This window comes from Amycolatopsis melonis (assembly GCF_040064235.1).
Lineage (GTDB): Bacteria > Actinomycetota > Actinomycetes > Mycobacteriales > Pseudonocardiaceae > Amycolatopsis > Amycolatopsis melonis.
This window is the reverse complement of record NZ_JBDZYD010000005.1, coordinates 475,673-531,034: the sequence shown is the minus strand read 5'-3', so window position 1 is coordinate 531,034 and position 55,362 is coordinate 475,673. Positions and strand designations below refer to the sequence as shown.

General features: G+C 70.8%; 56 protein-coding genes (1 of these 56 running past the window's edge). 24 read left to right on the top strand and 32 right to left on the bottom strand.

From position 1 onward, the window contains the following. The first annotated feature begins 133 nt into the window (after positions 1-133). The gene (locus tag ABJI51_RS16500; RefSeq protein WP_348951901.1) at positions 134-1,831 is read left to right on the top strand and encodes an SDR family oxidoreductase; all 1,698 of its coding nucleotides are present in this window, start codon (positions 134-136) and stop codon (positions 1,829-1,831) included. Positions 1,832-1,845: 14 nt separating this feature from the next. Next, positions 1,846-2,433: a TetR/AcrR family transcriptional regulator gene (locus ABJI51_RS16495; RefSeq protein ID WP_348951899.1), complete on the top strand. Its 588-nt coding sequence runs from the start codon at positions 1,846-1,848 to the stop codon at positions 2,431-2,433. A 56-nt stretch (positions 2,434-2,489) separates the two neighbouring features. Here ABJI51_RS16495 and ABJI51_RS16490 read toward each other — a convergent pair whose 3' ends face one another. After that, the gene (locus ABJI51_RS16490) at positions 2,490-3,638 is read right to left on the bottom strand and encodes a citrate synthase 2 (protein WP_348951706.1); all 1,149 of its coding nucleotides are present in this window, start codon (positions 3,636-3,638) and stop codon (positions 2,490-2,492) included. Positions 3,639-3,927: 289 nt separating this feature from the next. Here ABJI51_RS16490 and ABJI51_RS16485 point away from each other — a divergent pair, with 289 nt between their 5' ends. From ABJI51_RS16485 to ABJI51_RS16460, 6 genes are read left to right on the top strand one after another with little or no spacing between them, the layout of a single operon-like run. Then, positions 3,928-4,230 carry an urease subunit gamma gene (locus ABJI51_RS16485; protein WP_020641633.1) on the top strand — a complete coding sequence of 101 codons (303 nt, stop codon included), beginning with the start codon at positions 3,928-3,930 and terminating at the stop codon, positions 4,228-4,230. A gap of 11 nt (positions 4,231-4,241) precedes the next feature. Continuing rightward, positions 4,242-4,547: an urease subunit beta gene (locus ABJI51_RS16480; protein WP_348951704.1), complete on the top strand. Its 306-nt coding sequence runs from the start codon at positions 4,242-4,244 to the stop codon at positions 4,545-4,547. Between the two features lies 1 nt (position 4,548). Continuing rightward, positions 4,549-6,264 carry an urease subunit alpha gene (locus ABJI51_RS16475; protein ID WP_348951703.1) on the top strand — a complete coding sequence of 572 codons (1,716 nt, stop codon included), beginning with the start codon at positions 4,549-4,551 and terminating at the stop codon, positions 6,262-6,264. Then, positions 6,264-6,935 carry an urease accessory protein UreF gene (locus ABJI51_RS16470; RefSeq protein WP_348951702.1) on the top strand — a complete coding sequence of 224 codons (672 nt, stop codon included), beginning with the start codon at positions 6,264-6,266 and terminating at the stop codon, positions 6,933-6,935. The genes ABJI51_RS16475 and ABJI51_RS16470 overlap by 1 nt, the downstream gene beginning before the upstream one ends. Beyond that, complete coding sequence (gene ureG, locus ABJI51_RS16465; RefSeq protein ID WP_348951700.1) at positions 6,925-7,620, top strand: urease accessory protein UreG; 696 nt, start codon at positions 6,925-6,927, stop codon at positions 7,618-7,620. Before ABJI51_RS16470 ends, ureG begins: the two co-directional genes overlap by 11 nt. After that, a complete protein-coding gene (locus tag ABJI51_RS16460) occupies positions 7,617-8,330 on the top strand; it encodes an urease accessory protein UreD (protein WP_348951698.1) in 714 nt (237 codons plus the stop codon). The genes ureG and ABJI51_RS16460 overlap by 4 nt, the downstream gene beginning before the upstream one ends. A 57-nt stretch (positions 8,331-8,387) precedes the next feature. Here the strand turns inward: ABJI51_RS16460 and ABJI51_RS16455 are convergent, their stop codons facing one another. Further along, a complete protein-coding gene (locus tag ABJI51_RS16455; RefSeq protein ID WP_348951696.1) occupies positions 8,388-9,488 on the bottom strand; it encodes a lipase family protein in 1,101 nt (366 codons plus the stop codon). Positions 9,489-9,577: 89 nt separating this feature from the next. Between ABJI51_RS16455 and ABJI51_RS16450 the strand changes: the two genes are divergently transcribed. Then, complete coding sequence (locus ABJI51_RS16450; protein WP_348951694.1) at positions 9,578-10,288, top strand: TetR/AcrR family transcriptional regulator; 711 nt, start codon at positions 9,578-9,580, stop codon at positions 10,286-10,288. 46 nt (positions 10,289-10,334) lie between these two features. Here the strand turns inward: ABJI51_RS16450 and ABJI51_RS16445 are convergent, their stop codons facing one another. Further along, the gene (locus tag ABJI51_RS16445) at positions 10,335-12,011 is read right to left on the bottom strand and encodes a purine-cytosine permease family protein (RefSeq protein ID WP_348951692.1); all 1,677 of its coding nucleotides are present in this window, start codon (positions 12,009-12,011) and stop codon (positions 10,335-10,337) included. 218 nt (positions 12,012-12,229) lie between these two features. Between ABJI51_RS16445 and pdxH the strand changes: the two genes are divergently transcribed. The 3 genes from pdxH to ABJI51_RS16430 all read left to right on the top strand — a co-directional run bounded on the left by pdxH (position 12,230) and on the right by ABJI51_RS16430 (position 14,902). Continuing rightward, positions 12,230-12,907, top strand: a complete 678-nt coding sequence (gene pdxH / locus ABJI51_RS16440; RefSeq protein ID WP_348951691.1) for a pyridoxamine 5'-phosphate oxidase — start codon at positions 12,230-12,232, stop codon at positions 12,905-12,907. Between the two features lie 154 nt (positions 12,908-13,061). Continuing rightward, a complete protein-coding gene (locus tag ABJI51_RS16435; protein WP_431605621.1) occupies positions 13,062-14,327 on the top strand; it encodes an MFS transporter in 1,266 nt (421 codons plus the stop codon). 23 nt (positions 14,328-14,350) lie between these two features. Continuing rightward, a complete protein-coding gene (locus ABJI51_RS16430; protein ID WP_348951687.1) occupies positions 14,351-14,902 on the top strand; it encodes a DUF3558 family protein in 552 nt (183 codons plus the stop codon). Here the strand turns inward: ABJI51_RS16430 and ABJI51_RS16425 are convergent, their stop codons facing one another. The 4 genes from ABJI51_RS16425 to ABJI51_RS16410 are packed head-to-tail and all read right to left on the bottom strand — an operon-like array spanning position 14,903 to position 18,140. Continuing rightward, on the bottom strand, positions 14,903-15,847 hold the full coding sequence (locus ABJI51_RS16425; RefSeq protein ID WP_348951685.1) for a hypothetical protein: 945 nt from the start codon (positions 15,845-15,847) through the stop codon (positions 14,903-14,905). It lies immediately after the preceding gene. Positions 15,848-15,904: 57 nt separating this feature from the next. Continuing rightward, the gene (locus tag ABJI51_RS16420) at positions 15,905-16,729 is read right to left on the bottom strand and encodes an MBL fold metallo-hydrolase (protein ID WP_348951684.1); all 825 of its coding nucleotides are present in this window, start codon (positions 16,727-16,729) and stop codon (positions 15,905-15,907) included. After that, the gene (locus ABJI51_RS16415; RefSeq protein ID WP_348951683.1) at positions 16,726-17,562 is read right to left on the bottom strand and encodes an MBL fold metallo-hydrolase; all 837 of its coding nucleotides are present in this window, start codon (positions 17,560-17,562) and stop codon (positions 16,726-16,728) included. The genes ABJI51_RS16420 and ABJI51_RS16415 overlap by 4 nt, the downstream gene beginning before the upstream one ends. Then, positions 17,562-18,140, bottom strand: a complete 579-nt coding sequence (locus tag ABJI51_RS16410) for a TetR/AcrR family transcriptional regulator (protein ID WP_348951681.1) — start codon at positions 18,138-18,140, stop codon at positions 17,562-17,564. Before ABJI51_RS16410 ends, ABJI51_RS16415 begins: the two co-directional genes overlap by 1 nt. 67 nt (positions 18,141-18,207) lie before the next feature. Between ABJI51_RS16410 and ABJI51_RS16405 the strand changes: the two genes are divergently transcribed. From ABJI51_RS16405 to ABJI51_RS16395, 3 genes are read left to right on the top strand one after another with little or no spacing between them, the layout of a single operon-like run. Next, entirely contained in the window at positions 18,208-19,113 is a 906-nt protein-coding gene (locus ABJI51_RS16405) for an aldose 1-epimerase family protein (protein WP_348951679.1), read from the top strand. Positions 19,114-19,144: 31 nt separating this feature from the next. After that, complete coding sequence (locus tag ABJI51_RS16400; RefSeq protein ID WP_348951677.1) at positions 19,145-19,897, top strand: Asp23/Gls24 family envelope stress response protein; 753 nt, start codon at positions 19,145-19,147, stop codon at positions 19,895-19,897. Between the two features lie 45 nt (positions 19,898-19,942). Next, positions 19,943-21,160 carry an amidohydrolase gene (locus ABJI51_RS16395; protein WP_348951676.1) on the top strand — a complete coding sequence of 406 codons (1,218 nt, stop codon included), beginning with the start codon at positions 19,943-19,945 and terminating at the stop codon, positions 21,158-21,160. 53 nt (positions 21,161-21,213) lie between these two features. Here ABJI51_RS16395 and ABJI51_RS16390 read toward each other — a convergent pair whose 3' ends face one another. From ABJI51_RS16390 to ABJI51_RS16380, 3 genes are all read right to left on the bottom strand, one after another. Beyond that, on the bottom strand, positions 21,214-21,819 hold the full coding sequence (locus ABJI51_RS16390) for a Uma2 family endonuclease (protein WP_348951674.1): 606 nt from the start codon (positions 21,817-21,819) through the stop codon (positions 21,214-21,216). Positions 21,820-21,926: 107 nt separating this feature from the next. Next, the gene (locus ABJI51_RS16385; RefSeq protein ID WP_348951672.1) at positions 21,927-22,478 is read right to left on the bottom strand and encodes a Uma2 family endonuclease; all 552 of its coding nucleotides are present in this window, start codon (positions 22,476-22,478) and stop codon (positions 21,927-21,929) included. 49 nt (positions 22,479-22,527) lie between these two features. Continuing rightward, positions 22,528-23,664, bottom strand: a complete 1,137-nt coding sequence (locus ABJI51_RS16380) for an acyl-CoA dehydrogenase family protein (RefSeq protein WP_348951670.1) — start codon at positions 23,662-23,664, stop codon at positions 22,528-22,530. A 102-nt stretch (positions 23,665-23,766) separates the two neighbouring features. On the opposite strand from ABJI51_RS16380, the gene ABJI51_RS16375 reads away from it, so the two are divergent. From ABJI51_RS16375 to ABJI51_RS16360, 4 genes are all read left to right on the top strand, one after another. Continuing rightward, a complete protein-coding gene (locus ABJI51_RS16375; RefSeq protein ID WP_348951668.1) occupies positions 23,767-24,348 on the top strand; it encodes a TetR/AcrR family transcriptional regulator in 582 nt (193 codons plus the stop codon). Between the two features lie 41 nt (positions 24,349-24,389). After that, positions 24,390-25,331: a carbohydrate kinase family protein gene (locus tag ABJI51_RS16370; RefSeq protein WP_348951666.1), complete on the top strand. Its 942-nt coding sequence runs from the start codon at positions 24,390-24,392 to the stop codon at positions 25,329-25,331. Positions 25,332-25,528: 197 nt separating this feature from the next. Further along, positions 25,529-26,845 (top strand): citrate synthase, encoded by a 1,317-nt coding sequence (locus ABJI51_RS16365; protein WP_348951664.1) that lies wholly within the window; start codon positions 25,529-25,531, stop codon positions 26,843-26,845. A 61-nt stretch (positions 26,846-26,906) separates the two neighbouring features. Then, the gene (locus tag ABJI51_RS16360; protein WP_348951662.1) at positions 26,907-28,241 is read left to right on the top strand and encodes a cryptochrome/photolyase family protein; all 1,335 of its coding nucleotides are present in this window, start codon (positions 26,907-26,909) and stop codon (positions 28,239-28,241) included. Here ABJI51_RS16360 and ABJI51_RS16355 read toward each other — a convergent pair. From ABJI51_RS16355 to ABJI51_RS16325, 7 genes are all read right to left on the bottom strand, one after another. Further along, complete coding sequence (locus ABJI51_RS16355) at positions 28,231-28,719, bottom strand: GNAT family N-acetyltransferase (protein ID WP_348951660.1); 489 nt, start codon at positions 28,717-28,719, stop codon at positions 28,231-28,233. The genes ABJI51_RS16360 and ABJI51_RS16355 overlap by 11 nt on opposite strands. Next, positions 28,712-29,902, bottom strand: coding sequence for an ABC transporter permease (locus ABJI51_RS16350; protein ID WP_348951658.1), 1,191 nt, complete (start codon positions 29,900-29,902; stop codon positions 28,712-28,714). The genes ABJI51_RS16355 and ABJI51_RS16350 overlap by 8 nt, the downstream gene beginning before the upstream one ends. Beyond that, a complete protein-coding gene (locus ABJI51_RS16345; protein ID WP_348951656.1) occupies positions 29,899-30,819 on the bottom strand; it encodes an ABC transporter ATP-binding protein in 921 nt (306 codons plus the stop codon). The genes ABJI51_RS16350 and ABJI51_RS16345 overlap by 4 nt, the downstream gene beginning before the upstream one ends. Beyond that, positions 30,812-31,360, bottom strand: coding sequence for a hypothetical protein (locus tag ABJI51_RS16340; protein WP_348951655.1), 549 nt, complete (start codon positions 31,358-31,360; stop codon positions 30,812-30,814). Before ABJI51_RS16340 ends, ABJI51_RS16345 begins: the two co-directional genes overlap by 8 nt. Continuing rightward, positions 31,357-31,626: a helix-turn-helix transcriptional regulator gene (locus ABJI51_RS16335; RefSeq protein WP_348951653.1), complete on the bottom strand. Its 270-nt coding sequence runs from the start codon at positions 31,624-31,626 to the stop codon at positions 31,357-31,359. Before ABJI51_RS16335 ends, ABJI51_RS16340 begins: the two co-directional genes overlap by 4 nt. A 75-nt stretch (positions 31,627-31,701) precedes the next feature. Then, on the bottom strand, positions 31,702-33,240 hold the full coding sequence (locus ABJI51_RS16330) for a glycerol-3-phosphate dehydrogenase/oxidase (RefSeq protein WP_348951652.1): 1,539 nt from the start codon (positions 33,238-33,240) through the stop codon (positions 31,702-31,704). Further along, positions 33,237-33,800: a TetR/AcrR family transcriptional regulator gene (locus ABJI51_RS16325; protein WP_348951897.1), complete on the bottom strand. Its 564-nt coding sequence runs from the start codon at positions 33,798-33,800 to the stop codon at positions 33,237-33,239. Before ABJI51_RS16325 ends, ABJI51_RS16330 begins: the two co-directional genes overlap by 4 nt. A 97-nt stretch (positions 33,801-33,897) precedes the next feature. On the opposite strand from ABJI51_RS16325, the gene ABJI51_RS16320 reads away from it, so the two are divergent. Beyond that, positions 33,898-35,517, top strand: coding sequence for an FAD-binding oxidoreductase (locus ABJI51_RS16320; RefSeq protein ID WP_431605616.1), 1,620 nt, complete (start codon positions 33,898-33,900; stop codon positions 35,515-35,517). On the opposite strand, the gene ABJI51_RS16315 is transcribed toward ABJI51_RS16320, so the two are convergent. The 10 genes from ABJI51_RS16315 to ABJI51_RS16270 all read right to left on the bottom strand — a co-directional run bounded on the left by ABJI51_RS16315 (position 35,495) and on the right by ABJI51_RS16270 (position 46,273). Continuing rightward, complete coding sequence (locus ABJI51_RS16315; protein WP_348951650.1) at positions 35,495-36,049, bottom strand: gamma-glutamylcyclotransferase family protein; 555 nt, start codon at positions 36,047-36,049, stop codon at positions 35,495-35,497. The genes ABJI51_RS16320 and ABJI51_RS16315 overlap by 23 nt on opposite strands. Positions 36,050-36,114: 65 nt before the next feature. Further along, entirely contained in the window at positions 36,115-37,212 is a 1,098-nt protein-coding gene (locus ABJI51_RS16310; RefSeq protein WP_348951649.1) for an S-(hydroxymethyl)mycothiol dehydrogenase, read from the bottom strand. 129 nt (positions 37,213-37,341) lie between these two features. After that, positions 37,342-38,604, bottom strand: a complete 1,263-nt coding sequence (locus ABJI51_RS16305) for a C39 family peptidase (RefSeq protein ID WP_348951647.1) — start codon at positions 38,602-38,604, stop codon at positions 37,342-37,344. A gap of 73 nt (positions 38,605-38,677) precedes the next feature. Then, complete coding sequence (locus tag ABJI51_RS16300; protein WP_348951646.1) at positions 38,678-39,079, bottom strand: PaaI family thioesterase; 402 nt, start codon at positions 39,077-39,079, stop codon at positions 38,678-38,680. Positions 39,080-39,281: 202 nt separating this feature from the next. Continuing rightward, on the bottom strand, positions 39,282-41,009 hold the full coding sequence (locus ABJI51_RS16295) for a TIGR03767 family metallophosphoesterase (RefSeq protein ID WP_348951644.1): 1,728 nt from the start codon (positions 41,007-41,009) through the stop codon (positions 39,282-39,284). 95 nt (positions 41,010-41,104) lie between these two features. Next, positions 41,105-41,497 carry a DUF4190 domain-containing protein gene (locus ABJI51_RS16290; RefSeq protein WP_348951643.1) on the bottom strand — a complete coding sequence of 131 codons (393 nt, stop codon included), beginning with the start codon at positions 41,495-41,497 and terminating at the stop codon, positions 41,105-41,107. A 54-nt stretch (positions 41,498-41,551) separates the two neighbouring features. Then, positions 41,552-42,367 (bottom strand): carbohydrate ABC transporter permease, encoded by an 816-nt coding sequence (locus ABJI51_RS16285; RefSeq protein WP_348951641.1) that lies wholly within the window; start codon positions 42,365-42,367, stop codon positions 41,552-41,554. Next, positions 42,364-43,260: a carbohydrate ABC transporter permease gene (locus ABJI51_RS16280; protein ID WP_348951639.1), complete on the bottom strand. Its 897-nt coding sequence runs from the start codon at positions 43,258-43,260 to the stop codon at positions 42,364-42,366. Before ABJI51_RS16280 ends, ABJI51_RS16285 begins: the two co-directional genes overlap by 4 nt. Then, the gene (locus tag ABJI51_RS16275; protein ID WP_348951637.1) at positions 43,257-44,543 is read right to left on the bottom strand and encodes an ABC transporter substrate-binding protein; all 1,287 of its coding nucleotides are present in this window, start codon (positions 44,541-44,543) and stop codon (positions 43,257-43,259) included. Before ABJI51_RS16275 ends, ABJI51_RS16280 begins: the two co-directional genes overlap by 4 nt. Before the next feature lie 101 nt (positions 44,544-44,644). Continuing rightward, complete coding sequence (locus ABJI51_RS16270; protein WP_348951635.1) at positions 44,645-46,273, bottom strand: long-chain fatty acid--CoA ligase; 1,629 nt, start codon at positions 46,271-46,273, stop codon at positions 44,645-44,647. Positions 46,274-46,717: 444 nt separating this feature from the next. On the opposite strand from ABJI51_RS16270, the gene mihF reads away from it, so the two are divergent. After that, on the top strand, positions 46,718-47,029 hold the full coding sequence (gene mihF, locus ABJI51_RS16265; RefSeq protein WP_051767699.1) for an integration host factor, actinobacterial type: 312 nt from the start codon (positions 46,718-46,720) through the stop codon (positions 47,027-47,029). A gap of 140 nt (positions 47,030-47,169) precedes the next feature. Further along, complete coding sequence (locus tag ABJI51_RS16260) at positions 47,170-48,336, top strand: isochorismate synthase (RefSeq protein ID WP_348951894.1); 1,167 nt, start codon at positions 47,170-47,172, stop codon at positions 48,334-48,336. Positions 48,337-48,343: 7 nt separating this feature from the next. Here ABJI51_RS16260 and ABJI51_RS16255 read toward each other — a convergent pair whose 3' ends face one another. Next, positions 48,344-49,030: a 4'-phosphopantetheinyl transferase family protein gene (locus ABJI51_RS16255; RefSeq protein ID WP_431605615.1), complete on the bottom strand. Its 687-nt coding sequence runs from the start codon at positions 49,028-49,030 to the stop codon at positions 48,344-48,346. Positions 49,031-49,158: 128 nt separating this feature from the next. Between ABJI51_RS16255 and ABJI51_RS16250 the strand changes: the two genes are divergently transcribed. After that, positions 49,159-50,328, top strand: a complete 1,170-nt coding sequence (locus tag ABJI51_RS16250) for an acyl-CoA dehydrogenase family protein (protein ID WP_348951631.1) — start codon at positions 49,159-49,161, stop codon at positions 50,326-50,328. 118 nt (positions 50,329-50,446) lie between these two features. On the opposite strand, the gene ABJI51_RS16245 is transcribed toward ABJI51_RS16250, so the two are convergent. The 4 genes from ABJI51_RS16245 to ABJI51_RS16230 are packed head-to-tail and all read right to left on the bottom strand — an operon-like array spanning position 50,447 to position 53,715. Then, positions 50,447-50,767, bottom strand: a complete 321-nt coding sequence (locus tag ABJI51_RS16245) for a hypothetical protein (protein WP_348951629.1) — start codon at positions 50,765-50,767, stop codon at positions 50,447-50,449. Positions 50,768-50,825: 58 nt separating this feature from the next. After that, complete coding sequence (locus tag ABJI51_RS16240) at positions 50,826-51,467, bottom strand: TetR/AcrR family transcriptional regulator (protein WP_348951627.1); 642 nt, start codon at positions 51,465-51,467, stop codon at positions 50,826-50,828. Then, on the bottom strand, positions 51,458-52,981 hold the full coding sequence (locus ABJI51_RS16235; RefSeq protein ID WP_348951625.1) for an ATP-dependent acyl-CoA ligase: 1,524 nt from the start codon (positions 52,979-52,981) through the stop codon (positions 51,458-51,460). Before ABJI51_RS16235 ends, ABJI51_RS16240 begins: the two co-directional genes overlap by 10 nt. Further along, positions 52,978-53,715 carry an enoyl-CoA hydratase/isomerase family protein gene (locus ABJI51_RS16230; protein WP_348951623.1) on the bottom strand — a complete coding sequence of 246 codons (738 nt, stop codon included), beginning with the start codon at positions 53,713-53,715 and terminating at the stop codon, positions 52,978-52,980. The genes ABJI51_RS16235 and ABJI51_RS16230 overlap by 4 nt, the downstream gene beginning before the upstream one ends. A 101-nt stretch (positions 53,716-53,816) precedes the next feature. Between ABJI51_RS16230 and ABJI51_RS16225 the strand changes: the two genes are divergently transcribed. Then, positions 53,817-55,362 carry the 5' portion of an amidohydrolase gene (locus ABJI51_RS16225; protein ID WP_348951621.1) on the top strand. Its footprint extends 41 nt past the window's final position, so the window shows 1,546 of its 1,587 coding nt (coding positions 1-1,546); it begins with the start codon at positions 53,817-53,819; its stop codon lies beyond the right edge, outside the window.

Below are 55,362 nucleotides of genomic sequence, written 5' to 3'. Positions count from 1 at the left end.
CCTTGGTTTCCCGTGGAACCACGAAAACGCTGTCACACAAGCAAAAATCCGAACTTCTCCCACCAGGGAACCGCCGCGCGGGTGACAGTGCTGTTGACAAGTTGTCTAACATGACAGAATGTCTCACAAGTGGGTGACCGCCAGTGACGGTGTCCGCCTCTCCGTGACCGTCGGCGGCCGGAGTGACGGGCCCACGGTCGTGCTCGTGCACGGCTATCCGGACAACAGCTCGATGTGGGACGGCGTGGCCGCCGAGCTGGCCGCGGCGCACCGCGTCGTCACCTACGACGTCCGTGGCGCGGGACAGTCGGACAAGCCGGCGGGACGCGCGTCCTACCGGCTGGACCAGCTGGCCGACGACCTGCGGGCCGCCGTCGAAGCGGTGCAGCCGGACGGCAAGGTCCACTTGGTCGCGCACGACTGGGGCTCGATCCAGACCTGGCACGCGGTCACCGGCGACGGCCTGCGCGGGCGGGTCGCCTCCTACACGTCGATCTCCGGGCCGAGCCTCGACCACGCCGGCGCGTGGTTCCGCGCGCAGCTGAGCCGTCCGACGCCGAAGCGGCTGAAGAACGCGCTGAGCCAGTTCCTGCACTCGTGGTACATCCTCGCGTTCCAGCTCCCGCTGATCCCGGACCTGCTGTGGCGCACCGGCCTGCTCGGCAGGCAGATCCAGCGCATGGAGCCGGACGCGGCGCCGCCGCCGGAGAAGTCCGACGGCCTGCACGGGCTGAAGCTCTACCGCGCCAACATGTTCACCCGGCTGTCGCGTCCCGCGCCCCGCCCGGCCGACGTCCCGGTCCAGGTGCTGGCCCCGACCGGCGACGCCTACGTCACCCCGCCGCTGCAGACCGAGGTCGCGCGGTGGGTGCCGGACCTGCGCGTCCGCCGGGTCGTCGGGACGCACTGGATCACGCGGGCCAAGCCCGCGGTGGTGGCGCGGGCGGCCGCCGAGCTGATCGAGTACGCCGAAACCGGAGCCGAAAGCCGGGCGCTGCGCCGGTCCCGGCCGGGGACCGGCCGGTTCGAGCACCGCCTGGTGGTGGTGACCGGCGCCGGGAGCGGGATCGGCCGGGCCACCGCGCTGGCCTTCGCCGCCGCGGGCGCCGACGTCGTCATCACCGACGTCGACCAGGCGAGCGCCGCCGAGACGCTGAAACTACTGGGTTCTCACGGTCTCGCCGAGTACACAGTGGACTCCGCGGACGGTGACGCCGTGCACCGCTTCGCCGAGCAGGTACGGCAGGCGCACGGCGTCCCGGACATCGTGGTCAACAACGCCGGCATCGGGATGTCCGGCCCGTTCCTCGACACGTCCACAGAGGACTGGGAACGCGTCATCGACGTCAACCTCTGGGGCGTCATCCACGGCTGCCGCGCGTTCGCGCCGATGCTTGCCGAGCGGGCCGAAGGCGGCCACATCGTCAACCTCGCGTCGGCGGCCGCCTACCTGCCGTCGAAGATCCTGAGCGCCTACGCCACGACGAAGTCCGCCGTGCTGACGCTGAGCGTCTGCCTGCGCGCCGAACTGGCCGCGCACCGCGTCGGCGTCACGGCGGTGTGCCCGGGCATCGTGAAGACGAACATCACCAGTACCACGCGGTTCGTCGGAGTGTCCGAAGAGGAGCAGCGACGGCGGCAGCGCGAAAGCTCGAAACTGTATGCCCGGCGCGGATTCGGCCCGGAAGGCGTAGCGAAGGACATTCTGCGGGCCGTGGAAAAGGACATCGCGATCGCTCCGTCCACTCCGGAGGCAAAGGCGGCGTTGGTCCTTTCGCGACTTACACCCGGATTGCTGCGCCAGGCCGCGAAACTGGACCTCACCCCGTGAGCAGGCCGCGGCGGATGTCACCGCAGGCCCGCCGGGACGACCTGATCCGTGCCGCGCTGGACCTGTTCGGCTCCCGGGCACCCGAGCTGGTCACCGTGGACGACATCGTCGCGCGGGCGGAGGTGTCGCGGCCGTTGTTCTACCGGTACTTCGCCAACCTGCGTGAGCTGCAGGTGGAGGCTCTGCGCACGGTCACCGACGGGCTGATCGACGGTCTGGCGGGGCTCGAGGAGGGCCCGCCCGAAACCCGGCTCCGCGCCGCCGTGCGCGGCCTGATCGACGTCGCCGACCACTACCGGGCGGGCTACATCGCGTTGCTGCGCAGCGGTTCGGTGATCGCGACGTCCGAAACGGACGCGGCGATCGACGAGGTCCGCAACCGGGCGGTGGCCCTGATCCTGGACGCCCTCGGCGTCACAGACCCCTCCCCGCTGCTCTCGCTCACCCTGCGCTGCTGGACGGCGGTGGTCGAAGGCGCCCTCCTGAGCTGGCTCCAGGAACGGACGATCCCGCGCGAAGCCCTCGACACCTGGCTCGTCGACCAGCTCACCGCGATGCTGGGCACCACCGCGGCCCACGACAAAACCGCCACTTTCACGTGAAAGTGACGTGGAGGAAGGCCCTCCGGGTCACTTTCACGTGAAAGCGGCAGTTGCGGTCAGTGCTGGGTGACCAGTTCCCAGCCCTCGACGTCCTCGGGGCGGCGGGGCGCCGGGCCGACGTACTTGGCCGACGGGCGCACCAGGCGGCCGGTCTTCTTCTGCTCCAGGATGTGCGCGGCCCAGCCCGCGGTGCGGGCCGAGCTGAACATCGCGGGCATCATGTGCGGCGGGACCTGGGCGAAGTCCAGGATCACCGCGGCCCAGAACTCGACGTTGGTCTCGATCGGGTGATCCGGGCGCCGCTCGCGCAGCTCCTTCAGCGCCGCCTGCTCCAGCGCCGCGGCCGCCTCGTAGCGGGTCGCGCCCAGCTCCTGGCAGGTCCGGCGCAGCACGCGCGCCCGCGGGTCCTCGGCGCGGTAGACGCGGTGGCCGAAGCCCATCAGGCGTTCCTTGCGGTCGAGGATGCCCTTGACCAGGCCCTCGGGGTCGCCGGTGCGCTCGACCTCTTCGATCATCGGCAGCACGCGGGCCGGGGCGCCGCCGTGCAGCGGACCCGACATCGCGCCGATGGCGCCGGACAGTGCCGCGGCCACGTCCGCGCCGGTGGAGGCGATGACGCGGGCGGTGAACGTCGACGCGTTGAGGCCGTGCTCGGCGGCCGACACCCAGTAGGCGTCCAGCGCCTTGACGTGCGCCGGGTCCGGCTCGCCGCGCCAGCGGACGAGGAACCGCTCGGTGATCGAGTGGGCCTCGTCGACGCGGGTCTGCGGCACGGCGGGCTGGCCGATGCCGCGCGCGGACTGCGCGACGTAGGACAGCGCCATCACCGAGGCGCGGGCCAGCTGCTCGCGGGCCTCTTCGTCGCTGATGTCGAGCAGCGGGCGGTAACCCCAGATCGGGGCGAGCATGGCCAGCGCGGCCTGGACGTCCACCCGGACGTCGCCGGTGTGCACCGGCAGCGGGAACGGCTCGGCGGGCGGGAGGCCGTGGCCGAAGCGGCCGTCCACGAGCAGGCCCCACACGTCACCGAAGGTCACCTTGCCGGCGAGGTCCTCGATGTCGACGCCGCGGTAGCGCAGGGCACCGCCGTCCCGGTCGGGTTCGGCGATTTCGGTGTGGAAGGCGACGACGCCCTCCAGGCCCGGTCGGAAGCCGTCGTCGGGTTCGCCGGACGGCTGTGGCTTGGTGATCGTGGAGGTAGTCACTGTGTCGCGAAACCTTTCGGTGCGCTTTTTCCCCGGCTGGTCTTGCTGGTCGCGCGGTTGGGACAGAGCGCACTCGACGCGCGCCACATCGCACGGATGGATAGACCTTGCTCTCTTGACCGGCCACTGGCAATCGAAAGATGCGGTGGTTTCGGTCACGATTACGAGAACGATTCAGTCACGCGTCGGCCCAGGCAGGAGGATTTTCGCCACGCAGTGTGACGAAGCCCAGGTAAATCCTGTGTTTCCGAACCCGGCGCCGCCGCGTTTCGGGTGATAGACCTAGCGCATGCACCTCAGCCCGCAGGAGCGCGACAAGCTGCTCATCCACGTGGCGGCCGACGTCGCGCGGAAGCGGCTGGACCGCGGCGTCCGGCTCAACTACCCGGAGGCGGTCGCACTGATCACCGACCACGTCCTCGAAGGCGCCCGCGACGGCCGCACGGTCAGCGAGCTGGTCGCCAGCGGCCGGACCGTGCTGTCCCGCGCGCAGGTGCTCGACGGCGTGCCGGAGATGGTCGACTCCGTGCAGGTCGAGGCCACTTTCCCGGACGGCACGAAGCTCGTCACCGTGCACGACCCGATCGTGTGAGGAGCAGCGGCATGCGTCCAGGCGAGATCATTCCCGGCGACGAGCCGGTCGAGCTGAACCCCGGCCGCCCGCGCGTCCGGCTGCTGGTCCGCAACCTCGGCGACCGGCCGGTGCAGGTCGGCTCGCACTACCACTTCGCGGCGGTGAACCCGGGTCTCGAATTCGACCGTGACGCCGCCCGCGGCCGGCGGCTCGACATCCCGGCGGGGACGTCGGTGCGGTTCGAGCCGGGTGTCGAGCGCGAGGTCGACCTGGTGCCATTGGCCGGAGCGCGGCGCGTCCCCGGTCTCCGGTCCGAGTTCGCGGGAGAGTTCTGAAATGCCGCAGATCGATCGCGAGCGCTACGCCGAGCTGTTCGGCCCGACCACCGGCGACCGCATCCGGCTCGCCGACACCGACCTGCTCATCGAGGTCACCGAGGACCGTTCGATGGGCCCCGGCGGCTCCGGCGACGAGGTGCTCTTCGGCGGCGGCAAGGTCATCCGCGAGTCGATGGGCCAGGCCACGGCGACCCGGGCCGAGGGCGCGCCCGACCTGGTCATCACCGGCGCGGTGATCCTCGACCACTGGGGTGTCGTCAAGGCCGACGTCGGCGTGCGCGACGGCCGGATCGTCGGCATCGGCAAGGCGGGCAACCCGGACACCATGGACGGCGTCGACCCGGCGCTGGTCATCGGGCCGTCGACGGAAGTGCTGTCCGGCAACGGCAAGATCCTCACCGCGGGCGGCATCGACTGCCACGTCCACTTCATCTGCCCGCAGCTGGTCGACACCGCGCTGGCCGCCGGACTGACCACTTTGGTCGGTGGCGGCACCGGCCCCAACGAGGGCACCAAGGCCACGACGGTCACGCCCGGCGCGTGGAACCTCGGCCGGATGCTGTCCGCCATGGACGGTTACCCGGTCAACGTCCTGTTGCTGGGCAAGGGAAACACCGTCCGGCACGACGCGCTGCGTGAGCAGCTCGCCGCCGGGGCGGGCGGCTTCAAGCTCCACGAGGACTGGGGCACCACGCCCGCGGCGATCGACGCGTGCCTCACGGTGGCCGACGAAGCCGGTGTCCAGGTGGCGATCCACACCGACACGCTGAACGAGGCAGGCTTCCTGGAATCCACTGTGGACGCCATCGGCGGCCGCTCGATCAACGCCTACCACACCGAAGGTGCCGGCGGCGGCCACGCGCCGGACATCATCCAGGTCGTCTCGCTGCCGAACGTGCTGCCGTCCTCGACCAACCCGACCCGCCCGCACACGGCCAACACCCTCGACGAGCACCTCGACATGCTGGTGGTCTGCCACCACCTCAACCCGTCGGTGCCCGAGGACCTCGCCTTCGCCGAAAGCCGGATCCGGCCGACGACGATCGCGGCCGAGGACGTCCTGCACGACATGGGCGCCATCTCGATGATGAGCTCCGACTCGCAGGCGATGGGCCGGATCGGCGAGGTGATCATCCGGACCTGGCAGACCGCGCACGTCATGAAACGCCGCCGCGGCGCGCTGCCCGGTGACGGCGCTGCGGACAACCTGCGTGCGCGTCGCTATGTCGCCAAGTACACGATCAACCCGGCCATCGCGCACGGCATGGAGACCGAGATCGGCTCGGTCGAGGTCGGCAAGCTCGCGGATCTCGTGCTGTGGGAGCCGAAGTTCTTCGGCGTCCGCCCGCACGTCGTGCTCAAGGGCGGGTTCCCGGCGTGGGCGGCGATGGGTGACGCGAACGCGTCCATCCCGACGCCGCAGCCGGTCATGGCCAGGCCGATGTTCGGCGCGAACATCGGTGCCGCGCTGAGCCTGCACTTCGTCGCGCCGTCCGCTTTGGACAGCGGGCTGCGTGAGACGTTCGGCATCACGCGCCCGCTGGTCGCGGTGTCGAACATGCGCGCGCGGACCAAGGCGGACATGGTGCTCAACGACGCCACGCCGGACGTCCGCGTCGAGCCGGACAGCTTCGCGGTGCACGTCGACGGCGAGCTGATCGAGCCGCAGCCGGTGACGGAACTGCCGATGGCGCAGAGGTACTTCCTCTTCTGATGGACCTTTCGGCACTGATCCTCGCGGACTCCCGCTTCCCCGGCGGCGGGCACGTCCACAGTGGCGGGCTGGAGGAGGTCGTCGCGCGGAAGCTGGTGACGTCCGTGCGCGACCTTCCGGGATTCCTTTCCGGACGGTTGCGGACGGCGGGTCACCTGGCCGCCGTTTTCGCGGCCGCTTCGGCACATGCGGCCGTCGCAGGCGGGAACTGGTCCCGTTTGGACAGTGAGCTGGACGCGCGCACACCGTCACTCGCGCAGCGCGAGGCGTCCCGGGCGCAAGGCCGGGGGACCGCGCGGGCCGGGCGGATCGCGTGGCCTTCTCCGGTGCTCGACGCGTTGCTGGCCGAGACCCCGCGGCCGCATCACCCGATCGTGCTGGGCGCGCTGGTCGGAATCGCGGGTGGCTCGCCGTACGACGCGGCGATGGCGGCCGCCTACCTGTCGGTGAGCGGCCCGGCGAGTGCCGCGGTGCGCTTGCTGGGACTGGACCCGTTCGCCGTCAACGCCGTCGTGGCACGGCTGGATCTTGCGGCCGTCTGCGCGGAGGCGGCCGCGGTGGCGGGGGACGATCCGGCGGCGCTGCCGTCGCCGGGGTCGCCCGCGTTGGACCTGTTCGCCGAGGCGCACGCCCGGCATCACGAGGAAGAGGTGCGTCTCTTTGCCAGCTGAAGGCCACGGACACGGGCACGGCCACGTCCACCCGGTCAGCTTCGACCCGACGGCCACCGAGCCGGACCACTACGACGCGGCACCCACCGCGGGCCGCGCGTACCGGATCGGCATCGGCGGCCCGGTCGGCTCGGGCAAGACCGCGCTGACCGCGGCGCTGTGCCGCGCACTGGGCGACGAGCTGAACCTCGCCGTCGTCACGAACGACATCTACACGACCGAGGACGCGGACTTCCTGCGCCGCGCGGGCGTGCTGGACCCCGCCCGGATCGAGGCGGTGCAGACGGGCGCGTGCCCGCACACCGCGATCCGCGACGACATCACGGCGAACCTCGACGCGGTCGAGCGGCTGGAGGAGAAGTTCCCCGGCCTGGACCTGGTGATCATCGAAAGCGGCGGCGACAACCTGACGGCGGTGTTCAGCCGCGGCCTCGCCGACAGCCAGATCTTCGTGGTGGACGTCGCGGGCGGCGACAAGGTGCCGCGCAAGGGCGGCCCCGGCGTCACGACGGCGGACCTGCTGGTGATCAACAAGATCGACATCGCCCGCCTGGTCGGGGCGGACATGGACGTGATGACCTCGGACGCGCACCGGATGCGGGGCGAGCTGCCGGTGATCACGCAGTCTCTTGTGGACACCCCGGACGCGCCGGCGGTGGCGGACTGGGTGCGTTCCCTGCTGTGAAGGCCCACGCCCGGCTGACTGCCTGCTTCGACGGCACGCGCACGGTGTTGCGTGAGCTGCGGTCGATGGCCCCGCTGACGCTGTTCCCGCGCCGCCGGTCCGGTTCGACGGCGGTGGTGCACCTGGTCAACTCGGCCACTTCGCCGCTGGGCGGCGACGACCTGACGTTGTCCATCCACGTCGGACCCGGAGCTTCGCTGCGGCTGTCCGGCGTCGCGGCGACGCTGGCCCTGCCGGGCCTGCACGGCGAAGGCTCCTTGTCCACTGTGGACGTGGTGGTCGAGCCGGGCGGATCGCTGGAGTACCTGCCGGAGCCGACGGTCATCACGGCGCGGGCCCGGCACACGGCGGTCTTCCGTGCTTCCCTGGCGCCGGACGCGTACCTGCACACGCGAGAGGTGCTGGTGCTCGGGCGCGCGGGGGAGAGCCCGGGTTCGTTGACGACCACGCTGTCCGTCACGCGCGGCACGGTGCCGGTGGTGCGTCAGACGCTGTCGATCGGCGACTCCACTTTGGACGGCAGCTTGGCGGTGCTGGCGGGCCGCCGGGTGCTGGCCACGGACCTGGAGGTCGGCGGCCCGGAGCACCCGGCGCCCGCGGCATCGGGCGAATGGTGGTCCCGCAGCCCACTCGCCGCGGGCGGCACCCTCACCACCTCACTGGCCCCCGACGCGGTCACCGCCCTGCGGCCGTTCGCCACTTCGTTCTGAGCAGCCCCCGTTTTCCACGCTACCGGGGAGGACCGACAGTTCCGGGCCGCCAGAACTTCAGAACTTCGTGCCGAGCCAGGTCATCGCCGCCGGGCCGCCGATCGAGACGCCCGCGATGTGCTCCAGCAGCGGGAACTCCTGCCACGTCACCGCCGCGCCGCGGGCCTGCCAGCGGTCGCGCAGTGCTTTGCCGACGCTGAACGGGATCAGCTCGTCCAGCGTTCCGTGGTACAGGTACACCGGTGCCTTCGGCGCGGTCGTGCCGAGGTAGTTCTCCTGCAGGCGGGCCTGCCAGTGCGGCTCGTGGATCGGGTCCGGCACCGTCACGAAGTCCTGCAGGTGCGCGAACGGCGCCGCCGCGCCCAGCTCGATCGTGCACGCCTTCGACACCCGGGCCACCGCTTCGCGGCCGCGATCGTTCAGAATCGACTCGAACGGCACGTCCGGGTACGCCGCCGCGAAGCCCGTGGCCGCGCCCAGTACCAGGCCGAAGGCCGCGCCTCCGTCGTTGGCGCGGAACACCTCGTCCAGGTCCGCCGGGACGCCGCCGGCCGCCACTCCGGCCACGTTCAGCGAAGGCGCGTACGTCGCCTGCAGCTCTGCCGCCCACGCCGCCGCCTGGCCGCCCTGGGAATACCCGAAGACACCCACCGGGGCGGACGGGGACAGCCCCGCGCCGGCCACCTCCAGGGCCGCGCGTGCCGCGTCGAGGACCGCGTGGCCTTCGGACCGGCCGACCGCGTACGTGTGCGTGCCCGGGGTGCCGAGGCCTTCGTAGTCCGTGACGACGACCGCCCAGCCCTGGGACAGCGCCTGGGCCAGCAGTGCGCTCTCGTTCTCGATCCCGTGGGCCAGCAGGTTCGACGGCGCGCACTGATCGCCGAGACCGTGGGTACCCACCGCGTAGGTGATCAGCGGGCGCGGGCCGCCGCGCAGCCACGGCGTCGGGGGTACCAGCAGCGTTCCGGACACCGCGTTGGGCGCGCCGGTCGCCGACGTCGACCGGTAGAGGAGGTGCCATGCCCTGACGGGGGCCGGGAACGGGCCGATGAACACCGTCGTGGGCCGCTGTTCCAGCAGGACGCCGGGGTCCGCGTGGGCCGTGGGCGCGGCTGTCACGAAGAGCAGCGCGACAGCGACCAGTAACCGACGAAGCATCGTTGCCTCCGGTTGTGTGGTAATCGAAGTTTTCACAAGTTAGCCAGCCCGGTAGGATCTGGCAATCCCTCAGAAGGAGGAGACACCCGTTGGCTCGCACGTACGGCGGCGTCGCCCCCGAGCAACGTCGCGCCGACCGCCGCGAGCGGCTGCTCACGGCGGGGCTCGAGCTGTTCACCTCCCACGGCTTCCGGCACACCAAGATCACCGAGGTCTGTGCCCGCGCCGGCGTGTCCACGCGCAACTTCTACGAGGAGTTCAGCGGCAAGGAGGACGTGCTGCGCACCCTCCACGACCGGATCAACAGCCTCGCGCTCGAGCACGTCACCGCCGCGCTCGGCGAAGTCGCCGAAGCCGACGCCATGACCCGGATCGCGACGCTGCTGGACGTCTTCATCGACACGGTCACCGTCGACCCGCGGCTGCCGCGCCTCAACTACGTCGAAGCGGTCGGCGTGAGCGCCGAACTGGAGGAGCAGCACCAGCTGTGGGTCGACCGCTGGGCGACCTTCATCGCGACCGAGGCCCGCCGCGCGGCCGAACACGGCGTGGCGCCCGACCGCGACTACCGGCTGACGGCGATCGCCCTGGTCGGCGCGGCCACCGGGCTGCTGCGCGAGTGGCAGGCGCACGAACCGCCGCTGCCGGTCGAGGACGTCGGCGCGGAGCTGCGCGCGCTGATGCTGGCCGCGATCATGCGGCCGGAAAAGATTTCGGACATCCGCGGCAACCGACCCGCCGCCTCCGGCGTCGAAGAGACAAGCCGGGAGGGGGACTGGGGGGACGCCCGGCGAACGTGAAGGCCCTTCACCCGCAGCGGACGCGGGTGAAGGGCCTTCACGGACTCTACGGGGTGGCGCGGACTGTCGGCAGCCCGAGCGAAACCGGGCCTGCCGTCCGGCACATGTCGTGGCAGGTGCTGTCGAGCGTGCAGCACAGCGAGCAGATCGCGCCCTCCTGCTTCGCGCAGTCCGCGACGTCCGGCAGCTCGTACGGGTCGCCGCAGACCGAGCAGGTGTGCGTCGCGCGCAGATCGGCGTCGACGTCCGGGCCGGCGACCGTGTTCGGCCGGGCCAGGTAGTACTTCCCCTTGGTCGCGACGGCCAGCGTCGGCACCAGCACGATCGCGACGACCAGGGCGAGCAGCGGGCTGAACGCGGCCAGGAACGGCCCGAACGCGCCGAAGTACGCCACGATCGAGAGCGCCGACGCGACCACCATCGAGCCGAACCCGACCGGGTTGATCTTGTGCAGGTACGCCCGCTTGAACTCGATGTAGCGCGGCGAGAGCCCCAGCGGCTTGGCGATCACCAGGTCGGCGCAGACGGCGCCGATCCACGCGATGGCGACGTTGGAGTAGAAGCCGAGGATCTTGTTGAGGAAGCCGAACGCGCCGAACTCCATCAGCGCGAGCGCGATCCCGCAGTTGACCAGCACGTACCAGACGCGGCCGGGGTGGCGGTGCAGCACGCGGGAGAAGAAGTTCGCGAACGACAGCGAGCCCGAGTACGCGTTCGTCGTGTTGATCTTGATCTGCGAGACGACGACGAACAGCGCCGCGAACGTCAGCGCCACCGGGCCGAGTGCGGGTTTCACCGCTTCGAGGTACGGCGCGATCGGCTCCAGCGCGTGCGTCTTCCCGACGACACCGAGCGCGAGGAACGCCAGCAGCGCGCCGCCGATCTGCTTGGCGGCGCCGAGAATCACCCAGCCGGGTCCGGCGGCGAGGACCGCGGCCCACCACGACCGCTTGTTCTCCGCCGTCTTCTCGGGCATGAACCGCAGGTAGTCGGCCTGCTCGCCGATCTGCCCGATCAGCGACAGCGCGACACCCATGCCGAAGCCGAACCCGATCGCGGAGAACCCGGCCCCGGCACCCTCGGTGCCCCCGAAGTGGGTGAATTCCGCGAACTTCCCTGGCTCGCGGACCAGCACGACGACGAAGGGCAGCACCAGGCCGGCGATCCACAGCGGCTGCGTCCAGGTCTGCATCTTCGCGACCGCGCCCATGCCGTAGAGCGCGAAGGGCAGCACGATGAGCGTCGCGAGCAGGTAGCCGACGGGCAGCGGGATGCCGAGAGCGAGTTCGAAGGCCTGGCCCATGATCGAGCCTTCGAGCGAGAAGAAGATGACGGTGAAGCTGGCGTAGACCAGCGACGTCAGCGTCGACCCGAAGTAGCCGAAGCCCGCGCCGCGGGTCAGCAGGTCCATGTCCACACCGGACTTCGCGCAGGCGGCCGCGATGGGCACGCCGGTCACGAAGATGACGACGGCCGCGGCGAGGATCGCGAGCACGCCGGAGGTGAAGCCGTAGGAGAGGACGATGCTGGCGCCGATCGCGAAGTCGGCGAGGTAGGCGATGCCGCCCAGCGCCGTCGTCGCGACCACGAACGGGGACCATTTCCGGAACGAATGCGCGGCGAAGCGCAGCGAGTAGTCCTCGCGGTTCTCGTTCGCGGCGAGCGGGGCGTACCGCCGTTTCGGCGGGGCGGCTTCTTCGGTGCCCGACAGGGTTTCGGTCATGCCTGCCTCCGAGGTGGTGGGGAACGCGCCGAAGGTAGGTCCGTCCTGTATCGATCCTGGTCCGGCGGGTAACGCACGGGTTACGGCTTGTTGTCCAGCGGTTACGGTGCGGGGGTGGCGGGTGTCACCGTTCAGTGGGTTCCGCCGCAGCTCGGAAGGCCCTAACGTGCCTAGAGCCGAAGTCGATCGATGCCCCGACCGGGCGTGGAGGTTTGGCGATGATGCCGGAAATCGAGGACCAGGTGGAAGACGCCGTGGTGCGCCTGCCCGGAATGCGCGTGGCCTACGACGGCGCGGCGTTCGACGAATCGTCGCTGGCCGCCACCTGGACCGACCAGCTGCAGGGCTGGCTGAACCAGGCCGTCGCGGCCGGCATCCCCGAACCCAACGCGATGGTGCTGGCGACGGCGGACGCCGAAGGCCGCCCGTCGTCCCGCACGGTGCTGTGCAAGGGCCTGGACGAGCGGGGCGTGGTGTTCTACACGAACTACACGTCGGCGAAGAGCCACGACCTGACGGCGACGCGCTACGCGTCGGTGACGTTCCCCTGGTACGCGCTGCACCGCCAGGTCCACGTCCGCGGCGAGGTGGAGAAGGTCGGCACCAAGGAGACGGCGGAGTACTGGGCCCAGCGCCCCCGCGGTTCGCAGCTGGGGGCGTGGGCGTCCCCGCAGTCCCGGGTGGTCGACGGCCGTCGCGCGCTGGACAACGCGCTCCACGGAATCGAGCGGCGCTTCGCGGAGGTGGAGCAGATCCCGGCCCCACCCCACTGGGGCGGCTGGCGGATCCGCCCGGACCTGGTGGAGTTCTGGCAGGGCCGCGAGGACCGGATGCACGACCGCCTGCGGTATGTGCGGACCGACGACGGGTGGCACGTGGAGCGGGTCGCCCCCTGAGTCCTGAGGCGCCCCAAGGTGGCCTTCGGTGTGTTGAGCGCACCGAAGGCCACATTGGTGCGTTCGGGCCGGACCGCCCAGGCGAGGAAAATCACCTGCGCCGAGATAGTTAGCCGAGCTAAGCTCGCTGTTCGTGAGTGGTGAACCGGGGACCTTGCCGCCCCGCTCGGGTGTCCGGAAGCTCCTCGGCCGCATCGTCGTCGACACACGGCCGCTGAAAATCGTCGCCTTCCGGCGGCTCTGGCTGTCCACTGTGGTCACTGCCGTCGGGACTCAGCTGACCGCCGTCGCCGTGCCCAAGCAGGTCTTCGACCTCACCGGTTCCTCCGCCTACGTCGGGCTCACCGGGCTCGTCGCCCTCGTTCCGCTGCTCGTCTTCGGGCTCTGGGGCGGGGCCGTTGCCGATGCCGTCGATCGGCGGAAGCTGCTCTTCGTCACCAACGTCGGCGTCGCCATCACCTCCGCGCTGCTCTGGCTTCAGGCCTTCGCGCACTTCGGGTCCGTCTGGCTCGTGCTCGGCCTGCTTGCCGTCAACCAGGCCTTCTTCGCGATCAACATGCCCACCCGCGGCGCCGTCGTCGCCCGGCTCGTGCCCGCCGAACTGCTGCCGTCGGCGAACGCCCTCAACACCACCATGTCGACCTTCGGCGCCGTCTTCGGCCCGCTGCTCGCCGGCTCGCTGATCCCCGTGCTCGGCCTCTCGACGCTCTACCTGATCGACGTCGTCGCCCTCACGATCACCCTCTTCGCCGTCTGGCGGCTGCCGGCCATCCCGCCGCTCAACGGCCCCTCGCGCCGGGCCGGGCTGCGGGACGTCGTCGACGGCTTCCGGTATCTCGCCGGGCAGAAGATCCTGCTCGCCTCCTTCGTCGCCGACATCATCGCGATGGTCTTCGGGATGCCGCGCGCGCTCATTCCCGAGATGGCCGAACGCACCTTCGGCGACCCGCCCGGCGGCGGTCCCGCGCTCGGCTGGCTCTACGCCGCCCTGCCCGCGGGCGCCATGATCATCGGGCTGTTCTCCGGCTGGCTCACCCGCATCCACCGGCACGGCGTCGCGGTCGTCGTCGCGATCTGCGCGTGGGGGGCCGCGGTCGCCGGCTTCGGGCTCGCCCACTCGCTGTGGCTCGCCGTCCTCTTCATGGCACTCGCCGGGGCCGCGGACATGGTCAGCGCCGTCTACCGGATGGCCATCCTGCAGACCGCCACCACCGACGAGATGCGCGGACGGCTCCAGGGCGTGTTCACCGTCGTGGTCGCCGGCGGCCCGCGGATCGCCGACCTCACCCACGGCTGGGGCGCCGCCGCCTTCGGGACGTCGGCCGCCGCGACCACCGGCGGGCTGCTGGTGATCGTGCTGGTCCTCGCCTCGATGCTGGTGCTCCCGGCGTTCTGGCGGTACCGGGCGCCCACGGCGTAGGCCGTTCGGAGTACGGTGCGGGCATGCGTACCTTCGTTGCCGTTTTGGTCGCTTTTGCCGCTTTGACCGCCTGCTCGTCCGGGGACAAGCCGTCCGAGAAGCCCACTTCGTCGTCGGCTCCGAAGCCGGCGCCGGGCACGAACGCCGCCGCCGCGTCGCTCGACCCGTGCAAGCTGCTGCCCGCCGAAGCCGTGTCGAAGGCGCTGTCCCTGGACAACCTCAAGGCGGTCCCGGGCCCGGTGCAGGACAACGCGGCCAACGGCGGCAAGGCCCGCAGCTGCGAGTACCAGCTCGACGGCAAGGCCGCGGGCGCCCTCGCGGTGACCCGCTACGAAGGCCGCCAGGGCAAGCCCGCCGAGATGGTCGCGTCGATCAAGAAGGCGAAGGCGGGCGCGAAGGACGTCCCCGGCTTCCCCGACGGCGCGGTCTACTACGTCGACGAGCAGAAGACGGCCACCCTCGCCTCGGCCGAGCTGGTCGCGGGCACGCCGGTGCTGATCAACTACACCGGCCCGGCCAAGATGTCGCCCGAGCAGATGGCGCCGCTGGTCAAGCAGGCCCTCACCGCAAGCTGATCACGCCCAGCCGACGAGCTGCCGTCCCGCCGCGGGCGGCAGCTGCGGCAGCGCTGGCCGCGCGACCGCGCCCGGCGTCACCGGCGAGGCGAAGAACTCGCCTTCGGCGGTCTGGTACAGCACGGTCGTCCGGTCCGGTGCGGCGGCAGCCTTGAGGATCCGCGGCTCCGACCGCTCGACGAGCTTCGTCAGCTGGGGCTTTCCGTTGTCGAGGTGCAACCGCACGAGAACGCCGTGCTCAGCGGTGCCGGTGGCGGCCGACAGCAGCACAGTCGTCGCGTCGAGCGCGGCGACGAAGTCGTAGGTGGCGCCGGGTTCGTCGTAGACGGCGTAGGCGATCGCGCCCGATGCGCCTGCCAGGTAGGAAAAGCCGTCGCCAGCGTGCTTCGCGTCCTGCCAGGTCAGCACCTCGTCCTCGGCGCTGAGCCACCAGTCCCGGGCGTAGCCGTCCGGCGCGAGGGTGGCTTCCTTGGCCGGTGCCCCGAGCTGCCGGTAGTCGACGGAGTACACGGCCTTGCCGTCGTCGAAGAACAGCTTCGAGCCGGTCCGGCCGAACTTCGGATTCCGGAACCGGGCCCCCTGCCCGGGATTGGGGACGACCGCGGTCCGCTCGTACCGCCGCTCGGCGGTGTCGAGCCGGAACACCTCGACGCCTTCGCCGGTGTCGAGCGTGGCGTACTGCCCGTCCGGCGAAACGAGGTCGAGTTTCGACGTCGGTTCGCCCAGCCGGTGCAGCGAAGTGTCCCGCCCGGGCAGCGGCAGGACCGTCTTGACCGCGCCCGTGGCCGGGTCGGCGAAGACGATCTCGTCGAGGTGGGGATCGTCCTGGTCCTGCAGCAGCACGACACCGGAGAGGTCGAGCGGTGCCGCGTCCGGCGCCGGACCGCTTCCGCAGGCCGTCGCCAGCACGGCGAGCAGCGCCACGCCCCATCGGATCTTCGCCACCGTCGAACCTCCCGTCGTCGGGAACTTTCGATGGCGCCGGAGATCATCCGGTTCCCGCTACCGGCGCAACGCCGCCAGTTCGACCGCGCTGTGTGCCGAGAACACCGTGACCTCGTCCTGGTGGTCCCGCGCCAGCTCGTGCAGCCGCGCCAGGTTCTCCAGCCGCGGTTTCCGCAGGGTCTGGACGAGGTTCTGGAACGCCGTCAGGCCGGGCGGGCAGTGCGGCGCGACCGGATCCAGCTGGCCGTGGAAGAAGTACGCGTCGCCGGCGTGCAGGAGCCAGCCGTCGCCGGTGTCGACCGCCACGCCCGTGTGGCCGCGCGTGTGACCCGTCAGCGGGACCAGCAGGATCTCCTCCGGCAGGCCCTTCAGCGCGCGGACCGCGTCGAAGCCGAACCACGGCTCGCCCGTCTCGTCGTAGGTGCTCCACAGCGGGCGGTGCGCGAACTGGATGGCGCGGTACCGGTTCTTCTCGGCCGCGTTGGACGGCGCCGTCGCCGACCGGTGCTCCTCGGCGCGGACGTGCACGACGGCGTTGGGGAAGTCGGCCAGCCCGCCCGCGTGGTCGACGTCCAGGTGCGTCGCGACGATGTGACGGACGTCGGCCGGGTCGAGGCCGAGTGCCTTGATCTGCGCGACGGCCGTCTCCGCCGCCTCGGTCCGCGCACCGGTCATCGCCAGGAACGGCCGCCCTAGCCACTCGACGGGGCGCGCCACGCCCTGGGTGCCGAAGCCGGTGTCGACCAGCACCAGGCTGTCGCCGGTTTCGATCAGCAGGCAGTGCGCGACCGCCTCCGCCCGGCGCAGCAGGCCGGGCTCGCCGTCGAGCAGCCTGCCGCCCGCCGGGCGCATCGATCCGCAGTTCAGGTGGTGCACCTTCATACCCTGCTCCTGGTGCTCAGCCGGAGGAACCCGGTCTCGTCGTGCGCGGCGAAGACGGTGACCTCGTCGCCGTGCTCCTGAACAAGCTGGCGCAGGCGGCGGTGATTGTCCAGCCGGGCGCCCCGCACCGTCTCCACGCGGCCCTCGAACCACTTCAGGCCCGGCGGGCAGTGCGGCGCCGCGGGATCGACCTGGCCGTGGAAGAAGTACGAGTCGCCTGCGTTGAGCAGCCAGCCGCTGCCGGTGTCGACGGCGACCCCGGCGTGCCCGCGCGTGTGACCGGACAGTGGGACGAGCAGGATCTCGGGCGGCAGGCCGTCCAGCTGCCGGACGGCGTCGAAACCGAACCAGGGCTCGCCGGTGTCCGCATAGGACGTCCACTGAGGACCGTGAGCGAACTGGATCCGGCGGTAGCGGCTGCGCTCGGCAGCGTCGCGCGGATCGGTGAAGGCACGCAGCTCCTCGGCGTAGACGTGCACGCGGGCCCACGGGAAGTCGATCAGCCCGCCGGCGTGGTCGAGGTCGAGGTGGGTCAGCACGATGTCGCGGACGTCAGCGGGATCGAAGCCGAGCGCGCGGATCTGCGCGATGGCCGTCTGCGCGGGATCGGGGACCGGATTGGACTGCCGGACGAAACCGGCGCCGAGCCAGGCGACGCGGTCCACCGCGGCCGGTGTCCCCATGCCGGTCTCGACGAGCACGAGGCCCGTGTCCGTCTCGAGCAGCAGGCAGTGGCAGACCATGGTGGCCCGCCGGAACACCCCCGGCCTGCCGTCGATCAGCTTTCCGCCCAGCGGGCGCATGGTGCCGCAGTTGAGGTGGTGGACGCGCATCAGGAGAACTCCCGGTCGAGGGTGGCGTGCAGATGGGTGGCGACGGCGCGCAGCGGCGCGACGTCCCGGCGGGTGCGGGCCAGCAGCAGCCCGCCTTCGATCGCGGCGAGCACGACGGTGGCCAGCTCCTCGGCACGCTCGGCGGAAAGCCCTTGCGTGGCAAGGTAAGTGGCGAGGATTCCGTGCCACGAGGAGTAGCCGTCGGCGCAGGCTTCCCGGATGGTGTCGCTCGCTGCCGCGGCGTCGAGCGCGACTGTCGCAAGTGGACATCCGCGCTGGAAGTCCGACTGGACAAGGAAATTCGCCAACGCCTCGACGGCCCGGTCGATCGCCGCCGGTGCGCCGGGAGCGTCCCGCAGGATCGCTTCGAGCATGGCGCCGGTGCGCTCGCCGGACAGGCGCACGGCTTCGGCGGCGAGCTGTTCCTTGCCGCCGGGGAAGTGGAAGTAGAGCGACCCCTTCGGCGCGCCCCCGGCCGTCGTCAGCTGGGTGAGGCCGGTGGCGTGGTAGCCCTGGGTCTGGAACAGGTCGGCGGCGGTGTCGAGCATCCGCTGCCGGGTGTCGGTGCGGCGAACCATGACGGCGACTGTAGCCCAAACTATGACGACCGGTCTAGTGACTTCGCGGATCGGTAAGGTCGTGGGCATGGGCAACCCGACCGGTCAGCAGTTCGAGATCACCCGCGGCAACGCGCGCGCCGTCGTCACCGAAATCGGTGCCGGCCTGCGGGCGTTCGAAGTCGGCGGCGTGCCGTACGTCGAGGAGTTCCCCGAAGACGCGCACCCGCCGAAGGCCGCCGGGCAGATCCTGCTGCCGTGGCCGAACCGGACCAAGGGCGGCCGGTGGACGTTCCAGGGCGAGCCGCAGCAGCTGGAAGTCACCGAGGAGGCGCGCGGCAACGCCATCCACGGCCTCACCCGGCACCTCGAATGGGAGCTGCTGGAGCACGCCGAGTCGTCGATCACCCTGGCCGTCGACGTCGAGGTGCAGCCGGGCTGGCCGGTGCCCCTGCGCGCGACCGTCACCTACGAGCTCGCGCCGCGCGAGCTGACCGTGACCCACGAGATCCGCAACGAGGGCGACCAGCCGATCGGCGTCGGCGTCGGCACGCACCCGTACTTCCGGATCGGCGACGTCCCGACCGACGAGCTGACCCTGACGCTGCCCGCGACGCGGGTCCGGCCGTCGCTGCCCGACGAGCAGATGCCCTACGCGCCGGAGCAGGACGTCGAGGGGACCGAGTACGACTTCCGCGCGGGCCGGGTGCTGGCGGGCGTCGACCTGGACACGGCGTTCGGCGGCCTGACCGCGGCCGGGGACGGCACGCACCACATCGTCCTGCGCCACGCCGAGCAGGAACTGCTGGTCTGGACCGGCCCGGACTTCCGCTGGGCCCAGGTGTTCACCCCGGACGACCTCGTCGGCCGCGGCCGCGCGGTCGCGATCGAGCCGATGACCTGCCCGGCCGACGCCCTCAACACCGGCGACGACCTGATCGAGCTGGAGCCGTCGGCGTCGTGGTCGGGCAGCTGGGGCATCCGGGTCCGCTGACCCGCCGGAGCCTCGCGGTTAGGCTGCGCCGGTGCAGTCGGTGTCGTTCTGGCAGGCCTGGGGACTGTGGTTCGACGGCCAGTCCGTGTCGGGCTACACGCTCTGGGGCCTGCCCGTGCTGTGGTGGGGACGGCTCGGGAAGCTCGGCCAGTTCACCGGCGGGCTGGTGGCGATCATCGACATCGTCGGGGTCGCGCGGATCAGCGCGTGGGGCGAGCGGCTGCGGGTCCGGCCGGTCGAAGGGCACCGCCGGACGCTGGCCCAGACCTGGCGGCGCACGGCCGAGATCTACCGGGACGTGTACCGCGACATCGTCGAAGACGTGGCCCGCCGCAGCGCCGCCAAGCGCCCTCACCTGCACCCGGGTGGCGGGCCGAAGCAGCGGGAGCTGGAGCCCGAAGCCCGCCGGGTGAAGCGGATCCTGGGGACCGGCCTGGGAATTCTCCTCGTGGCGGGGTGGACGCTGATCATCTGGCACGAGTTCGCCGGTGCGCCCCCGGCGCAGCCGGCCACCGAAGACAGCACCGCCTGGTACTGGTGGGTGCTGTTGTTCGTCGGCGCGCTGGTCTTCGCGTTCAGCTGGTACTGGATCCTGATGGCGGTCCTCGCCGTGCTGTCCCTGGCCGTGAACCTCGTCGCGCGGGCCTGGCCGCTGGTCGTCTACGGCCTGTTCGTGTGGCCGCCGCTGGTGTTGCTGCGCGGGCCGCAGCCGGACCGGTCGCTGCGGGTCATCGGCGTCCTGCTCGTCGTCGCCGGGTTCGGGTTCGACCTGCTCGCGAGCTGAGCCCCGCGTGCACCCGTCCGGGCGAGTTCGTTAGCGTGGCGAACTATGGCGAAGGCAATTGTCGGGGGCTATGTCGTCCCCATCGACGGTGATCCCATCGAAGGCGGCACGGTCCTGATCGACGGCGGCCGGATCGTCGCGGTCGGCGCCGAGGCCGACGTCGACATCCCGGAGGACGCCGAACTCGTCGACGCGGCAGGCACCTGGGTGCTGCCCGGCTTCATCGACGCCCACGCCCACCTCGGCGTCCACGAGGACGGCGAAGGCTGGGCAGGCAACGACACCAACGAGATGACCGACCCGAACGGCGCCCGCTTCCGCGCCGTCGACGGCATCGACCCGTACGAGCCCGGCTTCGACGACGCGCTGGCCGGTGGCGTCACGAGCGTCGTCATCAAGCCTGGTTCGGGCAACCCGATCGGCGGCCAGACCATCGGCGTCAAGACGTGGGGCCGCAGCATCCTCGACATGACGTTCGCGGAGCAGGTCAGCGTCAAGAGCGCGCTCGGCGAGAACCCGAAGCGCGTGTACGGCGACAAGAAGCAGACGCCGTCGACGCGGCTGGGGGTCGCGGCGATCCTGCGCGAAGCGTTCACGAAGGCCCGCAACTACCAGGCAAAGCGCGCGCACGCGGAGTCCGAGGGCAAGCCGCACGAAGTCGACCTGACGCTGGAGACCCTGTCCAAGGTCCTCGACGGCGAGCTGTACTGGGACCAGCACGTCCACCGAGCGGACGACATCGTGACGGCGCTGCGCCTGGCGGACGAGTTCGGCTACAAGCTGGTGATCAACCACGGCACCGAGGGACACCTGATCGCGGACCTGCTGGCCGCACGCGACGTCCCGGTGATCCTGGGCCCGCTGTTCACGACGAAGTCCAAGGTCGAGCTGCGCAACCGCACGCTGCGTTCGGCGGGCATCCTGGCCCGCGCGGGGGTGAAGATCGCGATCACGACGGACCACCCGGTGATCCCGATCAACTTCCTGGTGTACCAGGCGGCCCTGGCAGTGAAGGACGGCCTCGACCCGGTGACGGCCCTGCGCGCGCTGACGATCAACCCGGCGTCGATGCTGGGCCTGGACGACCGGATCGGCGCGTTGAAGCCGGGCCTGGACGCGGATGTCGTGCTGTGGTCGGGCGACCCGCTGGACGTCATGAACCGCGCGCTGCGCGTGTTCGTCCGCGGGGACGAGGTGTACCACTTCGACGAGGCGTCGGGCGAGGGCGTGTCGAAGGACCGGCGGTACCGCGAGGTGCGCTGAGTTTCGGGCGGTGCGCCGGTGACCGGGCGGTTCCGGCGCGCCGCCCGTCTGGTTCAGGTCAACAGGGCGGCGAGGTCGATCTTGACGGGGAAGGGGACGTCGGTGGTGAAGGTGCCGGTGACGGCCGCGGCGTCCAGGTAGCCGAACTCCCCGGCTTGGTGACAGGCGACGAGCGAGACCGGCTCGATGATATCGACGATCCAGTAGTGCGGGATTCCGGCGTCGGCGTATTCGTCGTGCTTGACGTGGTAGTCGGTTCGCTTGGAGCCGGGGGACACGATTTCGATGACGACGGCCACCTCTTCGGCCCTGAGCATGGGGCCTTCCCGGCGAACGCGGGCAATTCCCGCCTTCTCGACGATGAGCAGATCCGGGCGGCGGGAAAAGCCAGGTCTTCCCGCGGGTGCCAGACCGAGATCCACGTCGGTTCCCGGCAAGACGCGGAGGTGATTCGGCACCTGACCGGCGAGTTGCTGTGCCAGCTCAAGCATCACGATGCCGTGATCGGGGACGGGGCTCGGGGACATCACGACGCGACCTTCCACAAGTTCGGTGAAACCGGAGTCGGTCTCACCGAGTGCCGCGTATTCCTCGATCGTCAGCAGGTGATCGGGGATCTCCCACCGGCGAGCGGGGCCCGGCTGGGAAAGTGCAATCACAGCGTCTCCTCACGTCGCCCGGCATTCTCTCACGGCTCAGGTTCAACCAGGAGTAACCGTATCTGTACCGAACGTGCGACAGACGTCGCTCGATGCGGGCCGCCTCGTCACGGCAGCAGCCCGTCGAGGTCGAGCTTGACCGGGAACGGTGCGCTGGCCGTGAAGACGCCCGTGACCGGCCAGGAGTCCCGATACCCCGCCTGGCCGTCCCGGTGACAAGAGACCAGCGAAACCGGCTCGGCGAGGTCGACGATCCAGTAATGCGGAATCCCCGCATCGGCATACTCGTCGTGCTTCACCTGGTAATCGGTCCGCTTCGAACCCGGCGTCACGACCTCGGCCACCAGCACCACGTCCGATGCGCGGAGCATGCCGCCGCCTTCGAAGGCCGTGCGGTTGACGACCAGCAGGTCCGGGCGGCGGGCGAACCCCGGCTCTCCGTCCGGGGTCAGGCACAGGTCCAGGTCATTCGCGATCACGAACGCCAGACCCAGCGGCAGCTGCCGCTCGAGCTGGGCGGCCAGGAGGCATACCGCCAGGTCGTGACGGCGTCCGGACGCCGGGCACGTCACCACGCGGCCCTCCATCAGCTCGGTGAAACCGAAGTCGGTGGCACCGAGGGCCGCGTACTCCTCGATGGTCAGCAGATGACCGGGCATGCCGCAACGGTATCCGTGCCGGGCGTGCGACAGCCTTCGCTCGATTCGGCTACGCGTTCTTCAGCTCGCGCGCGATCACCAGCCGCTGGATCTGGTTCGTGCCCTCGAAGATCTGGGGCACCTTCGCCTCGCGCATGTACCGCTCGACCGGGAAGTCCCGCGTGTACCCCGCCCCGCCGAGGACCTGGACCGCGTCCGTCGTCACCTTCATCGCGCCGTCCGTCGCCACCAGCTTCGCGATCGACGCCTGGCGCTTGAACGGCAGCCCGCGGTCGCGGCGGCGGGCCGCGTCCAGGTACAGCGCCCGGGACGCCTCGACCGTCGCCGCCATGTCGGCCAGGAGGAACTCGATGCCCTGGAAGTCGATGATCGGGCGGCCGAACTGCGAGCGGCCCTTCGCGTACGCCACCGCTTCGTCCAGCGCCGCCTGCGCCAGGCCCACCGCGCACGCCGCGATGCCGAGCCGTCCCGAACTCAGCGACGACAGCGCGATGCGGAGGCCCGCCCCCGGCTCACCCAGGAGCCGCTCGGACGGCACGCGGGCGTCGTCGAAGATCAGCTGGGCCGTCGGGGACCCGGTCAGCCCCATCTTCCGCTCGCGCGGTGCCGCCGACAGGCCCGGCGTCGCGCCGTCGACCAGCAGGCACGAGATCTCCTCGTCGCCCGTGCGGACCATCGTCGTGTAGAAGTCCGCGACACCCGCGTGGGTGATCCACGCCTTCGTGCCCTTGACGACGTAGTCCGAACCGTCGAGACGCGCGCGCGTCGACAGCGCCGCCGCGTCCGAGCCCGCGTGCGTCTCCGACAGCGCGTACGCGCCCAGGAGCGAGCCTTCGAGCATGTCCGGGAGCCACTTCTCGCGCTGCTCGTCGGTGCCGTACTCCGCCAGCGCGTAGCAGGACATCGTGTGCACCGACAGCCCGACGCCGACCGTCATCCACGCCGTCGCGATCTCCTCCAGGACCTGGAGGTAGACCTCGTACGAGACGTCGCTGCCGCCCCAGCGCTCCGGGTACGGCAGGCCCAGCAGGCCGGACTTGCCGAGCAGGCGGAACTGCTCGCGGGGGAACTGTTCGGCCTCTTCCGCCGCCGCGGCCCGCGGGGCCAGCTCGTCACGGGCGATCTCCCTGGTCAGCGCGACCAGGTCCTCCGCCTCCGGAGTGGGCAGCAGGCGTTCGGCGGGCATCCTTGTCCTCCAAAAGCTGTACTGAAAACAGTACTGTGGGCTGATTCAGAGTACAGTACGGCAGACCTGGGGTGTCCGGAAGACGTAGGAGATAGTGAGCCGATGCGCCCCGAACCCCGCCGACGGCCGACCGCCCGCCAGCGTGCCCTGCTCGCCGACCTGGAGGCGCTCTTCCTCGCCGAGGGCTTCGCCGATTTCACCCTCGACGACCTCGCCGGCCGGCTGCGCTGCTCGAAGTCGACGCTCTACGCGCTCGCGCCCAGCAAGGAGCAGCTCGCCGTCAAGGTCGTCACCCAGTTCTTCCGCGGCGCCGCCGAGCGCATCGAAGAACGCATCGACGGCATCGACGACGCCCGCAAGCTCATCGGGGAGTACCTGGCGGGCGTCTCCGAGCACCTGAACCGCGCGTCCGCGGCCTTCATGCGCGACCTCGCCGAGTTCGGCCCGACGCGGGAGGCCTACCGGCTCAACAGCCGGTTCGCCGCCAAGCGGCTGCGGCAGTTCATCGACAAGGGTGTCGCCGAGGGCGTCTTCCGTGACGTCCACGCCCGGCTCGTCGCGGAAATGACCGGGCTGATCATCGAGGGCATCCAGACCGGGGTGCTCGGCAGCCGGACCGAGGTGTCCGACGCCGAGGCGTTCACCGCTTTGGGGGAACTGCTGCTCGGCGGGCTGAACAAATAGCGGACAGGAATTGTCAGCGGCCGCTCGATTAAACTCCCCGCGTGATCGTCGTAGGCGGAGAAGCTCTGGTCGACCTGGTTCCCGGCGACCCCTTGGATTCCACTGTGGACGGTGGGCTGCGCGCGTTGCTGCCGCGGCTCGGCGGCGGCCCGTACAACGTCGCGCTGGCCGCCGGGCGGCTCGGCGTGCCGGCGGCGTTCCTCTCGCGGGTGTCCACCGATCGCTTCGGCGAAGCGATGATCGAGCGCCTGCACGCCTCGGCCGTCGACACCTCCCTGCTGCAGCGCGGCGACGAGCCGACGACGCTGGCCGTGGTGGCGCTCGACGCCAAGGGCGCCGCGCGCTACACGTTCTACGTCGAGGGGACGGCCGACCGGCTCGTTGTGGACCCGGGGCCGCTGCCGGAGAACGTGACAGCGCTCTCACTCGGCACCCTCGGCATGGTCCTGGAGCCGGGTGCTTCGGCGTACGAAGCGATGCTGCGGCGCGAGTCCGCCCGCGGTGTGCTGACGGTGCTGGACCCGAACATCCGCGAAGCGCTGATCACCGACCCGGCCGCCTACCGGGCCCGGTTCGCCTCCTGGCTGCCGGACGTGCGGCTGCTGAAGATCTCCGACGACGACGCCGCGTGGCTCACCGGGGGCGCCGACCCGGTGGCCGCGGCGAAGACGTGGATCGAGTCCGGTGTGGACGCCGTGGTGCTCACCCGGGGCGCCGACGGGCTCTCGGTGATCACCGCCGCAGGTGAGCTGGCCCACGTGCCCTCGCGCAAGGTGACTGTGGTCGACACCATCGGCGCGGGCGACACCGTCCAGGGCGCGCTGCTGGCCTGGCTGCACACCCACGAGGCCGCCGACCTGGGGACGCTCGACGCGGACGCGTGGCGCGAGGCACTGGCCTTCGCGGCGAAAGCGGCGTCGATCACGGTGTCCCGCAGCGGTGCCGAGCCGCCGACTTCGGCCGATATGGCGGCCGGTGTGTGAACCTGGTCCCAAAGCGGGCCCTGGGAGCAACGTCACCGCTGCGCAAAGGCACGTTTCTCGACTAGCGTAGAGGGGCATTCTTCATACCCCAGCGGGGCGGTGTGCAGCGAGGCGCCAGTGTTTCCTCGCGTGAACACGTGGCTACCTGTGAAACGTACAGGCGCCGCCGGCCCGTGCCGAACGTGAGAGGGACTTGCATGTCCGACGCGACGACTGCGGGGCAGTCCGGCGGCGAAACCGCGAAGCTGACCCTGCCGAGTGGCGAGCACGAGTTCAAGATCGTCCACCCGGTCGAGGGCGCGCCCGGGATCGAACTGGGGAAGCTGCTGGCGCAGACGGGGTACATCACCTACGACCCCGGTTTCGTCAACACCGGCGCCGCGTCGTCGGCCATCGCCTACATCGACGGTGACGCCGGCATCCTCCGCTACCGCGGGTACCCGATCGAGCAGCTGGCCGAGAAGTCGACCTTCATCGAGGTCTCCTACCTGCTGATCTACGGCGAGCTGCCGACGCAGGCCCAGCTGGCCGAATTCACCGAGAAGATCCAGCGGCACACGCTGCTCCACGAGGACCTGAAGGCGTTCTTCAGCGGCTTCCCGCGCGACGCCCACCCGATGCCGGTCCTGTCGAGCGCGGTGTCCGCGCTGTCGACCTTCTACCAGGACTCGCTCAACCCGTTCGACGAGCCCAACGTGGAGCTGTCGACGGTCCGCCTGCTGGCCAAGCTCCCGACGCTGGCCGCGTACGCGTACAAGAAGTCCGTCGGCCAGCCGCTGCTGTACCCGGACAACTCGCTGGGCCTGGTCGAGAACTTCCTGCGGATGACGTTCGGCTTCCCGGCCGAGCCGTACGAGGTCGACCCCGAGGCCGCCAAGGCGCTCGACTTGCTGTTCATCCTGCACGCCGACCACGAGCAGAACTGCTCGACCTCGACCGTGCGCCTGGTCGGCTCGTCCGAGGCGAACCTGTTCGCGTCGATCTCGGCAGGCATCAACGCCCTGTTCGGCCCGCTGCACGGCGGCGCGAACTCCGCGGTGCTCGACATGCTGGAGGGCATCCAGGCGGACGGCGGCGACGTCGCGAAGTTCGTCGAGCGGGTGAAGAACAAGGAAAAGGGTGTCAAGCTCATGGGCTTCGGGCACCGGGTCTACAAGAACTACGACCCGCGCGCGAAGATCATCAAGAGCACCGCGGACGAGATCCTCGGCAAGCTGAAGGGCGGCGACCAGCTGCTCGACATCGCGAAGAAGCTCGAGGAGACCGCGCTTTCCGACGACTACTTCATCGAGCGCAAGCTGTACCCGAACGTGGACTTCTACACCGGCCTGATCTACCGGGCGCTGGGCTTCCCGACGAAGTTCTTCACGGTGCTGTTCGCGCTGGGCCGGCTCCCGGGCTGGATCGCGCACTGGCGCGAGATGATCAACGACCCGGCCACCAAGATCGGCCGCCCGCGCCAGATCTACACCGGCCACGCCGAGCGGGACTACACCCCCATCGCCGAGCGCTGATTTTTTTTGGCTGAGCGCCCCGTCGTGCACCCGCACGGCGGGGCGCTTATCGTTGGCGGGCGTGACCAGAGAAGCGCCGGTTGTCCTGTGGTTCCGCCGCGACCTGCGGCTCGGCGACCACGCCGCGCTGCTGGAGGCGTCCCGCCACAGCAAGCACGTCCTCGCGCTGTACGTCCTCGACGACGTGCTCCTGACGCCTTCGGGCGCGCCGCGGACGGCGTTTCTCCTCGGCTGCCTGGAGAAGCTGAACGACCAGCTCGGCGGACGGCTGATGCTGGTGCACGGCGACCCGGCCACCGAAGTCGTCCGCGCGGCACGCGAGATCGGCGCGGCGGCGGTGCACGTCAGCGCCGACGCGGGTCCGTACGGCCGCCGCCGCGACGCCGCGGTCGCGAAGGCGTTGGCGGAGCACAACATCGGCTGGGTGGAGACCGGCTCGCCGTACGCGGTGACCCCGGGCCGCGTCACCAAGCCGGACGGCGAACCGTACCGCGTCTTCACGCCGTTCTTCCGCGCCTGGACCGCCCACGGCTGGCCTTCCCCGGCTCGACCGTCCCATGTGGACTGGGTGGAACCACTTCGGTCGGTGAAGATCCCGCGTCCGCCCCGCGTTTCGGCCACGCTGCCCGAACCGGGTGAGCAGGCCGCCCTGGACGTCTGGCACGAGTTCCTTTCCGGCGGCATCGAGACGTACGCCACCGACCGCGACCGCCCCGATCTGCCGGGCACGACCCGGCTTTCACCGTACCTGCGCTGGGGATGCGTCCATCCGCGGACGCTGCTGGCGGACCTGGACGACAGCCCGGGCGCGCAGGCGCTGCGGAGTGAGCTGTGCTGGCGGGAGTTCCACGCGGACGTCCTGTGGCACCGGCCGGAAACGGCGCGCCGCAATTACGACAGGCGGTTCGACGGAATGGCGTACGACGACGATCCCGAGGCGTTCGAGCGGTGGTGTGCGGGAAAGACCGGCTTCCCGTTCGTGGACGCCGGGATGCGGCAGCTGCTGGCCGAGGGCTGGATGCACAACCGGGTGCGGATGGTCGTCGCGAGCTTCCTGGTGAAGGACCTGCACCTGCCGTGGTGGCTGGGTGCCCGGCACTTCATGAAGCACCTCGTGGACGGCGACCTGGCGTCGAACCAGCTGAACTGGCAGTGGATCGCGGGCTCCGGCACGGACGCGGCGCCCTACTTCCGGATCTTCAACCCGGCCACGCAGGGGGAGAAGTTCGACCCGCAGGGCGACTACGTGCGGAAGTACGTGCCGGAACTGCGGTCGGTGCCGGGAAAGGCGGTCCACCGGCTGAAGGAGCGGCCCGCGGACTACCCGGCGCCCATGGTCGACCACGCCCACGAGCGCCGGATCGCGTTGGAGCGCTACGGCCGGATCACCTCGTGAGCAGCGGCCGGACGCGCCACACCACGGCGAGCGCGGGATCGCCGGTGGGGCTCGGCTCGATCCGGTCCACGGTGAAGCCTTCGCGCTCGTAGAACGCGCCGGCTCGCTCGTTGGCGGCGAAGTGCTCGATGTACAGCCGCCCGGCGTCCGCGGGCAGCTGCCGGATGAGGGCGTCGAGCAGGCGGGGGCCGAGCCCGCGGCCGCGCTGCCGCGGGTGGACGTAGAGCTTGTAGACCACGTGCTCGGCCCCGGCGCGGCCACGCTGCCCGACGCCGGCCAGCTCGCCGCCGTCCTCCGCGACGACCACCAGCCCGCCGTCGACGGCCGCCGCGAGATGCGGCTCGTTCCACCAGTTACGGACCTGCTCGTCCGCCGCGGCCGCGCCGATCAGCGGGGCGTAGTGCGGCCGGATGTGCGCTTCGCCGAACCGGTGGATCGCCGCCACGTCGTCCGGCCCGGCGGGCCGCACCTCAGCCACGCAGGGCCTCCGACAGCTTGATCCGGCTGCCGATGCGCAGCACGCTGTTGCCGTAGATCTTGCCGCCCAGCCAGGTCAGTGCGGCGATGAGTGCGACGGTCAGCGTGAGCGACAGCGCGATCTCCCAGCCCGCCGCCGCGCCTGTCGAAATGCGGGCGGGCATGAGGATCGGGGAGAGCAGGGGGATCAGCGAGACGATCTTCGTCGCCGAGCCCGCCGGGTTCTGGACCAGCAGGTTGAAGCCCGCGATGAAGCCCACCACGAGGATGATGTTCAGCGGCCCGACCACCGACTGGGTGTCCTCCTGCCGCGACACCAGCGAGCCCAGCGCGCCGTAGATCGTGGCGTACAACAGGAAACCGAGCAAATACCACAGCAGGCCCCACAGCAGCGTGCCGGTGGCGAAGCCGGACACGCTGACCACCCCGGTGACCGACGCCGCCACCAGGCCGGCCGCCGCCAGGATCACCAGCTGGGTCAGGCCGACCAGGCCGAGGCCGATCACCTTGCCCAGCAGCAGCTGCCACGGCCGGACGCTGGCGAGCAGGATCTCCACGACCCGGCTCGACTTCTCCTCCACGACGCCCTGGGCGACCATCATCCCGTAGGTGATGATGCTCATGTACAGCAGGAACGCCACGACCAGCCCGACGACCAGCCGCTGCGTGTGGTCCGGTGGCTCCGGCGCGAGCGCGTCGTCGCGGACGTGGGTGCCGTTGACCCTGGCCATCACCTCGGCAGGCTCCAGCTGCGCCGACGACAGCACTCCGTCGAGCACCTGCTGCTGTGCGACCTGGTCGAGCACCGCGCGCAGCTGGCTGTCCAAAGAGGACTTGTAGGTGGCGGTCAGCTGTGCCGCGCTGCCCGAGACGAGCGCGTCGAAGTCGCCGTCCTCGACCTTCTTGCGGCCCTCCGCCGCGTCGGTGACGGCGACCGTTTCGATCTGCTGTCCCGCGCGGGCGGCCGTGGCCTGCAGCTGCTGGGCGATGCCGATCGCCTGCCCGGTCAGCCCGACCTTGCTCCTGTCCGACGAGCCCGCCAGCGCGGTCTGGAACCCGATGTAGCCGATCAGCAGCACCAGCAGCACCGCGGTGCCGACCACAAAGGACCGTGTCCGCAGCCGCGTGTTCAGCTCGCGCTTCATCACCAGCCAGACGGCCCGGCGGCCACTGAGCTTCTTCATCGGGCTTCCCCCTCTTTGGCGTCGTTCACGGCGTCGCGGAAGAGCTCGGTCAGCGACCGGCGACGGCGGCTGAACTCGGTCACCGGCCCGGTGGCCAGCGCCGCGGCGAGCACGGCCTGGTCGTCCGCGCCCGGTGCGAGGTCGAGCACGGTCGTGGTGCCGTGCTCCTCCAGCACGCGCACGCCGGGCAGGCCCGCGGCCCACCCCGGCCGCGCGGCAGGCGCGGTGACGACCAGCTTGCTGTTCGCGCCCGCGGTCAGCTCGTCGACCGTGCCGACCGCGACCATCCGGCCCCCGCGGATGATCCCGACCCGGTCGCAGAGCCGCTCGACGAGGTCGAGCTGGTGGCTGGAGAACACCACGGGCACGCCCGCCGCGGCCTTCTCCCGCAGGACACCGCTCATGACGTCGACGGCGAGCGGGTCGAGGCCGGAGAACGGCTCGTCGAGCACCAGCACCGCGGGGTCGTGCACCAGGGCCGCGGCGAGCTGGACGCGCTGCTGGTTGCCGAGGCTCAGTTTCTGCACCTCGTCCTTGCGGCGCTCGGCCAGCCCGAGCCGGGTGATCCAGTTCTCGGCGTTGCGGTGGGCTTCGTTCGCGCTCAGGCCGTGCAGCTCGGCCAGGTAGACGAGCTGGTCGAGCACCTTCATCTTCGGGTAGAGCCCGCGTTCCTCCGGCATGTAGCCGATGTGGGTGCGGGTCTCGTGCGTGACCGGCTCGCCGCCGAAGCGCACTTCGCCCCCGTCGGCGGCGAGCACCCCCAGCGCGATCCGCATGGTGGTCGTCTTGCCTGCCCCGTTGCTGCCGACGAAGCCGAACAGCTCCCCGGCGCGGACGTCGAACGAAACGCCGTCCAGCGCGACCTTCGCGCCGTAGCGCTTGGAGATCCCGTCGATCTCCAGCGTCCCCTCAGTCATTCCCCATCCCCTCTTCGAAGTCTTCGGGATCGTCGTCCGGCAGCGACCAGCCCAGCACGACGGCCGGGATGGTCGTCCCGGTGACGAGCAGCGCGGACAGCATCATCGCGCCCCGGACGCCGCCTTCTTCGGTGTTGGCGATGAACAGGCTGTACAGCAGCGCGATCACCATCAGGTAGCTGAGCGCCTGGTAGCCGATGTAGGTGACGCGGTGCCGCCACTCGCGCTCGCGTTCGTCCAGCAGGCGGGAGAAGCTGCCGCTCATCCGCCCGGTGAGGATGCGCAGCAACAGGAAGGCCACGCCGCCGATGACGAGCCCGCTCAGCCAGATGGCGGGAAACACCCAGCGCGGCTCCAGCTCGTACCGCGTCGCCCCGGCGATCAGGGCCAGATCCCCGGCGACGAGCACGGCAACGAGGGCCCGCCGGTGCTTGCGGGTCCGCCACCGCGGCAGGTGCAGGGCCCGTCGTCGTTCGCGTTCGTCGAGCTTGTCCAGCTGACGTTCCCAGTAGGCCGCGAGCCGGCCCGGCTGCTCGGTCATGCTCCCCCCTCGCGGTAGACCTGGGTGGACAGCGGCGTGAACGGCTCGCGGCTGAAGACCGCCTCGACGGGCAGGTCGAACACCGCGCAGATCCGGAACGCCAGATCCAGGCTCGGATAGTGGTCGCCCCGCTCGAGCGCGCCGATGGTCTGCGGATTGACATCGACGGCACTGGCGAGCGCGGCCCTGGTCATCCCGCGCTCGGCCCGGAGCACGGGAAGCCGGTTGTAGATCGGCAGCTCCTTGCCGCGTCTTACCGGACTCATGGACGTACTGTTGCAAAAACCCAACGGCGCGTCAAGTTAAGGGAACCTCAAGTCCGGTTGTGCTGGGTGCTCTGGTCAGGCGAGGCCCGCGAGCGACTTGTCGACAAGCTCGGCGACCCGGGGGGCCGCGGCTTCCGCGTCGGCCGGGATGAGGGACAGCCGGGTCCGTCTCTCCAGGACGTCCGCCACGTCGAGTGCTCCCTCGTTCCGGACCGCCCACACGATCTCGGCCGCCGTGATCTCCGTTCCGGGGCTCACCGGGGCCGCGAACTCCGCGTCCAGCTCGCCCAAGGCGGCCACCCGGGGCGCCTCCGTCCCGTACCGGGCCACCAGTCGCGCCGGAGCGTCCACAAGGGACAAAGCCGACCGCGAAGCCGCTCCCAGCAACGGAAGCCGGGCAGTCCGGCAAGGGGAAGCCGTGAGACCGGCGAGCCGGACCGCCGCGTCGACCGCGTCCTCGGCCATCCGGCGGTACGTCGTGAGCTTGCCGCCCACCACCGTCAGCAAGCCATCCGAACCGGCCAGTACGGCGTGCTTGCGGGACAGGTCCGCCGACCGTCCGCCACCCTCCACCAATGGACGCAGGCCCGCATACGAGCCCGCCACGTCCGCCCGGGTCAGCGGGCGGGACAGTACCGACGAAGCCAGCGAAAGCAGGAAGTCCACATCGGACTCGGGAACCGAAGGAACAGACGGAATCGGACCCGGGACGGGCTCGTCCGTCAGTCCCAAGTAGACACGGCCGTCCGGCTGGGGGAGCAGGAAGACGAACCGGTTGTTCTCGCCGGGCACGCCGATGTTCACCGACGTCGTTCCCATCGGGACCGTCCCGGGGGCGAGGACCAGGTGCGAACCCAGCGACGGCCGCAGCCGCACCGAGCCCGTCAGCGTGCCCGCCCACACACCCGTCGCGTTGATCACCTGGCGGGCGTGGATGTCCACAGTGGAACCCGAGAGGCCGTCGCGTGCCTGGACGCGGTCCGCCGACAGCGACGTCGCCGAAAGGCGCGTCAGGATGCGGGCGCCGAACGAAGCTGCCGTGCGGGCCAGGGAAATCACGAGCCGGGCGTCGTCCACCAGGGCGCCGTCGTAGGCCAGCAGCGCGCCGCGGAGGCCGCGGGGTGCCAGGCCGGGTGCCAGTGCCAGTGCCTCGGCCGCCGGGACCGAACGGGGCCGGGGCAGCACCGACGACGGCGTCCGGGCCGCGCGGCGGAGGGCGTCGCCTGCTCGCAGGCCCGCTGCCACGAAGGCCTGCTGGGCGCGGGAAGTGCTGGGGTACAACGGAAACAGCTGGGGCATCGCGCGCGTAAGGTGCGGGGCCGTGCGGGTCATCAGGATGCCGCGCTCGACCGCGCTCTCGTGGGCCAGGCCCAGCTCGCCGTGTGCCAGGTAGCGCAGGCCGCCGTGGACCAGCTTCGACGACCAGCGGGACGTGCCGAACGCCAGGTCGTGGGCCTCGACCAGCGCCACCGACAGCCCGCGCGAGGCCGCGTCCAGTGCGATCCCGGTGCCGGTGACCCCGCCGCCGACCACCACGAGGTCGACGCGCTCGCCCGCCGCCAGCGCCGCCAGTTCGCGTTCGCGGCGCCGCGCGTTGAGCGAGCCCGGCGTCACGGCTTCAGTGCCGCGTCGAGCACGTGCCGGAACTCCGCCATCAGCGCCGCCTCGCCGACGTCCGCCGTCGCCGGCCGCAGCGAGAACGCGAACGACTGCACCACCAGCAGGATCGACCGGGACTGCGCCGCGACCGGCGCCCGCCGGATCGAACCGTCCTGGTGGCCCGCCTCCAGCAGATGGTGCAGGGCCTGCTCGGCGAACTTCTGGGTCGCGCCGAGCCGCTCCACGATGTACGGCAGGACCAGCTCGGGATCGACGTCGAGCAGCGTCCGGAACAGTGGGTCGGCCGACAGCGCGCGGACCCCGGCCGCCGCGATCGTCACCAGGCGCTCCCTGCTGTGCGCGGCGTCGGCGCCGAGCTCGGTCGCCGTGCGCAGCAGCCCGCTGAACTCGCGGGTCATCAGGGCGGCGAGCACGCTGCGGACGTCGGGGAACCGGCGGTAGACCGTCATCCGGCTGACCCGGGCGGTGCGGGCGATTTCGGCGAGTGTGGTGCGGCGCACACCGACCGCCAGCACGCACGTGCGCGCGGCGTCGAGCAGCACGTCATCGGCCACCCGGGTGGCCGTCTGCCTGCTCCGGGTGTCCGCGAGCGCGGAGGAACCCGCCGTCTGCGTGGTGTGACGTTTAACGTCCATATGTCACACTGTAGTCGTGAACGCGCTCATTGACCACCGCCTCCGCCGGTCCTGGACCGCGGACGCCGCCGACGCCGCCCAGCTGCCCGTGCGCGCGGCCAGGTGGCTCGACCAGCGTATCGGTCCGGTCACCCCCGGCGCCGCCTCCGCGGCGGACGTGTCGGCGGAAATACCGTCACCGAAACTTTCGAACTCTGCCACCGAAGCGCTCGCCAAAGTGGTCGGCACGGAGAACGTGCTGGTCGACGCCCCGGCACGGCTGGCGCGCGCGACCGGACTGTCCTACCTCGACCTCGTGCGGCGCCGTTCGCCCCGCGCGGAATTCCCGGTGCCCGACGCGGTCGTGCTGCCGGCCGGCCCGGACGAGGTCCAGGCGGTCCTCGACGTCTGCGTCGAGCACGACGTCGGGGTCGTCCCCTTCGGCGGCGGCACGTCGGTGGTCGGCGGGGTCGCGGCGCTGCGCGGCGGGAAGACGGCGGTGATCGCGCTCGACCTCGTCCGGCTCGACGCGCTCGTGTCGGTCGACGCCGAGTCGCGCATCGCCGTCCTGCAGGCGGGCGTCCGCGGTCCCGAGGCCGAACGCCTGCTCGGCGAGCACGGCCTGACGCTCGGGCACATCCCGCAGTCGTACGAACGCGCCACGATCGGCGGTTTCGCGGCGACGCGCTCGGCGGGACAGGCGTCGTCGGGCTACGGGCGGTTCGAGGACATGGTGACCGGCGTGCGGCTGGCGACTCCGCGCGGGGAGTGGAAACTCGGCGTCGCCCCGGCGTCCGCGGCCGGTCCGGACCTGCGCCAGCTCGCGATCGGCAGCGAGGGGACGCTCGGCGTGATCACCGAAGTCGCCCTGCGGGTGCGGCCGGTGCCGCCGGTCCGGCACTACGAGGGGTACGCGCTGCCCGGCTGGGCGGCCGGTGTCGCGGCGGTGCGTGACCTTGCGCAGCACCATGCGCTCGCCGACGTCACGCGGCTGTCCGATGTGGACGAGACGGAGGTTTCGCTGGCGCTGAACGCCGGGCTCAAGACGGCGGCGCTGCGCCGATACCTCGCCGCACGCGGGGTGCGGCGGCCGTGTTTTCTCATTGTCGGCTGGGAAGGTACCGCCCACGACGTGGCGCTGCGGCGCCGCGAGACGGCGCGGCGGCTGAAGGCGGCCGGTGCGGTGCGCGTCGGCAAGGCGCTCGGCGAGTCGTGGCGGCACGGCCGGTTCGCCGGACCGCGGCAGCGCGATGCGTTGCTGGACCGGGGAGTGTGCGTCGAGACGCTGGAGACGGCGGCGTACTGGTCCAATGTGGACGAGCTGCGCGACGACGTCCGGGCCGCGCTCACGGCGTCGCTGGGCCGGTCGATCGTGATGTGCCACATTTCGCACGCGTACGAAACCGGGGCGTCGCTGTACTTCACGGTGTTGACGGCCCGCGACGAAACCGACCCGATCGGACAGTGGCAGCGCGCCAAGGCCGCGGCGTGCGAAGCAATAGCGGGAACGGGCACGATCTCGCACCACCACGCCGTCGGTGTCGACCACGCGCCGTACCTGAGCGCCGAAATCGGCGCGCTGGGTGTCGAAGTGCTGCGCGCGGTGAAGTCCACAGTGGATCCGACGGGGATTCTCAATCCGGGCAAGCTGGTGTGACGACTTCGCAGGGCACGCCGTGGCCGTCGGCGGGGACGCCGTCGAGGGCCGCGGCCTCGGCCTGGGGAACGTCGGCGGTGCGCACCGGCTTGCCGTCGACCAGCAGCGGATAGCGGATCGGCGCGGCCCCGACGTAGGTGTGGACCTCGGTCAGCCGGGTGCCGTCGTCGAGGGTGATGTCGGGTTCGGTCAGCCGGGCCAGGTGGTAGCGCGTGCCGCGGCCCTCGCAGCGGTCGAGCACGGCCAGCTGCGCGGGCGTCACGAACCAGACGGCGTGCTCCTCGACGCCGGGCAGCGCGGTGAGGGTGGCCGGACGCTGGTCGTCGACCACGCGGAACCCGGCCGCCCACACCGCGGCGAGCCCGGCGCAGCGCGCGTGCGCCACCACGACCGGGCCTTCGAGCCCGAGCCGCGCCCGCAGCCAGGTGATCTTCGACGGGTTCGCGTTGGAGCCGTAGGCCAGCACGGCCGTCCGCTCGCGCCAGCCGTCCGGCGCGGTGCCGAGCGGATGGCCGGCGCCGTCGACGTGCACGAACGAATAGCCCGGCCGGGTGCCCGGGTAGGGCTCGGCCGGGTACTCGTCGTCGGTGAAGAGGGTCAGAACGTCACCACGCTGCGCAGGACGTCGCCGTGGTGCATGCGCTGGAAGGCCTGCTCGACGCCGTCGGCACCGATGCGCTCGGTGACGAACTTGTCCAGCGGCAGCCTGCCCTGCAGGTAGAGGTCGACGAGCATCGGGAAGTCCCGGCTGGGCAGGCAGTCGCCGTACCACGACGACTTGAGCGAGCCGCCGCGCGAGAAGAAGTCGATCAGCGGCAGGTCGTCGAGGCGCATGTCCGGCGTCGGCACGCCGACGAGCACGACGGTGCCGGCGAGGTCCCGGCCGTAGAAGGCCTGCCGCCAGGTCTCCGGGCGGCCGACGGCGTCGATCACGACGTCGGGGCCGAACCCGCCGGTGGCTTCCTGCATGGCTTCGACGACCTGTGCCTCGCTGAGGCCCTTGCTGTTGACGGTGTGCGTCGCGCCGAAGTCCCCGGCCCAGCCGAGCTTCCGGTCGTCCATGTCGATCGCGACGATCGTGGTGGCCCCGGCCAGCTTCGCGCCCGCGATGGCGGCGTCCCCGACCCCGCCGCAGCCGATGACGGCGACGGAATCCCCGCGGGTGACGGCGCCGGTGTTGATCGCGGCACCCAGCCCGGCCATGACACCGCAGCCGAGCAGCCCGGCCACCGCGGGCTCGGCTTCGGGATTGACCTTTGTGCACTGTCCGCTGTGGACCAGTGTCTTCTCGAGGAAGGCGCCGATGCCGAGGGCGGGCGAGAGCTTGGTGCCGTCGGCGAGGGTCATCGGCTGGGCGGCGTTGAAGGTCGAGAAGCAGTACCACGGCTTGCCGCGCTTGCAGGCCCGGCAGGTCCCGCAGACGGCACGCCAGTTGAGGATGACGTAGTCGCCGGGCGCGAGGTCGCCGACGCCGTCGCCGACGGCCTCGACGACCCCGGCGGCCTCGTGGCCGAGCAGGAACGGGAAGTCGTCGTTGATCCCGCCCTCGCGGTAGTGCAGGTCGGTGTGGCAGACCCCGCAGGCCTGGACGTTCACGACGGCCTCGCCGGGCCCGGGATCGGGGACGACGACGGTCTCCAGCGAGACAGGCTCCCCCTTGGCCCGCGAAACAACCCCCTGGACCTCGTACGGCATGCGAATCCACCTTCCGGCCGCGCTGCTGGTTCCGTTCGCAGCTAAGCACGGATCATGCGGAGATGGCGAGATCCGCATGGGTGGTTAATGCGCAACGAGTTGCGTTGTGCGCAACTGCCCAGGTGGCTTTCAAGCGGGAGTGATGATGTACGCGACACCGCCGGGGCCGCTCGCCACGCTGCCGTCCGCGCGGTAGCGCTTGGTCCGCTGCCAGATCTTCTCGAACTGGTCGCGCTTGTAGACGTTGCGGACGCGGTCGTTGCTGCTGGCCGCCGGGTCGTTGGCGATCACGTCGCCGTCCTTGGTGAACCCGACCACGACCATGATGTGCCCCGACGTCCCGTACCCGGCGCCGTCCAGCTCGGAGGACAGGAACGACTGCGACGTGATCACCGGGATGCCGCGGGCGATGTACTCCTCCAGCTCGTTCAGCGAGTGCAGCCGCGTGATGTGCCCGCGCAGCCCGCGCGACGCCGCGTAGGCGGTGTTGAACGGCCAGTTGCCGGTGCCGTCGTAGGCGTGGTCGTAGGTGTAGCGCGCCGCGAAGGCCACCGACGGGTCGACGTAGCCCGCCGGGATCCACGCCAGCTCCGCCGCCGACGGCTTCTTGCCCCAGTACTCGGCCACCATCTCCGTCGACGTCGGGCTGCACCACGCCTCGCCGCCCCCGCCGTACTGCGGGAACTGTCCCTTGTGGAGGTTCTGCGCGTACGCCGGCACCTTCAGCTCGATCCCGGTGGCGCGGCCGGGCTTCGTCGGCTGCACCTCGAAGCGGTCCGGCACCGCCGACGTCATCGCGCCGAGCGCCGTCACCGACGGCGTCGCGGCCGAACCGGCTTCGCGGTAGAGGCTGATCCGCAGCTTGTACGACTTCAGCGTCACGCCGGCCTTCATGACCAGCGTGTCGACGTCCACCAGCGCGTTCGCGTCGTCCTGGCCGTCGACGCTGGTGCGCAGGATGTCGGCGTCGCCGCTGGCCCAGCGGCCCATCACGTACCACGCGGTTTCCGCGCCCGCCGCCGTCCGGCCCTGCGCCTCGACCTGCAGCCAGGTCTTCTCCGGCGTCTTCGCGTTCCACGACGCGACCAGCTGCGTCGCGCCGAAGCCCTGCCGGTACGCCGGGGACGTCCACTGGCCGTACTCGTACGTCCTCGTCGTGCCCAGCTCCGGCTCGGTGTGCTCGACCGTGCCGATCGGGTGCGTGAGGCGCAGGCCGTCCCGCGTCAGCGCGAGCCCGGCGAAGTCGCCTTCGTGGAAGCGGCCACCGGCCCACTCGTGGTAGTCGATCGCCTCGTCGTCGCGGGGCCGGACCGGCCCCGCTTCGGCGACCTGTGCGGTCGCCGCGGTCACCGCGACGATCGACAAGATGGTCAGCAAACTCCGCACCCGCATTCCGGCTCCCACCGCTCGACCCACCCAGTAGGCAGGGATTTTCGCCGGTCGGGCCGGGTCTGTAAACAGCTGGCTACAAGACAGCCTGCGTCTGTGTCACTTTCGCGACCAACTTGCCGTCGTCGTCGTGGATTTCGGTCTCCACGACGACGAACTTCCGGCCGGCGTGCAATGGTCTGGACGACGCAACGGCGTACCCCGAACGCACCGCGCGCAGGAAGTTCGTCTTCGACTCGACGGTCGTGGTGCCCTGGCTGCCCTCGGGCAGGTTGAGGAACGCGCACACGGCGCCGGTCGAGTCGGCCAGCGCCATGAGCGCGCCGCCGTGCAGCACGCCGCCGAGCGTGCAGAGGCTCTCGTCCCACTTCAGGCGGCTGCGGACCAGCGCGGGCCCGTGCTCCAGGACCTCGACGCCGAGGCGTTCGGAGAACGGCATGGAACGGTGGAACAGCTGCGTGCCCTCGGGATCGGTCATGCGGCCACTGTGCCGCATCTCCCGCGGCCGGTCGATTACCCCGCAGGTAACGCCCGTCGTGGGTGGGTTATTGGGGGCGAACCCAAAAAAAAACCCAACCACCGCGGCGGCCGCACGTGAATACCCCCCTGTTAATGGCGTTGGTTTGTTTTTTATGGGTTAAATAACCCGAATTACCACTCACGACGAGCTGCGGCAGACCTCAGGACAGCGGGTTGACCAGCAGCAGCTCCGTGTTGTGGTCCTCGCCCGCGCCGACGCGGCCGAGGTTGACGTGGATGTCGTTGTAGGACAGTTCCCGGTAGAGCGACGCAAGCGCTTGCGGCGTGCGGGCGTCGTAGTCCACGGCGTAGGGCGCCTCCGCCTCGATCAGCGTCGTGAACAGCGACAACGTGCCGTCGGCGTTGTCGGCCACCTCGATGATCCGGGCGTGCTGCGGGAAGTCGACGTGCGAGGCGGTGTTGATCTCCCAGAAGCTCTGCTGCGGCGTCGCACCGGCGTGCGGGGTGATCTTGTTGAGGTGCGTGTGGCCGTTGACCCAGGCCAGCACGTTCGGGAACCGCTTGAGCAGTGCGACCAACGCGTTGCCGTCCAGCCGCGGGTCGAGCGGGTGGCGCGAGTCCGGCAGCAGGTTGCCCATCGTTCCCGACGTGTGGTGGCTGAACAGGACGAACAGCTCGTCGGTGACGGCGTGGGTGACCTTGCGGCCGAAGAAGTCGTAGTACGTCGAGCTGCCGCGCTTGAGCGTCGACTCGACCCACGTGTACTGCGCGAGCCCGATCGACCCGTCGGCGAACCCGGCGTCGGTGGTCGTGTCGAGGCTGATCCCGGTGACACCCGGCGCGATCCGGAACGTGTAGTAGACGTTCCGGCCGTCGGCGTTGGCGCCGGTGAAGCCGTGCCCGATCGGGCCGGGGCCGGTGTTGGCCGCGTCGAGGTGCGCGCGGACGAACTCGCCGGTGGTGAACGGGCGGCGCCGCGCGTCCGGCGTGATCTCGCGGATCGTGCCGGAACCGCCGAACAGCTCGGCGACCGGGATGCTCGACCCCGGCTTGGCGATGGCGTCGGCGAGCTTCTTCGCGGTGGTCTCGTCCTTGCCGATGACCTTGTACTTCCCGGTGTACCAGGCGTCGATGCCGGGAATCTGCGCCGGCAGCGAGCCGACGATGCTGTCGTCGTGGTTGCCGAAGGTGCAGAACCACGGCACGTCGAGGCCCGGCGCGGTGAACGTCTTCTGCGCCGCTTCGAGCAGGCCGGGCAGCTGCGGGAAGCCCTTGGCCGAGTACTTGTCGCCCACCCCGGGGATCGACGGGTTCCAGTACTCGTCGTTGCCGGAGCTCTGGACGCCCTCGTAGGCGTCCGGGTCGCCGGAGTTCGGCGTGACGCTGCCGCCGTTGAGGACCTTGAGGAACCAGTCCAGCTCGATCAGCTCGTGGTTGTCGGTGTTGTCGCCGGTGGTGACCATGAGGTCGAACGGCCGCCCGGTGAACGGGCCCTGCCGCACGCTGTTGACGCGCTCGACCAGCGCGCTGGTCGCGACGGTGCCGAGGACCTCCTGCGGCCGGTGCGCGGAGCCGACGAACGGATGCAGGTACTCGAACCGCGCGGGGCTTTCGGCGTCGGTGATGTGCAGGTCGGTGAACTGGACGAACGCGCCGAGGGCGTGACGCCGGTCGTCGCGCCCGCTCTTCGGGGTGGCCAGCTCGCCGCGGACGACGAGCGGCCAGCCGGGTCCGGCGGACAGGCGCGAGTACGTCGTGGTGCTGCCGCCCGTGGCGACCTGCTCCAGGGTGGTGCCGGTGGTGCTGACCGAGCGGGTGCCGGTGAGCCGCAGGGCGCGGTCGAGGGCGTTCGCGGTGGGCGTGCAGAGCAGGAGCCCGAGACCGGCGGCGCCCGCCGTGGCGAAGGTGCGCCGGGTGAGTTCGGCCATGAGGTTACTCCCCAGTTCGGTGACAGTGCGCCTCACGTTGTCACGGCCGCCGGGAAGGGAGTACCGCCGAAGGTTTGATCAGGTCCGCGGTGGTCTCAGCAGGCGATGCCGCACGCTCCGGCGGCGGCGAACAGGCCGAAGAAGAACAGCATCACCACGACCGCCGGGATGACGCCGAGGATCCCGCACACCAGGCCCGCGATGCCCATGCCCTTGCCCGTGTAGCCCGGCTTGCCGCCCTGCACGATGCCTGCCCACGACAGGCCGATCGCGAGGAAGCCGAGCAGCAGGTCCGCGACCGGGATCCAGAACCCGACCAGCGCGAGGATGCCGACCACCATGCCCGCCACCGCGAGGCCGCTGGTGCGCAGCACCGGGTAGGCCGCCATCGGGTACCCCGGCTGCGTCACGTACGGCTGGGTCGCGTACGGCTGCACCGCGTACTGCGGTGCCGGCTGCTCGGGCTGGTAAGGGTCGAAATTCGTCATGCTGCTCCCGCTTTCCGTCCCCAGCGGAGTCGCTGCGGAGGCGTCGCACGTTACTCAGCCCGTCAGGCCGGACTCGGTCACCCCGCGCACCAGGTACCGCTGCAGGAACGCGAACAGCAGCACGATCGGCAGGATCGACACCGCCGCCGCCAGGAACAGCAGGTTCAGCTGCGGGTTCTGCGCGGTCAGCAGCCCGGACAGCGCCACCTGGACCGTCCACGAATCGGGGGACTGCGCGATGATCAACGGCCACAGGAACGCGTTCCAGCTGCCGATCACCGTGATCACCGCGACCGCCGCGAAGAAGCCCTTCGAGTTCGGGACCACGATCCGCCAGAAGACACCCCAGCGGGTCAGCCCGTCCATCCGGCCCGCCTCCTCCAGCTCGCGGGGGAAGTCCAGGAAGTACTGCCGGAACAGGAACACGCTGAAGGCGCTGAACAGCCCGGGGATCACCAGCCCGCGGAAGTCCGACAGCCAGCCCAGCGACGAGACCACCACGAAGCTCGGCACGAACGTCACCGACGTCGGGATCATCAGCGTCGCCAGCACCGCGTAGAACACGATCCCGGAATGCCGGTACGGGATCCGGGCGAGGCCGTAGCCTGCCAGCGAGCAGACCACCAGCAGGCCGGTCGTCTGCAGCACCGCCACGATCGCCGAGTTCAGCAGGCTCCGCGCGAACGGGACGTCCGCCAGCGAGAACAGGCGGGAGAAGTTCTCCCAGTGCACTGTGGACGGAAACAGCGTCCACTGTGGAGCAGTGATCTCCGCGCGCGACGCCAGGCCGTTGCGCAGCAGCAGGTAGAACGGCAGCAGGAACAGCACCGCGGCCACGATGAGCGCGGTCCAGCGCAGGATCGCCCTCATGACACCCGCCCGAAGCGGAACACGCGGCCCTGCAACAGGGTCACCAGCGCGATGAGCAGCGCCAGGATCACCGCGCCCGCGCTGCCGCGGCCGAGGTCCTGGCCGCCCGAACCCAGCGACGTGTAGTACAGGTACACCAGCGGCGGCCGCGCGAACGGCGGATAGCCGCGGGCGTCGCCCATGATGTTGTAGAACTCGTCGAACGCCTGGTAGGCGTTGATCAGGTTGAGCAGCAGCACCGCCACCGCCGTCGCGCGCAGCTGCGGCAGCGTCACGTGCCGGAACACCTGCCAGCCCGGCTTCGCGCCGTCCAGCCAGGCCGCTTCGTAGAGATGCTGCGGAATCCGTTGCAGTGCCGCGATGAACAGGATCATGTAGAAGCCCAGCTGCAGCCACAGCCGGGCGGTCACGAGGACGATCCAGTACAGCGGCGGGTGCACCGTGCCCGTCCACGCCACCGGGTCCGCGCCGAACCAGCCGAGCACCGTGTTCGCCAGTCCATAGCGCACACCGGAGAACAGCGACGTCTTCCAGATCAGCGACGCCACGACGTAGGAACAGGCGAACGGAAGGAAGAACACCGACCGGAAGAACGCCCGCGCGAACCGCAGCCGGTTGACCCCGAGCGCCAGTGCCAGCGACAGCACGAACGTCAGCGGCACGATGAAGGCCGCGAACACGCTGAACGTGCCCAGGCTCGACAGGAACGGCTCGTCGGTGAGCATGTGCGCGTAGTTGTCCAGGCCGACGAACTGCGTCGGGGTCACCGTGTTGCGCGCGTCGAAGAACGACAGGTACGCGCTCCAGCCGATCGGCAGGTACGCGAAGACGACCAGGCCGATCAGGAACGGGCCGACGAACAGCCAGAACGCGCGCGCATCGCGCCGTTTCATCCGAAGAGGCGCTTCAGCTCGGCCTTCGCGACCTCGACCGCCGTCTTGACCTGAGCGGCCGGGTCCGCACCCTCCTTGGCGATCTTCGCGACCGCGTCGGACAACGCCGTGTTCGCCTGCTGTGTCCACACCGGACCGCCGACCAGGTGGCTGTTCTCCTTGACGAACCGGGCCGCGTCGGCGGCCGGGCCCGACTTGAGGTTGTCCGCGCGGCCGGCCAGGCTCTGCCGGGCCGGGACGTGGAAGCCGAACTTCGTCGCGAACTCCAGCTGGTAGTCGGTCCGGTCCACCCACAGCCACTTCACGAACGCCTTGGCCTCGGCGACGTGCGCGCTCTTGGCGTTCACCATCGCGCCGTACGCGCCGACCGGCACCGACGGGGCGCCGCTGCCGTCCAGCTTGGGGAACGGCAGCACGCCGAAGTCATCGTCGAAGGCGTCCCGGATCTTCGGCACGTTCCACAGGCCGGTCCACTGCATCGCGGCGAGCCCGTCGATGAACGCGCCCGGGTCCGACCAGTCCGCAGGCGCGCCGAGCAGCAGCGAGCCGTTGGCGTTCAACGTGTGCAGCTTGGCCAGTGCGGTCGCCGCGCGCGGGTCGTCGAAGCCGACCTCGCGGTTGCCGTTCTTCAGGTAGTCCAGGCCCGCCGACCACAGCAGCGGGCCGGTGAGCACGCCGACCCCGCCGTCGTTGCCCGCGAAGAAGCCCTTGACGCCGTCCTTGGTCAGCTTCGCGGCCGCGTCGACCAGCTCGTCGACCGTCTGCGGCGGCTGCACGCCCGCCGCCTGCAGCAGGCTCTTGCGGTAGAAGAGCACCTGCGTGTCGGTCGCCTGCGGGATGCCGTAGACCTTGCCGTCGACGGTCTGCGCGGCCAGCACGGCCGGGCTGAAGTCGCCCTTCACCGGCCCGATGACGTCGTCGAGCGAGACGACCTGGTTCTGCCGCACCCAGTCGATCTTGACCTGCGCCTCGAAGACGTCCGGGACCTTGCTGTTCTGCAGTGCGGTGACGATCTTGGAGTCGTAGTCGCCCGGGTTCCACTGGACGTTCACGGTGGCGCGGGGGTAGGTCGCCGCGTAGCGCTTGACGGCTTCCTGGACGCCGTCCTCGCCGTAGGCGTGGTACCACTGCTGGAGCGTGGCCTTCGGCGTGTCCGACGGCGGCGGCCCAGCCGAGTACGCCGTCGAGGGCGGCGGATCACCCTGCCGCCCGGTGTTCGACCCGCACGCCGTCGCCAGCGCGCCGGCACCCGCCAGTGCCAGGAACTTGCGCCTGTTATGCATCCCCAGAACCCCTCCGTGAAGTTCGTGAAGGCCACCTTGAGGAAGACAGAGTTCCTCAAGGTGGCCTTCACGAACATGAAGACTCGCCGGAGATTTACCCGTTAGAGCTGGGCGATGTCGAGCTTTCCCTCGGAGTAGGACGCGCGGATCCGCTTCTTGTCGAACTTGCCGACGCTCGTCTTGGGCACTTCGTCGACGAACGTCCAGTTCTCCGGCAGCTGCCACTTCGCGACCTTGTCGGCCAGGAAGTCGCGCAGCTCCTCGGGAGTGGCCGTCCGGCCCTCCTTGAGCACGACGGCGACCAGCGGCCGCTCGTCCCACTTCTCGTCGGGGATGCCGACGACCGCGGCCTCGGCGACCGCCGGGTGGGCCATGACCTGGTTCTCCAGGTCGACCGAGGAAATCCACTCGCCGCCGGACTTGATGACGTCCTTGGCGCGGTCGGTCAGGGTCAGGAAGCCGTCCGGGCTGATCCGGCCGACGTCGCCGGTGCGCAGCCAGCCGTCGTGGAACTTCTCGGGGTCGACGTCCGCGCCGCCGTAGTACGACGCGGCGATCCACGGGCCCTGGACCTCCAGCTCGCCGACGGACTGGTCGTCCCACGGCAGCGGCTCGCCGGAGTCGCCGATCAGCCGCGCCCGCACCGACGCCGGGAAGCGGCCCTGCGTGTAGCGGTACTTCCAGGCCTCCTCGCCGGTCGCCGACGCCGGCGGCCGCGCGACGCTGCCCAGCGGCGACGTCTCGGTCATGCCCCAGGCGTGCAGGATCGGCACGTTGTGCCGCTCCTGGAAGGCGTGCATCAGCGACGGCGGCACCGCCGACCCGCCGACGACGACCTCGCGCAGGTGCGAGATGTCCTGCGGGTGCGCTTCGAGGTGGGCGAGCAGGCCCTGCCAGACGGTCGGGACCGCGCCGGCGAACGTCGGCTTCTCGGCGGCCAGCATCGCCGCGATCGGCGCCGGCTGGAGGAAGCGGTCCGGCATCAGCAGTGACGCGCCGACCATCAGCGACGCGTACGGCAGGCCCCACGCCATCGCGTGGAACATCGGCACGATGGCCAGCGCCTTGTCGTGCTGGGCGAGCCGCATGCTGTCGGTCATGCAGACCTGCATCGAGTGCAGCCAGATCGACCGGTGCGAGTAGGCGACGCCCTTCGGGTCACCCGTCGTGCCCGAGGTGTAACACATCGCGGCCGCGGAGCGCTCGTCGACGTCCGGCCAGTCGAAGGTGTCCGGCTGCGCGGCCAGCAGCTCGGCGTAGGAGTGCACCCCGACGCCGTCGGGGGCTTCGAGGGACGCGGCGTCGCCGTTGGCCACGATGACGTGCCGGACCGTCTTGAACTGCGGCAGCTGCTTGGCCAGCAGCGGGACCAGCGTGCCGTCGACGATGACGACGTGGTCCTCGGCGTGGTTGGCGACGAACACGAGCTGCTCGGGGAACAGGCGGATGTTCAGCGTGTGCAGCACGGCCCCCATCGCGGGAACGGCCAGGTAGGCGGCCATGTGCTCGGCGTTGTTCCACATGAACGTGCCGACGCGCTGGTCTCCTGTCACGCCGAGGCCGCGGAGCGCGTTCGCGAGCCGGGCGGCGTGCCTGCCCAGGTCGCCGTAGGTCTCGCGACGCCCTTCTGAACCGGTCCAGGTGATGACTTCGCTCGCCGAGTGCACCGTCGTGCCGTGGCGGAGCAGGTTCGCCAGCGACAGCTGCCCGTCCTGCATGGTGCTCAACATGGTCGCTCCCGGGGGTCGTTCGCCGGTGGGCTGGGTTGCGCCGACTCTAGTGCGGATCGGGTGAAGCGGGCATGGTCGACAACGGCTCCGTTCGGTCACGGTCGTCGCGCGATCGGGCGACGACCGGACGATGATCAAGATCATCAATTCTTGCACTTTTCCTTATGAGCAAGGAAATGTGCACGAGAACAGTGCGTAGCGGAGGCTGCACTTCCGGGTGAGTGACGCGGCTCGCGGCGGTTCTTGGGAGCGTTTCCGCAGGCCGGAGCGGGTTGCCCGGTATCACCTCCGGGGGTAATAAGTGCGTGTCGGTTGCACGGCCACGAAGCCGGTGGCGTTTACTGGGGCCGTGGTAAGAGACGGCTGGCCAGCGCTTGCAGGAGCAAGCACACACAAAAGCCGTCGGCCGCGAAAGCGGAGACCTGAGAGGAAAGGACTACTACGTTGGCTCTGCCTACGTTGACTCCGGAGCAGCGCGCCGAGGCCCTGGCCAAGGCCGCCGAGGCTCGCAAGGCGCGTTCGGAGCTGCTCGCGTCGATCAAGTCCGGCAAGGAGAGCATCGAGAAGGTGCTCAAGCAGGCCAAGGAGAACAAGACGATCGGGAAGACGAAGGTCACCCAGCTGCTGAAGGCCGTCCCCGGCCTCGGCGCGGTGAAGGTCGCCGCCCTGCTCGAGCAGGCCGGCATCGACCCGGACCGGCGTGCGGCCGGCCTGGGCGAGCGCCAGCGCGAGGCGCTCATCGACGCGCTCAAGTAGCCGTCACCAGGAGCTCCCGCGAGGGGAGTGTCGTCGATGACACTCTCCTCGCGGATCTCCCGAAGCCTGGGACGCTAGGTCTTGTGAGTTCTGCGTCCTCTGGGGCCGAGCCCCAGACCCCAGCCGGGGGGCAAGCCCCCCTGGACCCCCCACAAGCGGTCAGTCCGGCGATCCCGGCACTCGACCTCGCCGCCCGCTACCAGCGTGGCGACTTCCTCTTCACGACGGCCGAGCGCGCACTCCTCGCGCAGGGCGCCATCCGGACGGTGACGGAGACGGACCCCCGGCGGCTCGCCGCGGCGATCCCCGGCGTCCTGGCCGAGACGGGTGCCCCGCTGGCGGCCGGCGTGCTGCCGTTCGACACCGGACCCGACACGAAGGTGCCGGGCCACCTCGTCGTGCCCCGGACCGTCCACCGCTCCGCGGGGACGCCCTCCCTGCCGCGCGAGGTACTGCCGGCGCCCGTGCGGGTGCGTGCGGTCCCCTCACCTGCGCAGCACATGGCCGCCGTGGGCGCGGCCGTGTCGGCGCTGGCCGCGCGTGACCTGCGCAAAGCCGTCCTGGCCAGAGCGCTGGACCTCGAGTTCTCGTCGCCGGTGCCCGCCGAGCGGATCGTGCGCAACCTCGCGGTCGGCAATCCCCGCCACTTCACGTACGCGGCCGAGCTGCCGGGCGGGCGGGCGCTGGTGGGAGCCACCCCTGAGCTGCTGCTGCGCCGGACGGGACGCACGGTCTTCTCGTCCCCGCACGCGGGCTCGATGCCGAGGTCGGCCGACCCGGTGACCGACCGCGCGAACGGCGAGGCGCTGCGGACGTCCCGCAAGGACCAGCTGGAGCACGCGGTGGTGATCGACTACCTGGTCGAGGCCCTGCGGCCGTTCTGCCGGACCCTGGACGTCCCGGCGGGTCCGGAGCTGGTGACGACCCCGGCGATCTGGCACCTCCGGACGCCGATCACGGGCGAGCTGGCAGACCCGGACATCACGGCCCTCGACCTGGCGGCGGCGTTGCACCCGACCCCGGCGATCTGCGGAACCCCGACCGAGGGTGCCCGCGAGCTGGTCCAGGAGCTGGAGCCGTTCGACCGCGACTACTACGCGGGAGCGGTCGGCTGGGTCGACGCGGCAGGTGACGGAGAGTGGGCGGTGGCCATCCGCTGCGCGGAGATCGCGTCGACCTCGATGCGGCTGTACGCGGGCGGCGGAATCGTCGCGGCTTCGGACCCGCAGGCCGAGCTGGACGAGACTACGGCGAAGTTCCGTACCCTGCTGGCGGCGATGGGCCTGGAGGACCTCACCGGGGTCTGACGCGCGGTCAGGGTACCCAGTGCTCCTCGGTGACCGACAGCTCCTCGGTGGTCAGCACCGCGATGGCCGCCCGGTAGCCGTCCGCGGCTTTCAGGTCCGCCAGGCGGGTGGTCGCCGGGTCCAGGGCCGGGGTTTCCGAGGCCGCCAGGCGGGCCGGCTCGTCGTAGCGCGAGAACGTGATGCTCTGCAGGGGGATGCGCAGGCCCTTGCCCGTCGCCTTCATCACCGCTTCCTTGCGGGTCCAGTAGACGAAGAACGCCGCCGCCTTCTCGTCCGGATCCAGGTTCGCCAGGTGGGCGGCCTCCGCCGGGCTCAGTGCGTAGTCGATCAGGCCCTCGTCCGCGCGGCGGGTGGCCGTCTCGACGTCCAGGCCGACCGGGACCGACGGGGTAGCCGCCACGCCGATCAGCTCGCCCGAGTGCGAGATCGAAAGCGCCAGGTCCGCGCCCGGGACGCGGGGACGTCCGTGGGGCTTGCCGCAGTCTTCGCAGGTCGCGTCGAACTTCACCGCTTCGGCGGTCAGCCCGAGCCGCTCCGCCGCGACCGTCTTCGCCAGCACGCGGCCGGTCAGGAAGCGGCGCTTGTCCGCGTCCTGGCGGTACGCCGCGAAGCGTCCTTGCTCGACCTCGTCCAGCAGGCGCAGGTAACGCTCTTCGGCGGGCAACGGCGGTGACCAGCGGACCTCGATCTCCATCACACCCCCGATCTTTCCGGCCGCCGGGGCGGTTGTCACGAATTCCGGATGAGGTCTGGGGTAACCGGCGTCTCACGAGGTACGCTCGGCTAAGCGAGCGCTTAGTCAACCGTAGGAGCAGCGAGGCCATGGATTTCTCTCTCAGCACCGAAGAACGGGAAGTGCGCGACTGGGTCCGCACCTTCGTCCAGCGTGAGCTGATGCCGCTCGAGCAGGAGGTCCTGCGGCGCGAGCGCGCCCACCAGCCCGGCCTGACCGCCGACGAGCTCAAGGACCTGCAGCTCAAGGCCAAGGAGTCCGGCTTCTGGGGCGTCCTCACGCCGGAGGAGTACGGCGGCATGGGCCTGTCCGCGGTGATGGCCGCGCTGCTGGAGGCCGAGCTGGGCCGGACCTTCGTGCCGTTCCGCTTCGGCGGCGCCGCCGACAACATCCTGTTCCACGCCAACGAGGAGCAGAAGCAGGCCTACCTGCTGCCGACCATCTCGGGCGAGCGCAAGTCGTGCTTCGCGATCACCGAGCCGGGTGCCGGGTCGGACGCCAAGGCCATCCGGACCACCGCCCGCAAGGACGGCACCGACTGGATCATCAACGGCGAGAAGACCTTCATCACCGGCGGCAACGAGGCCGACTTCACCATGGTGTTCGCCATCACCGACCCGGAGAAGGGCGCGAACGGCGGCGTCACCTGCTTCCTCGTCGACCGCGAGGCAGGCTGGAAGTCCGAGTACATCGACACCATGGGCGAGTGGGGCCCGGCGTCGCTGGTCTTCCAGGACGTCCGCGTGCCCGAGACGCAGATCCTCGGCGAGGAGGGCCGCGGCTTCGAGCTGGCCATGCAGTGGATCGGCCAGGGCCGCTACCTGCTGCCCGCCCGCGCGATCGGCTCGTGCGAGCGGCTGATCTCGATGGCCATCGAGCACGCCAACACCCGCGAGACGTTCGGGCAGAAGATCGCCGAGCGGCAGGCCATCCAGTGGATGATCGCCGACTCCGGCGTCGAGCTGGAGGCGCTGCGCTGGCTGGTGCTGCACGCCGCCTGGCAGGTCGACCAGGGCATGGACTCGCGGCACGCGCAGTCGATGGCCAAGCTGTACGGCGGCCAGAAGGCCAACGAGATCGTCGACCGCGTCCTGCAGATCCACGGCGGCATGGGCTACACGCGGGAGCTGCCGATCGAGCGGTGGTACCGCGAGCTGCGGCTGCTGCGCATCTACGAGGGCACCGACGAGATCCAGCGGCGGACCATCGCCCGGAACCTGCTCAAGGGGCATGTGAAGGTCGGCGGCACTCTGGGCTGAGAGCGCGCCACACGTTTTCGGGGGTTCCGGGTGGCGGAGCCCCCGGCCGGGGCGAAGCCCCGCAGGACACAGCCGTCAAGGCCACCTTCCCGGTGGCCTTGACGGCGCTTCGGCTTGCTTACTTCTTGTTGCGAATGGCGATCGGGACGCCCGCGAGGTCCTCTTCGTTGCACAGGAGCTTCACGTCGTAGTACGGCGAACCCTGCCGGTCGTCGTAGTCGAGGTGAATCGCCAGCACGTCGAGCGGCTCGCCGAGCCACTCCTGGGCCTGACGCAGCCAGTTGGCGCAGCGCTCCAGAGCCGCGGGGAGATCGTCGTCACGGAACTCGACGGGGCGATAGGGGACATCCTGCACCTGATCGCGGGGGTGTGCCGGCGCCGGGAGGCCCGGCGCGAGACCCGAGTCGTCCAGTTCCAGTTGGATCGTTTCCTCAGTCACCCTTCGAGCGTCCCCCACCCGCGCCGTCTGGGCAAGGCGTACACAGGTAAAAGCGCCGCTAAACGGACACTCCCCACTCTTTCGCGACGATTTCCCGGCACCGGTTCAAGTCGTGGACACCGGGCGGGGACGTGCAGCCCAGCGCCCTCGACGCCAGGTCGGCGTAGTGCTCGGCGAGCTGGTCCAGCGCCAGCGGCCCGCGTGGGGAATACCACCTCGCCACCCCGCTGCACATCTCCAGCAGCGCCAGCCGCGTCACCGCCGGGTGTGCCGTGTGGAACACCCCCGCGGCCACGCCCTCGTCGATCGCGGCGGCCCACAGGTGTTCGTACGCGTCGCGCAGCGCCACCACCGGCTCGCGCGCGGCCGGGGACAGCACGTCGACTTCGTTGTCCACCACCCGGGTTTCCGCCGGGCCGACGGCGTGGGCCAGCACGTGCAGCGCGACCAGCGTGCGCAGCCGGGCCACCGGGTCGGTGCTGCCGGCTGTCGCCTCGCGGGCGGCGTCCAGCAGCCGGTTCAGCGCCGTGTGCATGATCTCGGCGAGGAGATCCTCCTTGGTGCCCATGTAGTGGTAGAGGCTCGCCGAGGACAGTTCCGCCTCCTGCGCCAGATCCCGGATGCCGGTGCCGTGGAAGCCCTTGGTGGCGAACAGCTTCACCGCCGCCGCGCGGACGCGTTCGCGGCTGCTCACAGCCATGCTTCCGCCTTCGCGTCCCAGGACCCGGCGCGCGGGTCGGCCACCTTCCGCAGCTCGCCCTTGGCCACCCGCTCCGACGGCGTCATCGGCAGCTCGTCGGCGAAGGCCCAGAACCGCGGAACCTTGAAGTAGGCCAGCTTTCCCGCGCAGAATCCGGCCAGTTCGGCCGGTTCCGGACGTTCGCCGTCGCACACGACGTACGCCTTGATCTCCTCGCCGCGCAGTTCGTCGGGCACGGCGACGACGGCAGCCAGCCGCACCGCCGGGTGCAGCAGCAGGGCCCGCTCGACCTCGTCGGCGGAGACGTTCTCGCCGCTGCGGCGGATCATGTCCTTCGTGCGGCCGACGTAGTAGACGCGGCCGGCGTCGTCCATCCGCGCGAGGTCGCCGGTGTGGAACCAGCCGCCCTCGAAGGCCTTCGCGGTCGCCTCGGGATCGTCGTGGTAGCCGTGCATCAGCCCGATCCCGCGGATCAGCAGCTGCCCGGTTTCCCCGCGCGGCAACGGCTTCCCGTCGTCGCCGGCGATCATCACCTCGCGGTCGCGGCTCGGCCGCCCGATGCAGCCGGTGCCGACGGTCTCGTCGTGGTCGGCCACGGTCATCCGGATGTCGCCGCCGGTCTCGGTCATCCCGAACGCCTCGTACCACGGCACGCCCCAGCGCGCCTCCAGCTCGGCGTGCAGGTCGTGCGGGATCGCCGACGCGCAGATCGCCCGGACGCGGTGGTCGCGGTCGGCTTCGGACGGTTCCTGGCGCAGCAGCAGCGTGGGCATCAGGCCGAGGCAGTAGAACCAGGTGACACCGTGCTCGCGCACCTTCGCCCAGAACGTGCTGGGGTGGAAGCGGTCCAGCACGACGAGGGTGGCCCCGCCCGCCAGTCCCAGCGCGACGTTCCACTGTGGATCGATGTAGTGGAACGGCTGCGCGGTCAGGATCACGTCGTCCTCGCCGACGGCGGGGAAGTCGGTGGCCAGGCTGACGGCGAGGGTCGTCCAGTAGCGGTTCGGCAGGACACAGCCCTTGGGCGCGCCGGTGGTGCCGGAGGTGTACTGGATGTTCACCGGCAGCTCCGGCACCGCGGTGAACTCCGGCGCCTCCGCTTCGGTGCGGAGTGCGTTCGGGGTGATCACCTCGGCCACGCCGATCCGGCCGAGGAGGCCGGTGAACTCCCCGGCCGCCACGACCAGCTTCGCGCCGGAGTGGCGCAGCACGTGGGCGCCGTCGAACTCCTGGTAGTTCGTGTTGACCGGCACCAGGATCGCGCCGATCTTCGCCAGCGCCAGCCAGGTGAGCGGGAACTCGGGCACGTTGCGCAGCATCACCGCGACCCGGTCGCCGGGGCCGATGCCGCGTTCGGCCAGCGCCGCGGCGATGCGGGAGCTTTCGCGGTCGACCTCGGCGAACGTGAACTTCTGGTCCAGGTGGTCGAAGATCCAGGCCGTGCGGTCCGGCCACAGCGCGGCGGCCCGCGTGACGAGCTGGGCCAGGGTCCCGATCTCGGCGAGCGGCGTCACGACCGGCTCCGGAAGGCCTCCGTGGACGCGGCGACCGCGGCCGAGTGCTCGGTGATCAGGGCGTGGCTGACCTCGAGTTCGAGGGCGGGTTCGACGTCGACGGACGCGTCGAGCACGCGCTTGGCCATGGCCGCCGCCTCCGGCGGGTGCTCCGCGATCCGCTTGGCCCAGCTCAGTGCCTCGGCCTGGAGCTGTTCGGCCGGGACGGCGGCGTTGACCATGCCCAGCTCGGCGGCCTTCCGGCCGTCGAAGCGCTCGCCGAGCAGCAGCAGCTCCTTCGCCTTGAGCGGGCCGACCAGCAGCGGGAGCAGCCGCGACGCCGCGCCGGTGACGCTCAAGCCCAGCGAGACCTCGGGGAACGCGAAGACGGCGTCCTCGGCGGCCAGGATCAGGTCGCAGCCCAGCGCGAACTCCGCGCCCGCGCCGATCGCGTAGCCGTGCACCGCCGCGATCACCGGCTGGCGCAGCGCGCGCAGCCGCCGCGTGACGTCCTGCAGCCGGTCCAGCCGCGCCCGTGAATCACCCGCGGGGGTGGGTTCCTTGAGGTCGTGGCCGGCACAGAAGGCCCGGCCGTTGCCGGACAGCACGACGACGCGGGCGTCGCTGCGGGCGGCCGCGTCGAGGGCGGCGAGGAAGTCGTCGACCAGGACGGCGGCGACCGCGTTGAGCCGCTCGGGCCGGTTCAGCCGGATCTGCGCGATGCCGTCCTCGACGGCGAACTCCACGGTGGGCATGAGGCCGATGCTAGACGTTCGATCGATCGATCGATAGCCTCTGAATCGGCCAGTGGCGCGCAGCGCCTCCGTTGAGGGTGGTGGTGGGGAGGAAGGCGGAGATGCGGGTCGATGCGGTCTACGAGAACGCCACGGTGTGGACAGGCGCGGGCGTGACCAGCGCACTCGCCGTCCTGCACGGCCGCGTCGTGGCCCTCGGGGACGACGCGCGCGAGCTGTCCGCGCGCTCGCGCGTCGACCTCGGCGGCGGCTTCGTCGTGCCCGGCTTCCACGACGCCCACAACCACATGGCGTGGTTCGGGATGGCCCTGGACGACGTCCCGCTCGGCGGCTGCCGCAGCGTCGAGGAGGTCTACGACGCCGTCGCCGCGCGCGCCGCGACGCTGCCGCCCGGCAGCTGGGTGGTCGGCAGCGGGTACGACCAGAACAAGCTCGCCGGTGGCCACCCGGACCGGCACGGCCTCGACCGCGCCGCGCCGGGCATGCTCGTGCGGCTCAAGCACACGTCCGGGCACATGACCGTGGTCAACTCGGCCGTGCTCGACCGCCTCGACCTGGCGCACGTGCCCGTCGGCGGCGACGTCGTGCTCGACGGCGACGGCTCGCCGACCGGGCTGCTGCGCGAGCAGGCCCAGCTGCTGCTGCGGCCGCTGACGTACCCGACGCCGGTGGAGCGCGTCGTGCGCGGGCTGGACCGCGCGTCCGGGCAGTACCTGGCCGAGGGCATCACCAGCGTCCAGGAGGCCGGGATCGGCGGTGGCCTGGTCGGCGAGACGCCCGCCGAGCTGGCCGCCTACCAGATCGCGCGCGACCGCGGGGTGCTGCGCGTGCGCAGCACCGTGATGGTCGCCGCGAGCGTGCTGCACGACCTGCCCGACGGCGCCGGGTTCGGCCTCGACCTCGGCCTGCGCACCGGCCTGGGCGACGAGTGGCTGCGCGTCGGCCCGATGAAGTTGTTCGCCGACGGCTCCCTGGTCGGGCGCACCTGCGCGATGCACGACCCGTTCGACGGCGAGCCGGGCAACCGCGGGTACTTCCAGGTGCCCGAGGACGAGCTGGCAGGCACGATCCGCCGCGCGCACGAAGCGGGCTGGCAGATCGCGACGCACGCGATCGGCGACCGCGCGATCACCGTCGTCCTCGACGCGTACGAAGCCGCGCTGGCCGCTTCGCCGCGCACGGACCACAGGCACCGCATCGAGCACTGCGCGGTGCTGCAGCCGGCGGAGCTGACCCGCCTCGCCGCGCTCGGGCTCATCCCGTCACCGCAGGGTCGGTTCGTCAACGAGCTGGGCGACGGCATGCGCGCCGCCCTCGGCGAGCCTCGCGTGCCGTGGTGCTATCGGCTGCGAAGCCTCCTCGACGCGGGTTGCGTGCTTCCGGCGTCCTCGGACCGGCCGGTCGTGAACGGCGCGCCGCTGCTCGCCCTGGCCGACATGGTGCGTCGGCGCACGGCGTCCGGCGCCCCCTTCGCCCCTGAAGAGGCGCTGACGCCGGAGCAGGCGTTGCGCGCGTACACGTACGGTTCGGCGTACGCGACCTTCGCCGAGCGTGACCTGGGCACGCTCGAACCCGGGAAGCTCGCCGACTTCGCCGTGCTGTCCGGATCGCCCCTGGCCGAGTCCGCTTTGGACGAGCTGACCGTGC

What these genes read in the sequence shown, in the direction of transcription:
- ABJI51_RS16495 (WP_348951899.1), top strand. Translation starts at nt 1,846, where the DNA reads ATGTCACCGCAGGCCCGCCGGGACGACCTGATCCGTGCCGCGCTGGAC.
- ABJI51_RS16485 (WP_020641633.1), top strand. Translation starts at nt 3,928, where the DNA reads ATGCACCTCAGCCCGCAGGAGCGCGACAAGCTGCTCATCCACGTGGCG.
- ABJI51_RS16480 (WP_348951704.1), top strand. Translation starts at nt 4,242, where the DNA reads ATGCGTCCAGGCGAGATCATTCCCGGCGACGAGCCGGTCGAGCTGAAC.
- ABJI51_RS16475 (WP_348951703.1), top strand. Translation starts at nt 4,549, where the DNA reads ATGCCGCAGATCGATCGCGAGCGCTACGCCGAGCTGTTCGGCCCGACC.
- ABJI51_RS16470 (WP_348951702.1), top strand. Translation starts at nt 6,264, where the DNA reads ATGGACCTTTCGGCACTGATCCTCGCGGACTCCCGCTTCCCCGGCGGC.
- ABJI51_RS16455 (WP_348951696.1), bottom strand. Translation starts at nt 9,488, where the DNA reads ATGCTTCGTCGGTTACTGGTCGCTGTCGCGCTGCTCTTCGTGACAGCC.
- ABJI51_RS16445 (WP_348951692.1), bottom strand. Translation starts at nt 12,011, where the DNA reads ATGACCGAAACCCTGTCGGGCACCGAAGAAGCCGCCCCGCCGAAACGG.
- pdxH (WP_348951691.1), top strand. Translation starts at nt 12,230, where the DNA reads ATGATGCCGGAAATCGAGGACCAGGTGGAAGACGCCGTGGTGCGCCTG.
- ABJI51_RS16430 (WP_348951687.1), top strand. Translation starts at nt 14,351, where the DNA reads ATGCGTACCTTCGTTGCCGTTTTGGTCGCTTTTGCCGCTTTGACCGCC.
- ABJI51_RS16420 (WP_348951684.1), bottom strand. Translation starts at nt 16,729, where the DNA reads ATGAAGGTGCACCACCTGAACTGCGGATCGATGCGCCCGGCGGGCGGC.
- ABJI51_RS16415 (WP_348951683.1), bottom strand. Translation starts at nt 17,562, where the DNA reads ATGCGCGTCCACCACCTCAACTGCGGCACCATGCGCCCGCTGGGCGGA.
- ABJI51_RS16410 (WP_348951681.1), bottom strand. Translation starts at nt 18,140, where the DNA reads ATGGTTCGCCGCACCGACACCCGGCAGCGGATGCTCGACACCGCCGCC.
- ABJI51_RS16405 (WP_348951679.1), top strand. Translation starts at nt 18,208, where the DNA reads ATGGGCAACCCGACCGGTCAGCAGTTCGAGATCACCCGCGGCAACGCG.
- ABJI51_RS16395 (WP_348951676.1), top strand. Translation starts at nt 19,943, where the DNA reads ATGGCGAAGGCAATTGTCGGGGGCTATGTCGTCCCCATCGACGGTGAT.
- ABJI51_RS16385 (WP_348951672.1), bottom strand. Translation starts at nt 22,478, where the DNA reads ATGCCCGGTCATCTGCTGACCATCGAGGAGTACGCGGCCCTCGGTGCC.
- ABJI51_RS16380 (WP_348951670.1), bottom strand. Translation starts at nt 23,664, where the DNA reads ATGCCCGCCGAACGCCTGCTGCCCACTCCGGAGGCGGAGGACCTGGTC.
- ABJI51_RS16375 (WP_348951668.1), top strand. Translation starts at nt 23,767, where the DNA reads ATGCGCCCCGAACCCCGCCGACGGCCGACCGCCCGCCAGCGTGCCCTG.
- ABJI51_RS16365 (WP_348951664.1), top strand. Translation starts at nt 25,529, where the DNA reads ATGTCCGACGCGACGACTGCGGGGCAGTCCGGCGGCGAAACCGCGAAG.
- ABJI51_RS16350 (WP_348951658.1), bottom strand. Translation starts at nt 29,902, where the DNA reads ATGAAGAAGCTCAGTGGCCGCCGGGCCGTCTGGCTGGTGATGAAGCGC.
- ABJI51_RS16345 (WP_348951656.1), bottom strand. Translation starts at nt 30,819, where the DNA reads ATGACTGAGGGGACGCTGGAGATCGACGGGATCTCCAAGCGCTACGGC.
- ABJI51_RS16340 (WP_348951655.1), bottom strand. Translation starts at nt 31,360, where the DNA reads ATGACCGAGCAGCCGGGCCGGCTCGCGGCCTACTGGGAACGTCAGCTG.
- ABJI51_RS16335 (WP_348951653.1), bottom strand. Translation starts at nt 31,626, where the DNA reads ATGAGTCCGGTAAGACGCGGCAAGGAGCTGCCGATCTACAACCGGCTT.
- ABJI51_RS16310 (WP_348951649.1), bottom strand. Translation starts at nt 37,212, where the DNA reads ATGCCGTACGAGGTCCAGGGGGTTGTTTCGCGGGCCAAGGGGGAGCCT.
- ABJI51_RS16305 (WP_348951647.1), bottom strand. Translation starts at nt 38,604, where the DNA reads ATGCGGGTGCGGAGTTTGCTGACCATCTTGTCGATCGTCGCGGTGACC.
- ABJI51_RS16300 (WP_348951646.1), bottom strand. Translation starts at nt 39,079, where the DNA reads ATGACCGATCCCGAGGGCACGCAGCTGTTCCACCGTTCCATGCCGTTC.
- ABJI51_RS16295 (WP_348951644.1), bottom strand. Translation starts at nt 41,009, where the DNA reads ATGGCCGAACTCACCCGGCGCACCTTCGCCACGGCGGGCGCCGCCGGT.
- ABJI51_RS16290 (WP_348951643.1), bottom strand. Translation starts at nt 41,497, where the DNA reads ATGACGAATTTCGACCCTTACCAGCCCGAGCAGCCGGCACCGCAGTAC.
- ABJI51_RS16285 (WP_348951641.1), bottom strand. Translation starts at nt 42,367, where the DNA reads ATGAGGGCGATCCTGCGCTGGACCGCGCTCATCGTGGCCGCGGTGCTG.
- ABJI51_RS16280 (WP_348951639.1), bottom strand. Translation starts at nt 43,260, where the DNA reads ATGAAACGGCGCGATGCGCGCGCGTTCTGGCTGTTCGTCGGCCCGTTC.
- ABJI51_RS16275 (WP_348951637.1), bottom strand. Translation starts at nt 44,543, where the DNA reads ATGCATAACAGGCGCAAGTTCCTGGCACTGGCGGGTGCCGGCGCGCTG.
- ABJI51_RS16270 (WP_348951635.1), bottom strand. Translation starts at nt 46,273, where the DNA reads ATGTTGAGCACCATGCAGGACGGGCAGCTGTCGCTGGCGAACCTGCTC.
- ABJI51_RS16255 (WP_431605615.1), bottom strand. Translation starts at nt 49,030, where the DNA reads ATGGAGATCGAGGTCCGCTGGTCACCGCCGTTGCCCGCCGAAGAGCGT.
- ABJI51_RS16250 (WP_348951631.1), top strand. Translation starts at nt 49,159, where the DNA reads ATGGATTTCTCTCTCAGCACCGAAGAACGGGAAGTGCGCGACTGGGTC.
- ABJI51_RS16240 (WP_348951627.1), bottom strand. Translation starts at nt 51,467, where the DNA reads ATGGCTGTGAGCAGCCGCGAACGCGTCCGCGCGGCGGCGGTGAAGCTG.
- ABJI51_RS16230 (WP_348951623.1), bottom strand. Translation starts at nt 53,715, where the DNA reads ATGCCCACCGTGGAGTTCGCCGTCGAGGACGGCATCGCGCAGATCCGG.